General features: G+C 68.1%; 58 protein-coding genes (1 of these 58 cut by a window edge). 33 read left to right on the top strand and 25 right to left on the bottom strand.

The features are described from left to right. Positions 1 to 169: 169 nt before the first annotated feature. The 9 genes from glnK to QTI45_RS05930 all read left to right on the top strand — a co-directional run bounded on the left by glnK (position 170) and on the right by QTI45_RS05930 (position 10267). Entirely contained in the window at positions 170 to 508 is a 339-nt protein-coding gene (glnK, locus tag QTI45_RS05890; protein WP_162565354.1) for a P-II family nitrogen regulator, read from the top strand. A gap of 28 nt (positions 509 to 536) precedes the next feature. Next, positions 537 to 2051: an ammonium transporter gene (locus tag QTI45_RS05895; RefSeq protein WP_286373495.1), complete on the top strand. Its 1515-nt coding sequence runs from the start codon at positions 537 to 539 to the stop codon at positions 2049 to 2051. A gap of 203 nt (positions 2052 to 2254) precedes the next feature. Beyond that, complete coding sequence (locus tag QTI45_RS05900; protein ID WP_286373494.1) at positions 2255 to 3178, top strand: SMP-30/gluconolactonase/LRE family protein; 924 nt, start codon at positions 2255 to 2257, stop codon at positions 3176 to 3178. A 9-nt stretch (positions 3179 to 3187) separates the two neighbouring features. Beyond that, a complete protein-coding gene (locus QTI45_RS05905; protein ID WP_286373493.1) occupies positions 3188 to 4069 on the top strand; it encodes a LysR substrate-binding domain-containing protein in 882 nt (293 codons plus the stop codon). A gap of 104 nt (positions 4070 to 4173) precedes the next feature. Next, positions 4174 to 5835, top strand: coding sequence for an L-lactate permease (locus tag QTI45_RS05910; protein WP_286373492.1), 1662 nt, complete (start codon positions 4174 to 4176; stop codon positions 5833 to 5835). Between the two features lie 10 nt (positions 5836 to 5845). Continuing rightward, a complete protein-coding gene (locus QTI45_RS05915; RefSeq protein WP_286373491.1) occupies positions 5846 to 7351 on the top strand; it encodes an FAD-linked oxidase C-terminal domain-containing protein in 1506 nt (501 codons plus the stop codon). A gap of 70 nt (positions 7352 to 7421) precedes the next feature. Further along, entirely contained in the window at positions 7422 to 8528 is a 1107-nt protein-coding gene (gene glcE / locus QTI45_RS05920; RefSeq protein ID WP_286373490.1) for a glycolate oxidase subunit GlcE, read from the top strand. Positions 8529 to 8538: 10 nt separating this feature from the next. Further along, positions 8539 to 9765 (top strand): glycolate oxidase subunit GlcF, encoded by a 1227-nt coding sequence (gene glcF, locus QTI45_RS05925; RefSeq protein ID WP_286373489.1) that lies wholly within the window; start codon positions 8539 to 8541, stop codon positions 9763 to 9765. A gap of 85 nt (positions 9766 to 9850) precedes the next feature. Beyond that, positions 9851 to 10267: a carboxypeptidase-like regulatory domain-containing protein gene (locus tag QTI45_RS05930; protein WP_286373488.1), complete on the top strand. Its 417-nt coding sequence runs from the start codon at positions 9851 to 9853 to the stop codon at positions 10265 to 10267. Here the strand turns inward: QTI45_RS05930 and QTI45_RS05935 are convergent, their stop codons facing one another. The 3 genes from QTI45_RS05935 to lplT are packed head-to-tail and all read right to left on the bottom strand — an operon-like array spanning position 10268 to position 12963. Next, entirely contained in the window at positions 10268 to 10753 is a 486-nt protein-coding gene (locus QTI45_RS05935; RefSeq protein ID WP_286373487.1) for a glutathione peroxidase, read from the bottom strand. After that, positions 10750 to 11655, bottom strand: coding sequence for a DMT family transporter (locus QTI45_RS05940; RefSeq protein ID WP_286373486.1), 906 nt, complete (start codon positions 11653 to 11655; stop codon positions 10750 to 10752). The genes QTI45_RS05935 and QTI45_RS05940 overlap by 4 nt, the downstream gene beginning before the upstream one ends. Before the next feature lie 3 nt (positions 11656 to 11658). Beyond that, a complete protein-coding gene (lplT, locus tag QTI45_RS05945) occupies positions 11659 to 12963 on the bottom strand; it encodes a lysophospholipid transporter LplT (RefSeq protein ID WP_286373485.1) in 1305 nt (434 codons plus the stop codon). A gap of 171 nt (positions 12964 to 13134) precedes the next feature. Between lplT and alr the strand changes: the two genes are divergently transcribed. Together alr and QTI45_RS05955 are read left to right on the top strand one after the other, a co-directional pair. Further along, the gene (gene alr / locus QTI45_RS05950; protein WP_286373484.1) at positions 13135 to 14223 is read left to right on the top strand and encodes an alanine racemase; all 1089 of its coding nucleotides are present in this window, start codon (positions 13135 to 13137) and stop codon (positions 14221 to 14223) included. 14 nt (positions 14224 to 14237) lie between these two features. Beyond that, positions 14238 to 14957 (top strand): hypothetical protein, encoded by a 720-nt coding sequence (locus QTI45_RS05955; RefSeq protein WP_286373483.1) that lies wholly within the window; start codon positions 14238 to 14240, stop codon positions 14955 to 14957. Positions 14958 to 14990: 33 nt separating this feature from the next. On the opposite strand, the gene QTI45_RS05960 is transcribed toward QTI45_RS05955, so the two are convergent. The 12 genes from QTI45_RS05960 to hpaR all read right to left on the bottom strand — a co-directional run bounded on the left by QTI45_RS05960 (position 14991) and on the right by hpaR (position 25227). After that, positions 14991 to 15968, bottom strand: coding sequence for a 2-dehydropantoate 2-reductase (locus QTI45_RS05960; RefSeq protein WP_286373482.1), 978 nt, complete (start codon positions 15966 to 15968; stop codon positions 14991 to 14993). A 4-nt stretch (positions 15969 to 15972) separates the two neighbouring features. Continuing rightward, on the bottom strand, positions 15973 to 16764 hold the full coding sequence (locus QTI45_RS05965) for a class II aldolase/adducin family protein (protein ID WP_286373481.1): 792 nt from the start codon (positions 16762 to 16764) through the stop codon (positions 15973 to 15975). 19 nt (positions 16765 to 16783) lie between these two features. Beyond that, positions 16784 to 17782: a Bug family tripartite tricarboxylate transporter substrate binding protein gene (locus tag QTI45_RS05970; RefSeq protein WP_286373480.1), complete on the bottom strand. Its 999-nt coding sequence runs from the start codon at positions 17780 to 17782 to the stop codon at positions 16784 to 16786. Between the two features lie 195 nt (positions 17783 to 17977). Then, positions 17978 to 18787, bottom strand: a complete 810-nt coding sequence (locus QTI45_RS05975) for an aldolase/citrate lyase family protein (RefSeq protein WP_286373479.1) — start codon at positions 18785 to 18787, stop codon at positions 17978 to 17980. Positions 18788 to 18799: 12 nt separating this feature from the next. Next, positions 18800 to 19603 carry a 2-oxo-hept-4-ene-1,7-dioate hydratase gene (gene hpaH / locus QTI45_RS05980; protein WP_286373478.1) on the bottom strand — a complete coding sequence of 268 codons (804 nt, stop codon included), beginning with the start codon at positions 19601 to 19603 and terminating at the stop codon, positions 18800 to 18802. A 3-nt stretch (positions 19604 to 19606) separates the two neighbouring features. Then, positions 19607 to 20014, bottom strand: coding sequence for a 5-carboxymethyl-2-hydroxymuconate Delta-isomerase (locus QTI45_RS05985; protein ID WP_286373477.1), 408 nt, complete (start codon positions 20012 to 20014; stop codon positions 19607 to 19609). 7 nt (positions 20015 to 20021) lie between these two features. Further along, the gene (hpaD, locus tag QTI45_RS05990; protein WP_286373476.1) at positions 20022 to 20945 is read right to left on the bottom strand and encodes a 3,4-dihydroxyphenylacetate 2,3-dioxygenase; all 924 of its coding nucleotides are present in this window, start codon (positions 20943 to 20945) and stop codon (positions 20022 to 20024) included. Positions 20946 to 20947: 2 nt separating this feature from the next. Continuing rightward, positions 20948 to 22405 (bottom strand): 5-carboxymethyl-2-hydroxymuconate semialdehyde dehydrogenase, encoded by a 1458-nt coding sequence (hpaE, locus tag QTI45_RS05995; protein ID WP_286373475.1) that lies wholly within the window; start codon positions 22403 to 22405, stop codon positions 20948 to 20950. 17 nt (positions 22406 to 22422) lie between these two features. Further along, positions 22423 to 23400 (bottom strand): Bug family tripartite tricarboxylate transporter substrate binding protein, encoded by a 978-nt coding sequence (locus QTI45_RS06000; RefSeq protein WP_286373474.1) that lies wholly within the window; start codon positions 23398 to 23400, stop codon positions 22423 to 22425. A gap of 23 nt (positions 23401 to 23423) precedes the next feature. Next, positions 23424 to 24176: a fumarylacetoacetate hydrolase family protein gene (locus QTI45_RS06005; RefSeq protein WP_286373473.1), complete on the bottom strand. Its 753-nt coding sequence runs from the start codon at positions 24174 to 24176 to the stop codon at positions 23424 to 23426. Next, on the bottom strand, positions 24173 to 24796 hold the full coding sequence (locus tag QTI45_RS06010; protein ID WP_286373472.1) for a fumarylacetoacetate hydrolase family protein: 624 nt from the start codon (positions 24794 to 24796) through the stop codon (positions 24173 to 24175). The genes QTI45_RS06005 and QTI45_RS06010 overlap by 4 nt, the downstream gene beginning before the upstream one ends. Further along, a complete protein-coding gene (gene hpaR, locus QTI45_RS06015) occupies positions 24793 to 25227 on the bottom strand; it encodes a homoprotocatechuate degradation operon regulator HpaR (protein WP_286373471.1) in 435 nt (144 codons plus the stop codon). Before hpaR ends, QTI45_RS06010 begins: the two co-directional genes overlap by 4 nt. 216 nt (positions 25228 to 25443) lie before the next feature. Here hpaR and QTI45_RS06020 point away from each other — a divergent pair, with 216 nt between their 5' ends. Then, positions 25444 to 25692 (top strand): hypothetical protein, encoded by a 249-nt coding sequence (locus QTI45_RS06020; RefSeq protein ID WP_286373470.1) that lies wholly within the window; start codon positions 25444 to 25446, stop codon positions 25690 to 25692. 18 nt (positions 25693 to 25710) lie between these two features. Here QTI45_RS06020 and QTI45_RS06025 read toward each other — a convergent pair whose 3' ends face one another. Then, positions 25711 to 26523 (bottom strand): class I SAM-dependent methyltransferase, encoded by an 813-nt coding sequence (locus QTI45_RS06025; protein WP_286373469.1) that lies wholly within the window; start codon positions 26521 to 26523, stop codon positions 25711 to 25713. A gap of 188 nt (positions 26524 to 26711) precedes the next feature. Here QTI45_RS06025 and QTI45_RS06030 point away from each other — a divergent pair, with 188 nt between their 5' ends. Next, positions 26712 to 27953 (top strand): MFS transporter, encoded by a 1242-nt coding sequence (locus QTI45_RS06030; protein ID WP_286373468.1) that lies wholly within the window; start codon positions 26712 to 26714, stop codon positions 27951 to 27953. Here QTI45_RS06030 and QTI45_RS06035 read toward each other — a convergent pair. Next, complete coding sequence (locus QTI45_RS06035; protein ID WP_286373467.1) at positions 27950 to 28348, bottom strand: MAPEG family protein; 399 nt, start codon at positions 28346 to 28348, stop codon at positions 27950 to 27952. The genes QTI45_RS06030 and QTI45_RS06035 overlap by 4 nt on opposite strands. Positions 28349 to 28437: 89 nt before the next feature. On the opposite strand from QTI45_RS06035, the gene radA reads away from it, so the two are divergent. Further along, a complete protein-coding gene (gene radA, locus QTI45_RS06040; protein ID WP_286373466.1) occupies positions 28438 to 29829 on the top strand; it encodes a DNA repair protein RadA in 1392 nt (463 codons plus the stop codon). Positions 29830 to 29865: 36 nt separating this feature from the next. On the opposite strand, the gene QTI45_RS06045 is transcribed toward radA, so the two are convergent. The 3 genes from QTI45_RS06045 to QTI45_RS06055 all read right to left on the bottom strand — a co-directional run bounded on the left by QTI45_RS06045 (position 29866) and on the right by QTI45_RS06055 (position 32557). After that, complete coding sequence (locus QTI45_RS06045) at positions 29866 to 30771, bottom strand: LysR family transcriptional regulator (RefSeq protein WP_286373465.1); 906 nt, start codon at positions 30769 to 30771, stop codon at positions 29866 to 29868. A 78-nt stretch (positions 30772 to 30849) separates the two neighbouring features. Continuing rightward, entirely contained in the window at positions 30850 to 31767 is a 918-nt protein-coding gene (locus QTI45_RS06050; protein ID WP_444813210.1) for an alpha/beta fold hydrolase, read from the bottom strand. Positions 31768 to 31792: 25 nt separating this feature from the next. After that, positions 31793 to 32557: an SDR family oxidoreductase gene (locus QTI45_RS06055; protein ID WP_286373463.1), complete on the bottom strand. Its 765-nt coding sequence runs from the start codon at positions 32555 to 32557 to the stop codon at positions 31793 to 31795. Positions 32558 to 32824: 267 nt separating this feature from the next. Here QTI45_RS06055 and QTI45_RS06060 point away from each other — a divergent pair, with 267 nt between their 5' ends. The 4 genes from QTI45_RS06060 to QTI45_RS06075 all read left to right on the top strand — a co-directional run bounded on the left by QTI45_RS06060 (position 32825) and on the right by QTI45_RS06075 (position 37540). Beyond that, on the top strand, positions 32825 to 34957 hold the full coding sequence (locus QTI45_RS06060; protein WP_286373462.1) for a hypothetical protein: 2133 nt from the start codon (positions 32825 to 32827) through the stop codon (positions 34955 to 34957). Further along, positions 34954 to 35862 carry a hypothetical protein gene (locus QTI45_RS06065; RefSeq protein ID WP_286653809.1) on the top strand — a complete coding sequence of 303 codons (909 nt, stop codon included), beginning with the start codon at positions 34954 to 34956 and terminating at the stop codon, positions 35860 to 35862. The genes QTI45_RS06060 and QTI45_RS06065 overlap by 4 nt, the downstream gene beginning before the upstream one ends. A gap of 14 nt (positions 35863 to 35876) precedes the next feature. Further along, positions 35877 to 36524 (top strand): hypothetical protein, encoded by a 648-nt coding sequence (locus QTI45_RS06070; RefSeq protein ID WP_286373460.1) that lies wholly within the window; start codon positions 35877 to 35879, stop codon positions 36522 to 36524. A gap of 116 nt (positions 36525 to 36640) precedes the next feature. Then, on the top strand, positions 36641 to 37540 hold the full coding sequence (locus tag QTI45_RS06075) for a dienelactone hydrolase family protein (protein ID WP_286653810.1): 900 nt from the start codon (positions 36641 to 36643) through the stop codon (positions 37538 to 37540). Here QTI45_RS06075 and QTI45_RS06080 read toward each other — a convergent pair whose 3' ends face one another. From QTI45_RS06080 to QTI45_RS06090, 3 genes are read right to left on the bottom strand one after another with little or no spacing between them, the layout of a single operon-like run. Beyond that, positions 37541 to 38104, bottom strand: a complete 564-nt coding sequence (locus QTI45_RS06080; RefSeq protein WP_286373458.1) for a GNAT family N-acetyltransferase — start codon at positions 38102 to 38104, stop codon at positions 37541 to 37543. A gap of 12 nt (positions 38105 to 38116) precedes the next feature. After that, on the bottom strand, positions 38117 to 38536 hold the full coding sequence (locus QTI45_RS06085; protein WP_286373457.1) for an SRPBCC family protein: 420 nt from the start codon (positions 38534 to 38536) through the stop codon (positions 38117 to 38119). Then, the gene (locus QTI45_RS06090; RefSeq protein ID WP_286373456.1) at positions 38533 to 38736 is read right to left on the bottom strand and encodes a hypothetical protein; all 204 of its coding nucleotides are present in this window, start codon (positions 38734 to 38736) and stop codon (positions 38533 to 38535) included. The genes QTI45_RS06085 and QTI45_RS06090 overlap by 4 nt, the downstream gene beginning before the upstream one ends. Before the next feature lie 229 nt (positions 38737 to 38965). On the opposite strand from QTI45_RS06090, the gene QTI45_RS06095 reads away from it, so the two are divergent. From QTI45_RS06095 to QTI45_RS06145, 11 genes are all read left to right on the top strand, one after another. Further along, positions 38966 to 39538 carry a TetR/AcrR family transcriptional regulator gene (locus QTI45_RS06095; RefSeq protein WP_286373455.1) on the top strand — a complete coding sequence of 191 codons (573 nt, stop codon included), beginning with the start codon at positions 38966 to 38968 and terminating at the stop codon, positions 39536 to 39538. A 76-nt stretch (positions 39539 to 39614) separates the two neighbouring features. Further along, entirely contained in the window at positions 39615 to 40088 is a 474-nt protein-coding gene (locus tag QTI45_RS06100) for a (2Fe-2S)-binding protein (RefSeq protein ID WP_286373454.1), read from the top strand. Between the two features lie 20 nt (positions 40089 to 40108). Continuing rightward, on the top strand, positions 40109 to 42379 hold the full coding sequence (locus QTI45_RS06105; protein WP_286653811.1) for a xanthine dehydrogenase family protein molybdopterin-binding subunit: 2271 nt from the start codon (positions 40109 to 40111) through the stop codon (positions 42377 to 42379). Positions 42380 to 42499: 120 nt separating this feature from the next. Beyond that, complete coding sequence (locus tag QTI45_RS06110) at positions 42500 to 42790, top strand: type II toxin-antitoxin system TacA family antitoxin (RefSeq protein WP_286373452.1); 291 nt, start codon at positions 42500 to 42502, stop codon at positions 42788 to 42790. After that, positions 42787 to 43278 carry a GNAT family N-acetyltransferase gene (locus QTI45_RS06115; protein ID WP_286373451.1) on the top strand — a complete coding sequence of 164 codons (492 nt, stop codon included), beginning with the start codon at positions 42787 to 42789 and terminating at the stop codon, positions 43276 to 43278. Before QTI45_RS06110 ends, QTI45_RS06115 begins: the two co-directional genes overlap by 4 nt. Positions 43279 to 43299: 21 nt before the next feature. After that, a complete protein-coding gene (locus tag QTI45_RS06120) occupies positions 43300 to 44373 on the top strand; it encodes a serine hydrolase domain-containing protein (RefSeq protein ID WP_286373450.1) in 1074 nt (357 codons plus the stop codon). Between the two features lie 339 nt (positions 44374 to 44712). Next, positions 44713 to 45069: a hypothetical protein gene (locus tag QTI45_RS06125; RefSeq protein WP_286373449.1), complete on the top strand. Its 357-nt coding sequence runs from the start codon at positions 44713 to 44715 to the stop codon at positions 45067 to 45069. A 220-nt stretch (positions 45070 to 45289) separates the two neighbouring features. Beyond that, positions 45290 to 45610 (top strand): hypothetical protein, encoded by a 321-nt coding sequence (locus tag QTI45_RS06130; protein ID WP_286373448.1) that lies wholly within the window; start codon positions 45290 to 45292, stop codon positions 45608 to 45610. Positions 45611 to 46044: 434 nt separating this feature from the next. After that, positions 46045 to 46314, top strand: coding sequence for a hypothetical protein (locus tag QTI45_RS06135; protein ID WP_286653812.1), 270 nt, complete (start codon positions 46045 to 46047; stop codon positions 46312 to 46314). Positions 46315 to 46501: 187 nt separating this feature from the next. After that, positions 46502 to 47938 carry a DUF1254 domain-containing protein gene (locus QTI45_RS06140; protein WP_286373496.1) on the top strand — a complete coding sequence of 479 codons (1437 nt, stop codon included), beginning with the start codon at positions 46502 to 46504 and terminating at the stop codon, positions 47936 to 47938. A 103-nt stretch (positions 47939 to 48041) separates the two neighbouring features. After that, positions 48042 to 48611, top strand: a complete 570-nt coding sequence (locus QTI45_RS06145; RefSeq protein ID WP_286373430.1) for a cold shock domain-containing protein — start codon at positions 48042 to 48044, stop codon at positions 48609 to 48611. Between the two features lie 9 nt (positions 48612 to 48620). Here QTI45_RS06145 and QTI45_RS06150 read toward each other — a convergent pair whose 3' ends face one another. Then, positions 48621 to 49175 (bottom strand): hypothetical protein, encoded by a 555-nt coding sequence (locus QTI45_RS06150; RefSeq protein ID WP_286373429.1) that lies wholly within the window; start codon positions 49173 to 49175, stop codon positions 48621 to 48623. 298 nt (positions 49176 to 49473) lie between these two features. Here QTI45_RS06150 and QTI45_RS06155 point away from each other — a divergent pair, with 298 nt between their 5' ends. Continuing rightward, positions 49474 to 49779, top strand: coding sequence for a FitA-like ribbon-helix-helix domain-containing protein (locus QTI45_RS06155; protein WP_286373428.1), 306 nt, complete (start codon positions 49474 to 49476; stop codon positions 49777 to 49779). Further along, positions 49776 to 50210, top strand: a complete 435-nt coding sequence (locus tag QTI45_RS06160; RefSeq protein WP_286373427.1) for a type II toxin-antitoxin system VapC family toxin — start codon at positions 49776 to 49778, stop codon at positions 50208 to 50210. Before QTI45_RS06155 ends, QTI45_RS06160 begins: the two co-directional genes overlap by 4 nt. A gap of 51 nt (positions 50211 to 50261) precedes the next feature. Here the strand turns inward: QTI45_RS06160 and QTI45_RS06165 are convergent, their stop codons facing one another. Further along, positions 50262 to 52664 carry an arylsulfatase gene (locus tag QTI45_RS06165; RefSeq protein WP_286373426.1) on the bottom strand — a complete coding sequence of 801 codons (2403 nt, stop codon included), beginning with the start codon at positions 52662 to 52664 and terminating at the stop codon, positions 50262 to 50264. Between the two features lie 293 nt (positions 52665 to 52957). On the opposite strand from QTI45_RS06165, the gene QTI45_RS06170 reads away from it, so the two are divergent. After that, positions 52958 to 53164 carry a hypothetical protein gene (locus tag QTI45_RS06170; RefSeq protein ID WP_286373425.1) on the top strand — a complete coding sequence of 69 codons (207 nt, stop codon included), beginning with the start codon at positions 52958 to 52960 and terminating at the stop codon, positions 53162 to 53164. Then, positions 53164 to 54004, top strand: the 5' portion of a protein-coding gene (locus tag QTI45_RS06175; protein ID WP_286373424.1) for an extracellular catalytic domain type 1 short-chain-length polyhydroxyalkanoate depolymerase. It continues 194 nt past the right edge of the window; 841 of the gene's 1035 nt are visible here — the first part of the coding sequence; its start codon is at positions 53164 to 53166; its stop codon lies off the right edge, out of view. The genes QTI45_RS06170 and QTI45_RS06175 overlap by 1 nt, the downstream gene beginning before the upstream one ends.

Here is a 54004-nt window from a genome sequence, read left to right on the forward strand (position 1 = left end):
CTTCAACCTGGTCGCCAGCCCCGGCGTGGACATCAACGGCGTCACCTTCGGCCAGACCACCTTCTCGCCCAACAAGACCCGCTTCATCCTGATGCTGACCAAGACGCTGTAAACGCTCGCGGCGCGGTTCGCCGCCGCGCCGTCCTCTTTCATTCGTAGGAGAAACATCATGAAGCTGGTCACAGCCATCATCAAACCATTCAAGCTCGACGAGGTGCGCGAGGCACTGTCGGCCATCGGCGTGCAGGGCATCACGGTCACCGAGGTCAAGGGCTTCGGACGCCAGAAGGGCCACACCGAGCTGTACCGCGGCGCCGAGTACGTCGTCGACTTCCTGCCGAAGGTCAAGATCGAAGCCGCTGTGGCCGACGAACTGGTGGAGCGCGTGATCGAGGCGGTCGAGAGCGCGGCGCGCACCGGCAAGATCGGCGACGGCAAGGTCTTCGTCTACGACCTGGAGCAGGTCGTGCGCATCCGCACCGGTGAAACGGGCCGCGAAGCCCTTTGACACGCAAGGCACGAAAGTAAAAACCGAAATGAAAAAATTCCTTGTCTCACTCGCGCTGGGCCTGAGCCTGCTCGGCGCCGGTACCTCCGGCTTCGCGCAGGCGCCCGCCGCACCCGCGGCTGAAGCCTCGGCGCCCGCCGCCGCACCGGCCGCGCCCGCCGCGGCCGCACCTGCGGCCGCCGCGCCCGCCGATGCGGCCGCTGCCGCCCCGGCACCCTCGTTCAACAAGGGCGACACCGCCTGGATGATGGTCTCGACGCTTCTCGTGATCATGATGACCATTCCCGGCCTGGCGCTGTTCTACGGCGGCCTGGTGCGCAGCAAGAACATGCTGTCGGTGCTGATGCAGGTGATGGTCACGTTCTCGATGATCGTCGTGCTGTGGCTGATCTACGGCTACAGCCTGGCCTTCACCGAGGGGAACGCCTTCATAGGCGGCTTCGACCGGCTCTTCATGAAGGGGATCTTCGATCCGGCCACCGGCGTGTTCGCACCCGGCGCGACCTTCAGCAAGGGCGTCTACATCCCCGAACTGCTGTTCGCCGCCTTCCAGGCCACCTTCGCCGGCATCACCTGCTGCCTGATCGTCGGCGCCTTCGCCGAGCGCATCAAGTTCTCGGCCGTGCTGCTGTTCATGGTGATCTGGTTCACCTTCAGCTATGCGCCGATCGCGCACATGGTCTGGTTCTGGATGGGCCCGGACGCCTACACCACCAAGGAAGTGGTCGACGGCCTGAACGACAAGGCCGGCCTGATCTGGCAATGGGGCGCGCTCGACTTCGCGGGCGGCACCGTGGTGCACATCAACGCGGCCGTCGCCGGTCTCGTGGGTGCCTACCTGGTCGGCAAGCGCATCGGCTACGGCAAGGAGTCGTTCACGCCGCACTCGCTGACGCTCACCATGGTCGGCGCCTCGCTGCTGTGGGTCGGCTGGTTCGGCTTCAACGCCGGCTCCGCCCTCGAAGCCGGCACCAGCGCCGTGCTGGCCTTCATGAACACCTTCTCGGCCACCGCCGCCGCCGTGCTCGCATGGTCCATCGGTGAAGCGCTGATGCGCGGCAAGGCCTCGATGCTGGGTGCCGCTTCCGGCGCCGTCGCCGGCCTGGTGGCGATCACCCCGGCCGCCGGCAACGTCGGCCTGATGGGCGCGATCATCATCGGCTTCGTCGCCGGCTTCGCCTGCCTCTGGGGCGTCAACGGCCTCAAGCGCATGCTCGGTGCGGACGACTCGCTGGACGTCTTCGGCGTCCACGGCGTCGGCGGCATCGTCGGCGCGCTGCTGACCGGCGTGTTCAACACCCAGGCGCTGGGCGGCCCCGGCCTGGTGGGCGACTGGGTCACGGCGGGCATCGTCTCCAACGGCATCGGCGCCCAGGTCTGGATCCAGCTCAAGGCCGTCGTGCTGACGGTCGTCTGGTCCGCCGTGGTGGCGTTCATCGCCTTCAAGATCGCCGACCTGACCATCGGTCTGCGGGTGTCGGAAGAAGAAGAGCGCGAAGGCCTCGACATCTCTTCCCACGGCGAAACCGCCTACAACCGCTAGAGGCTGTTGCTCGCCCCCAGGTTGCCCGGCACTTCGTGTCCGGGCGCCCACCCCCTACCGGGGGCAACACCAGCGGACCGGCAAAGCCGGATCCGCGGTGTTTCACCGACGGGCCTGGCTGCGCCGGCCTCGCTTCACCCGACCAGGAGCCCCGCTTGCGGGGCTCTTGGTTTTGGGGCGTCGGGGGCGCGCATAATTTTCTGATGTGGACCACTCTCGATGACAGCCTCTGCCAGCTCGGCGAGTCGCCGTTCTGGCATCCGGGCGAACGCTCGCTCTACTGGCTCGACATCCCCGGCCGCGCGGTGCTGCGCACGCGCGGCGAGATCGACCACCAGCCCACGGTCGAGCGCTGGAACCTGCCGACCGAACCCGGCTGCATGGCGCCGGCGCGGCGCGGCGGGCTGGTGATCGCGCTGCGCGACGGCGTCTACCGCGCCGCCGGCTGGGGCGCGGCACTGAAGCCGCTGGCGACCGTCGACCACGACATCCGCACCATGCGCTTCAACGACGGCAAGTGCGACGCGATGGGCCGCTTCTGGGCCGGCACCATCAACGAGGCCAAGGACCGGGCCAACGCAGCGCTCTATTGCCTCGATGCCCGCGGCGGCCGGGCACCGACGCTGGTGCAGAAGGCGAACCAGGCCACCACCGCCAACGGACTGGCCTTCGCGCCCGACGACGCCACCGTCTACTGGGCCGATACCGCTGCCCACAAGGTGCGTGCCTGGGCCTGGGCCGCGGGCGTCAACACCCTGTCGCGCGAGCGCGTCTTCCAGCAGTTCGGGGACAAGCCCGCGGGCTGGACGCCGGCTTCGCCGCAGCGCTACGAAGGCCGGCCCGACGGCGCCACGATCGATGCCGACGGCCACTACTGGGTGTCGATGTTCGAGGGCGGCCAGCTGCTGCGCTTCGCCCCTTCGGGGGAGCGGGTGGCGACACTGCCGACGCCGGTCCAGTGCCCGACCATGCCCTGCTTCGGCGGCGACGACCTCAGGACGCTGTTCGTCACCAGCGCCCGCCGCGGCCGGCCCGAGGCCGAACTCGAGGAGCGGCCGGCGTCGGGCTCGGTGATCCGGATCCGCGTCGACACCCCCGGCCTGCCGGTGGCCTTCTTCGAGGACTGAGCGCCGCGCATGGCCCTCCAGCACATTCCGCCGATCCAGTGCCTGCTGACCTTCGAGGCGGTGGCCCGGCTGCGCCATGCGGGCCGGGCGGCGGACGAGCTCTGCGTCACGCCCAGCGCGGTGAGCCATCGCATCCGGCAGCTCGAGTCGCACGTGGGCCTCAAGCTCTTCGGCCGCGGCGACTTCAGCCTGACCGCCGACGGCGCGGCCTACCTCGTCAACGTGCGCGCCGGGCTGGCCGCGCTGCAGGCGGTGCCGAACGGCGACGCCTCGCCGCGCGCGACGCGGCTGCGGCTGGCGGTCACGCCGACCTTCAGCCGCCAGTTCCTGATGCCGCGGCTCGAGCTGTTCCGCAACATCTACCCGGACGTCGACCTGGTGCTGCAGGTGTCGATCCCGCTGCTCGACGTCACGGCCGAGCAGGCCGACCTCGAGGTGCGCTACGGCCCCGGCGCCTATGCCGACTGCGAGAGCCGGCTGCTGCTCGAGGAGACGGTGGTGCCGGCCTGCAGCCCGAGCTACCTGAACGAGTTCGGTCCCTTCAACGGTTTCCGCACCGATGCCGAGATCGCCAATGCGCGGCTGATCCGCAGCCCGCTGGAGCCCTGGAGCACCTGGTTCGCCAGCTGCGGGCTGGACCATCCCGAGCCTCAGCTCGGCTCGCAGTTCAACGACCTCGGGCTGGTCTACGATGCCGCGGCCAGCGGCTTCGGCGTCGCCCTGGTGCGGCAGAAGCTGGGCGCGCAGTGGCTCGAGTCCGGCCGGCTGGTGCCGCTGTCTGACCGTCCCGTGCCATCGCCGCACCGCCACTACGTCTGCTGGCAGCCCGGCACGCTCGATCGCTGGGAGTGCGAGGCCTTTGCCGAGTGGTTGGTGGAAACCCTGAGCTAGTTCGAGCAAATTTCAAGGCGGCCGCGAAAAACCTTCAACTCGGCAAGGCCTTGGGTCCTTAAAGTTCGGTCCAGAAACGAGACACAACTTCTGGGAGAACCGCCATGAGCTGGCAGCAAATCTACGATCCCTTCGGCAACATGATCATCTCCACCGCGCTGGCCGCGATACCGGTGGTGGTGATGCTGGCGGCCCTGGGCTTCTTTCACATCAAGGCCCACATCGCCGCCGGCATGGGCCTGCTGGCGGCGATCGCCGTCGCGGTGTTCGCCTACGGCATGCCGGCCGACATGGCCGGCCGCGCGGCGTTGTTCGGCGGCTTCACCGGCCTGCTGCCGATCGGCTGGATCGTGCTCAACATCATCTTCCTGCAGCAGCTCGCCGAGCAGAACGGCAGCTTCAAGGTGCTTCAGGATTCGCTCTCGGGCATCACCGAAGACCGCCGCATCCAGCTGCTGCTGATCGCCTTCTGCTTCGGCGCCTTCTTCGAAGGCGCCGCCGGCTTCGGCACGCCGGTCGCGGTCACGGCCGGCATCCTGATCGGCCTGGGCTTCTCGCCGCTGGCCGCCTCGGGCCTGAGCCTGATCGCCAACACCGCGCCGGTGGCCTTCGGCGCGCTCGGCACGCCGGTCATCACGCTGGCCAAGGTGCACGGCTACGACCTGATGGAGGTCACGGCGATGATCGGCCGCCAGCTGCCCTTCTTCTCGCTGCTGGTGCCGTTCTGGCTGATCTGGGCCTTTGCCGGGCGCAAGGCGATGATGGAGATCTGGCCGGCCATCCTCGTGACCGGCGTGTCCTTCGCGGTGCCCCAGTACCTGGTGTCGAACTTCATCGGCCCCGAGCTGGTCGACATCATCGCGGCGATCGTCTCGATGGTCAGCCTGGTGCTGTTCCTGCGCGTCTGGCAGCCGCGCAAGATCTGGCATTCGCCGTCGCTCAAGGGCCACGACGTCAGCGCCCACGAGGCCAAGCCGCCGCAGCCGCTGGTGACCCACAGCCGGGCCGCGCTGGTGCGGGCCTGGATGCCCTGGCTGATCCTGTCGGTGTTCGTCTTCATCTGGGGCCTGCCGGCGGTCAAGAACGCGCTCAACGGCATCTTCGCGCCGTCGTTCCCGATGCCCGGCCTGCACAACCTGATCGAGAAGGTGCCGCCCGTGGTGCCCGTGCCGCACAAGGAAGCGGCGGTCTACGTGCTCAACCTGCTGTCGGCCACCGGCACCGGCATCCTGCTGGCGGCGATCGTCAGCGCGCTGTTCATGCGCTACAGCCCGGTCGAGATCGTGCGCACCTTCTTCCGCACGCTGTGGCTGGTGCGCTATTCGCTGCTCACCATCGTGCTGATGCTGGCGCTCGGCACGCTCACGCGCTTCTCGGGCACCGACACCACGCTGGGTCTGGCCTTCGCCAACACCGGCGCCTTCTATCCCTTCTTCGGCACCTTGATGGGCTGGATCGGCGTTGCCATGACCGGCTCCGACACCGCATCGAACGTGCTGTTCGGCGGCATGCAGAAGGTCGCGGCCGAGCAGCTCGGCCTGTCGCCCAACCTGATGGGCGCGGCCAACAGCTCGGGCGGCGTGATGGGCAAGATGATCGATGCGCAGTCGATCGTGGTGGCCTCCACCGCCACCCGCTGGTTCAACCACGAAGGCGACATCCTGCGCTTCGTGTTCTTCCACTCGATCGCGCTGGCTTGCCTGGTCGGCCTGTACGTGACACTCCAGGCCTACGTCTGGCCATTCACACTGATGGTCGTCCGCTGAAGGAGTCCACATGAACGCGCCGCTCGCCTCCGCCGAACAGGCTTCGCTGTCGGCATCGACCCGCCAGGCCCAGGTGGTGCAGGCGCTGCAGCCGCACCTGCCGGCCCATGCGCTGATCTGGCATGCCGAAGACACCGTGCCCTACGAATGCGACGGCCTCACGGCCTACCGCCAGCGCCCGCTGGTGGTGGCGCTGCCCGAGACCGAGGCGCAGGTGTCGGCGGTGCTCAAGGCCTGCCACGGCCTCGGCGTGCCGGTGGTGGCGCGCGGCGCGGGCACCGGGCTTTCGGGGGGCGCGATGCCGCACGCGATGGGTGTCACGATGTCGCTCGCCAAGTTCAACCGGATCCTGAAGATCGACCCGGTGAGCCGCACCGCGGTCGTGCAGTGCGGCGTGCGCAACCTCGCGATCAGCGAGGCGGCGGCGCCCTTCAACCTCTACTACGCGCCGGACCCGTCGAGCCAGATCGCCTGCACCATCGGCGGCAACGTGGCCGAGAACTCGGGCGGCGTGCACTGCCTCAAGTACGGGCTCACCCTGCACAACGTGCTTCGGGTGCGCGGCTTCACGGCCGAGGGCGAGCCGATCGAATTCGGCGGCGAGGCGCTCGACTGCGCCGGCCTCGACCTGCTGGCGCTGGTGATCGGCAGCGAGGGCATGCTGGCCGTGACCACCGAGGTCACGGTCAAGCTGGTGCCCAAGCCGCAGCTGGCACGCTGCATCATGGCCAGCTTCGACGATGTCCGGAAAGCCGGCGACGCGGTCGCCGCGGTGATCGCCGCCGGCATCATCCCGGCCGGCCTCGAGATGATGGACAAGCCCATGACCGCCGCGGTCGAGGACTTCGTGCGCGCCGGCTACGACCTCGAGGCCGCGGCGATCCTGCTGTGCGAATCCGACGGCACCTCCGAGGAGGTCGAGGAAGAGATCGGCCGCATGACCGAGGTGCTGCGCGGCTGCGGCGCCACCGCGATCGCGGTGAGCCAGAACGAGGACGAGCGGCTCAAGTTCTGGAGCGGCCGCAAGAACGCCTTCCCGGCCTCCGGGCGCATCAGCCCCGACTACATGTGCCTCGATTCGACCATCCCGCGCAAGCGGCTGGCCGACATCCTGCTGGCGATCCAGGAGATGGAGAAGAAGTACCGGCTGCGCTGCTGCAACGTGTTCCACGCCGGCGATGGCAACCTGCATCCGCTGGTGCTGTTCGACGCCAACGATCCCGACGAGCTGCACCGCTGCGAACTCTTCGGCGCCGACATCCTCGAGACCAGCGTCGCGATGGGCGGCACCGTGTCGGGCGAGCACGGCGTCGGCGTCGAGAAGCTCAACAGCATGTGCGTGCAGTTCACCGCGGCCGAGAACGAGCAGATGTTCGGCGTCAAGCGGGCCTTCGATCCGGCCGGCGGGCTGAACCCCGGCAAGGTGATCCCGACGCTCTCGCGCTGCGCCGAGTACGGCAAGCAGGTGTTCCGGGCCGGGCAGGCGATGCCTTTTGCGGAACTGCCGAGATTCTGAATACCTCGCGGGACAGATCAAGAAACTGCGCAGCAGTTTTTGCTCTGTCCCCAACCGACTAGAAGAAACGATGGAACCCACGGCCCTCACCGACATCGCCGACCGCATCCGTGCCGCCGCCGCCGACCGCGCGACGCTCAGCATCCGCGGCGGCAACACCAAGGCCTTCTACGGCGAGCCGGCGCGCGGCGAGCTGCTCGATACCCGTGCGCTGTCCGGCGTCACCAGCTACGAGCCCAGCGAACTGGTCGTCACGGTGCGCGCCGGCACGCCGCTGGCCGAACTCGAGGCGCTGCTGGCCGGGAAGGGCCAGTGCCTGCCTTTCGAGCCGCCGCGCTTCGCACCCGGCGCAACGGTCGGCGGCATGATCGCCGCCGGTCTCAGCGGGCCGGCCCGCGCCAGCGTCGGCTCGGTGCGCGACTACCTGCTCGGCATCACGCTGGTCAACGGCCGAGGCGAAGTGCTCACTTTCGGCGGCCAGGTGATGAAGAACGTCGCCGGCTACGACGTCTCGCGCGTGCTGGCCGGATCGATGGGCGCTCTCGGGCTGATTGCCGAGGCCAGCCTCAAGGTGCTGCCGCTGGCGCCGGCCGAGGCCACGCTGGACTTCGCCTGCAGCCAAGCCGATGCGCTGCGCCTGCTCAACGAATGGGGCGGCCGGCCGTTGCCGCTCAACGCCAGCGCCTGGCACGAACGCGAAGGCCGGGGCGTGCTGTCGCTGCGCCTGCGCGGCGCGGTGGCGGCGGTCGAGGCCGCGTGCGCGCAGCTGGGCGGCGAGCGGCAGGACGCGCAGCAGGCCGCCGCCGGCTGGCAGTCGCTGCGCGACCAGCAGCATCCGTGGTTCGGCGCCCGAGAGGGCGCGCGCGCACTGTGGCGGCTCTCGGTGCCGCAGACCGCGCCGGTGCTCGAGCTCGACGGCGCGCCGCTGGTCGAGTGGCATGGCGGCCAGCGCTGGGTCCTGGCCGGGCCCGGCGACTCGCAGCGCGTGCGGGCCGCGGCCCGCGCCGCCGGCGGCCACGCCACGCTCTGGCGGCCCGCGGCCGGAGCCCGCCACGAAGCCCGCTTCGACACCCTGAGCGCGCCGGTCGCGCGCATCCACCGTGCGCTCATGAACGAGTTCGACCCCCACGCCGTCTTCGATCGAGAACGGCTCCTTCCCGCCCAACCCGCGCACTGAGTAGCACCGCATGCAAACCGAACTCGCTCCCGAATTCCAGGGCACCACCGATGGCCGCGAGGCCGAGGCGATCCTGCGCAAGTGCGTGCACTGCGGCTTCTGCACCGCCACCTGCCCGACCTACCAGCTGCTCGGCGACGAGCTCGACGGCCCGCGCGGGCGCATCTACCTGATCAAGCAGGTGCTCGAAGGCAAGACGCCGACGCGCAGCACGCAGCTGCACCTCGACCGCTGCCTGACCTGCCGCAACTGCGAGAGCACCTGCCCGAGCGGCGTGCAGTACGGCAATCTGGTCGACATCGGCCGCAAGATCGTCGACCAGAAGGTGCCGCGGCCGGCGATGGAGAACGCGCTGCGCTGGACCCTCAAGGAGGGGCTGCCTTCGCCGCTGTTCGCGCCCGCGATGAAGCTGGGCCAGTCGGTGCGCGGTCTGCTGCCGGCCAAGCTCAGGGCCAAGGTGCCGGCGCCGCAGCCGGCGGGCGCCTGGCCCCGGCGCGCGCACGTGCGCAAGATGCTGATGCTGGCCGGCTGCGTGCAGCCGTCGATGGCGCCCAACATCAACAGCGCGACCGCCCGCGTGCTCGACGCCGCCGGAATCCAGCCTGTGATCGCGAAGAACGCCGGCTGCTGCGGCGCCGTGAAGTTCCACCTCAACGACCAGGACGGCGGCCGCGCGCAGATGCGCGCCAACATCGATGCCTGGTGGCCGCAGGTCGAGGCCGGCGCGGTGGAGGCGATCGTCATGAACGCTTCGGGCTGCGGCGTGACGGTGCGCGAGTACGGCCACATCCTCAAGGACGATCCGGCCTATGCCGCCAAGGCCGAACGCATCAGCGCGCTGACCCGCGACCTGAGCGAGCTGCTGCCCGAACTGGTGCCGTTGCTGAAGGGGCGCGTGAAGGCGCCCGCCGGCCTGGTCGCCTACCACCCGCCGTGCACGCTGCAGCACGGCCAGAAGCTGCGCGGCGGGGTCGAGGTCAACCTGCGCGCGCTCGGCTTCGACATCCGGGTGGCGGGCAGCGAGTCGCACCTGTGCTGCGGCTCGGCCGGCACCTATTCGGTGCTGCAGCCCGAGCTGGCCTATCCGCTGCGCGATCGCAAGCTGGGCCACCTGAACCAGCTGCAGCCGAGCGCCATCGTGTCGGCCAACATCGGCTGCATCACCCACCTGCAGAGCGGCACGCAGACGCCCGTGCGGCACTGGGTCGAGCTGCTCGACGCCGCACTGGCGGACTGATCGGACAGCGTCCGGGGTTCTGGTCCGACGCCCGGCGCGACGGCGCCGCGCCAGCATGCAGGCGTGTTCCTACCGGGAGACTCTCATGCATGCCTCTTTGCGAAACCTGCTGCGCGGCGCCGTGCTGTGCACTTGCGCCGCCGCTCCCTGGCTCGCCCAGGCCCAGACCGACGGGATGCCGGCCATGAAGGTCCAGGATGCCGGCCGCTACGTCTGCGGCGGTGTCGGCTCGGACGAATCGCTCGCCATGCGCGCAGCCATGAAGGAGCATCCGCTGGCGCTGCTGTTCGCCCGTGCCAGCGGCGCCTACCTGGCCGATGTGGACGTGATGGTGAGGGATTCGAAGGGCGGCACCGCGCTCTCGATGCGCGCCAGCGGCCCGATCTGCCTGGTCGACCTGCCGGCCGGCCGCTACACGGTGGAGGCGGCCAGCGAAGGCGTCACCAAGAGCCAGGTCGTGGTGCTCGAAGGCGCCACCAAGACCGCGGACTTCAGGTTCTGATCAGGCGGCGAGCGCGCGCTCGATGTCGCCGGCGATGTCCTGGGGCTTGTCGACCGGCGCGTAGCGCTTGAGCACGCGTCCGTCCTTGCCGACCAGGAACTTGGTGAAGTTCCACTTGATGGCCGTGCTGCCGAGTAGCCCCGGCGCCTCCTTGACCAGCCACTTGTAGAGCGGCGCCGCGTCGGCGCCGTTGACGTCGATCTTCTCCATCATGGGAAAGCTCACGCCGTAGTTGCGGGTGCAGAAGGCTCCGATCTCCTCGTTGCTGCCGGGGTCCTGGCTCATGAACTGGTTCGAAGGAAAGCCGAGCACGGCCAGGCCTTGCCCGGCGTATTTCCTGTACAGCGCCTCCAGCCCCTCGAACTGCGGCGTGAAGCCGCACTTGCTGGCCGTGTTGACGATCAGCAGCACCTTGCCGCGGAATTCGGAAAGCGGGGCGGGCTGGCCGTCGATGCGGCGGGCCTCGAAATCGTAGATGCTGGTCATGGGATGCTGTCCTTGGCGGAAACCGATCGCCGATCATCACCGGCCGCGGGCGCGCGTGCAAACGACGACCACACCGCCGCCGCCACGATCAGCGCGCCGCCGATCCAGATCCGGGCCTCCATCGACGAGGCGCCGAGCGTCACCGACGAGACGCTCGCGAACAGCACCTCCGACAGCATGATCACCGCGGTCGCACTGGCCGCCAGCCGCGCCGCGCCGTACTGCAGGCAGATGTTGGCGAAGACGAAGCCGGTGCCCAGCAGCAGCGCCCAGCCCCACCAGCCGGTGTCGGCCAGCGGCGGCGGCGGCATCGCGCCGAGCGCAGTGCCGACCAGCGCGGTGGCGCCCGCCATCGCCGCGCAGCCGCCGAACATCGCCAGCGCGCGCGACTCGCCGGGCGCGCTGCGCAGCCGGCGCAGGAGGATGTTGGTCACCGCGAAGCCGAAGCCCGCCGCCACGCCGAGCCAGTCCGCCAGGCTGGCCGGCACCGGCCAGTCGGCTTCGGGCGACTTCAGCACCACCGCCACGCCGCCCAGCGCCAGCGCCACCCGGGCCAGCGCGCCGAGGCTGGGGCGCTCGCCCAGGAAGGCCCAGGCCAGCAGCACGCTCCACAGCGGCATCAGATAGAACAGCAGCACCACGCGCACCACGTCGCCCTGGGTCACGGCCCAGTTGAAACCGACGTTGGTGAAGCCGGCCGCCAGCCCCAGCAGCACCAGGCCCGGCTGCCGGGCGAAGGGCGCCCAGGCATGCCGCCGCAGCAGCGCCATCGCGAGCGTGATGGCCGCATAGATCAGGCAGGTCGCCCACACCGGATGCAGGCCGTGGCCTTCGATCTGACGGAAGGGAAACCAGGAGACGCCCCAGACGAAGGCGTTGAAGATCAGCGCGAGAGCAGGCAAGGGTCAGTGGTGCTTGTCGCTGCGCGCGATCGCGAGCAGGTGCTCGACTTCTTCCGGGTAGCGCTTGAGGTTGTGCTGGTGCCAGAGCTTGATGAGGTACATGAAGCCGGCCACCACGATGCCGAAGGCGGTGATCGCCGCGTAGGCCGACAGGCCCAGGCCGGTGCAGGCGCTGTAGAACGCGCCGAGGATCAGGATGCACGACTGCTCGTTGAAGTTCTGCACCGCGATCGAACGGCCGGCGCCCATCAGGTTGTGGCCGCGATGCTGCAGCAGCGCGTTCATCGGCACCACCAGGAAGCCGCCGAGGCCGCCGAGCAGGATCAGGAAGGGCACGGCGAGCCAGATGTTGCCGATGAAGTTCATGCCGATCACCAGCACGCCCATGCCGATCCCGAGCGGGATCACGCGGGTCGCCATGTCCAGCCGCATCTTCACCGAGGCCACGATGGCGCCGACCGCGGTGCCGATCGCCACCACGCCGGTCAGCGAGGAGGCCTGCGCCGTGTTGTAGCCCAGTGCCAGCGAGGCCCAGGCCAGCACGATGTACTTGAGATTGCCGCCGGCGCCCCAGAACAGGGTGGTGGTGGCGAGCGAGATCTGGCCCAGCTTGTCGCGCCACAGGCGCGAGTTGCACTGCCAGAAATCAGGCAGCAGCGCGGCGATGTTGCGCACCATGCCGTGCTGCGGGTTCGAGCGCAGCGGCCGCATCTCGACGCCGGTCAGCGGGATGCGGGTGTTGAACCAGGCCGCCACGATGTAGACCAGGATCAGCGCCGAGATCGCGGCCTCGGGCGCGGTGTCGATGCCGGTGTCGATGATCGGGAAGTCGAAGGTCAGCAGCTGGCTCGACAGCGCATGGCCCACCAGCTGGCCGCCGAGCACGATGCCCAGGATGATCGAGGCGATGGTCAGGCCCTCGATCCAGCCGTTGGCCTTGACCAGCTGGGAGGCCGGCAGCAGCTCGGTGAGGATGCCGTACTTGGCCGGCGAATAGGCCGCGGCGCCCAGCCCGACGATCGCGTAGGCCAGCAGCGGATGCGAGCCGAACAGCATCATCACGCAGCCGACCACCTTGATCGCGTTGCTGATGAACATCACCTGGCCTTTGGGCAAGGCGTCGGCGAAGGCGCCCACCAGCGGCGCCAGCGCCACATAGAAGACGGTGAAGATCGGCACCAGCGCGGCGCGCTGCCACTCCGGCGCGCCACTGGTTCTCATCAGCTCCACCGCAGCAACGAAAAGCGCGTTGTCGGCCAGTGACGAAAAGAACTGGGCCGACATGATGGTGTAGAAACCGCGCTTCATCGATGAGCTGGCTGGCCAGGGTGGGAGAGCTGGCGATAGTGGAAAAGAGTTCCGCATCAGAGGCGGGTGCGCGGTTATAGCATGGGGTGCGCGATGTCAGAATGGCGCTTTCCGGCCCCATCGCCGGGCTTTTTTGTGTGAGTGATTTCAGCTTTTCGCCGGGATTTTCAAGTGCCGCGTCCGATCCTTGCCACTGTCCACAGCGCCGCCCTGCGCCACAACCTCGACCGCGCGCGCCGCGCGGCGCTCGATTCCCGCGTCTGGGCGGTGGTCAAGGCCAATGCCTACGGGCACGGCATCGAGCGGGTTTTCGAGGCTTTTCGCGCCGCCGACGGCTTCGCGCTGCTCGACCTGGCCGAGGCCGAACGGGTGCGCGCGCTGGGCTGGCGCGGCCCGGTGCTGCTGCTCGAAGGCGTGTTCGATCCGCGTGACCTCGAACTCTGCTCCCGCCTCGACCTCTGGCACACCGTGCACTGCGACGCCCAGATCGACATGCTCGCGGCCCACAAGACCCAGGCGCCGCAGCGGGTCTTCCTCAAGATGAACTCCGGCATGAACCGCCTGGGCTTCGCGCCCGAGCGCTTCCGCTCGGCCTGGACGCGGCTGAACGCGCTGCCGCAGGTCGACGAGATTTCGCTCATGACGCACTTCAGCGACGCCGACGGCGAGCGCGGCATCGCCCACCAGGTCGAGGTCTTCGAGCGCGCCACCCAGGACCTGCCGGGCGAGCGCTCGATCGCCAACAGCGCAGCCACCCTGCGCCACGCGGCCCGGACCCGCAACGACTGGGTGCGCCCCGGCATCCTGCTCTACGGCGGCGTCCCCGATTTTCCCGAACACGACGCCGAGCACTGGCAGCTGCAGCCGGCCATGACGCTCGCCACCCGGCTGATCGGCGTCCAGACGCTGAAGGCTGACGACACCATCGGCTACGGCTCCAGCTTCCGTGCCGAAGGGCCGCTGCGCATCGGCGTCGCCGCGGTCGGCTACGCCGACGGCTATCCGCGCCACTGCAGCACCGGCACGCCGGTGCTTGTGAACGGCGTGCGCACGCGGATGGTCGGCCGCGTCAGCATGGACATGATCACGGTCGACCTGACGCCGGTGCCCGATGCCGGCATCGGCGCCGAGGTCACGCTGTGGGGCCGGTCGTCGAAGGGCGCCCTGCTGCCGATCGACGAGGTCGCGCAGGCCGGTGGCACCGTCGGCTACGAGCTGATGTGCGCGGTGGCGCCGCGCGTGCCGATCGCGGCGGACTGAAGGCCGCTGCCCGCTTGAAAATCCTCTCCGACTGGCGCTCGGTCCGGCTCTGGGAGTCGCGCGTCGAGCAGGAGCTGCATCGCAGCCACGACCTGCGACTGCACGGCTTCGCGATCGGCAGCGCGATCCTGCTGCTGATGTGGCTGGTGTCGCACCTGCAGATGCGGCTGGGCGTCGACTCGCTGGCGCTGCGCTATGCGGTGACCCTGGGCGCCGGCTACGCCGCCTACCTGCTGCTGCTGCGCTGGTGGGCCGGAAGATTGGTGCAGCGCAACACGAACTTCGATCCCGACGTGCCGGACCCCGGCACCTTCGAGCTTTCGCCGGCGCGGGGCTCGGGCGGCCAGTTCGAGGCCGGGGATCTGCCCGACGCCGGCGGGGGCGCGCTCGACATCGCGGGCGGCCTCGACGAGGGCGCGGTGTTCGTGGTCCCGGTCGTGGCCATCTTCCTGATCGGCGTCGCCATCGTGTGCGGCGCCGGCGCGCTGGTGCTGCTCTATTTCGGCTGGGACGCGCTGCTCGCGGTGGCGATCGAGATCGCCTTCTCGTATGTCTCGGCGCGCGCCGCGGTGCGCATCGCGCGCGAGGGCTGGTTCGCCGTGGCGGTGCGGCTCAGCTGGAAGCCGCTGCTGGGCGCGCTGCTGAGCGCGGTGCTGCTCGGCGCCGCCATCGACCGCTTCATGCCGCAGGTGAATTCGCTGCCGGCGGCGGTGCGGGTGCTGATGGGGCGCTGAGGCGCCGACGCCGACGCCGACGCCGACGCCGGCTCAGTAGAGCCCGAGCTGGCGCGCGCGCAACCGAGCCAGCCCCAGCAGCGCATCGGTGAACGGCGTCGCGACGCCGGCGCGCTGGCCCAGCTCGCGCACCGCGGTCACCAGCGCGTCGAGTTCCACGGCGCGGCCGGCTTCCACGTCCTGCAGCATCGAGGTCTTGAAGGCGCCCAGCTTGCGCGTGACCGCGTGGCGGTCCTCGGGGCTGTCGGCGATCGGCACGCCGATGCGCTCGCCGATGGCCTTGGCCTCCAGCATGATCGTCGAGATGAAGCCGCGCACCAGGTCGTCGTTGAGGATCAGGTCGGTGGTGGCACCGGTCAGCGCGCTGATCGGGTTGACCGTCATGTTGCCCCAGAGCTTGTACCAGACGTCCTTCTGGATCTGCGGCGACAGCTTGGTGTCGATGCCGGCGCCGCCCAGCAGGTCGAGCAAGGCCTTGGCGCGCGGCGTCGCCTCGCCCGAAGGCTCGCCGATGATCAGGCCGTTGCCGAAGTGATGCCGCACCACGCCCGGCCCGTCGAGCGCGCAACTGGCGTGCACCACGCAGCCGATCACGTGCCGGGCGGGAATCGCGGCGTCGATGCGGCCGCCCGGGTCGACCGCCTCCAGCTGCGCACCGGCCAGGGGGCCGCCGAAGCCGCCCTGCAGGAACCACCAGGGCACGCCGTTCATGGCCGTCAGCACGATGGTGTCGGGGCCGAGCAGCGGAGCGATCTGCTCGGCCACGGCGGGCAGCGAGGGCGCCTTCACGGCCACGATCACCAGATCCTGCAGGCCGAGCGTGCGCGGATCTTCGCTGGCGTTGACCGGCACCGTCACGCGCGAATCGCCGCTCGCCAGCGTGAGCCCGTTGCGCCGCAGCGCCTCGAGCGTGGCGCCGCGCGCCACCACGTTGATCGTCGATCCCGCCCGCGCGAGCTTCGCGCCGATCCAGCCGCCGATCGCGCCGGCGCCGTAGATGCAGACTTTCATGGCCTCAGTTCTTGTAGCTGTCGTCGATGCGGTCGACCTGGCGCACCAGGGCATCGAACACATCCTGGCCGGCGCCGTGCGCCGGATTGAATTGCAGAGCATCGCGCGTGCAGCGCTGGGCGATCTCCTCGCCGACCGGAATCGCCGGCCCCATCGAGAAGGTCGCCATCTGGATCTCGCAGGCGCGCTGCAGGGTCCAGAGGATGGCGAAGGTCTGCGGCAGCGTCTGGCCCCAGGCCAGCAGGCCGTGGTTGCGCAGGATCACCGCGTTCCGGTCGCCGATGCTCCGGAGCAGGCGCGGGCCTTCGTCGGCATGGATCGTGATGCCCTCGAAGTCGTGGTACGCGACCATGCCGTGCAGCTGCGCGGTATAGAAATTGGTCTGCTGCAGGCCGCCCTGCAGGCAGGCCACCGCCACGCCGGCGGTGGTGTGGGTGTGCATCACGCAGTGCGCGCCCGGCAAGCCGTCGTGAATCGCGGCGTGCACCGTGAAGCCGGCCGGATTCACCGGGTACGACGAGCCGTCGAGCACCCGGCCCTGCAGGTCGATCTTGACCAGGTTGCCGGCCGTGACCTCGCTGTAGTGCAGGCCGAAGGGATTGATCAGGAACTGCTTCTCGCCACCGGTCACGCTGTCGGGCAGCCGCACCGTGATGTGGTTGTAGATCATCTCGGTCCAGCCCAGCATCGCGAACACGCGGTAGCAGGCGGCGAGCTGCAGCCGGGCGGCGCGCTCGTCGGGGTGGATCGCGGGATGCACCAGCGCCGAAGGCGACGGGGTGGCGAGTGTGTTCATCTGCAGTTCCCTTTCATGGTCAGTTCTCCGCGGTGAAGCCGACCTGTTTCACGATCGGCGCCCACTTGGCGGTGTCTTTCTTGATCAGTTCCGTGAGCTCGGCGGGCGTGGAGGACATCGCCTCCAGGCCGAAGTTCGCCAGGCCGTCGATCACGTCCTTCTGTGCCAGCGCGGTCCTGAAGGCGGCGTTGGCGCGGTTCACCACTTCGGGCGAGGCCTTGGCCGGCAGCAGGAAGGCGAACCACTCGCTGTGCGTCATGTCCTTGATGCCCTGTTCCTCGAAGGTGGGCACGTCGGGCGCGAAGCGGCTGCGCTTGGCGCCCGAGACGCCGAGGATGCGCACCTTGCCCGTGGGCAGATGCTGCGTGATGTCGCCAATTGGGCCCGACACCGCGGCGACATTGCCGCCCAGCAGGTCGAGCATGGCCGGCTGCGTGCCGCGGTAGGCTGCGTGCTTGAGCTCCACGCCCGCGCTCTTGCCCAGCAGCGCGCCGATGAAGTGCGGCGTCGAGCCGGCGGCCGGCGAGCCGAAGTTGGCGCCCTCGGGATGGGTCTTGGCCCAGGCCAGGAACTCGGGCACGGTCTTGACCGACAGCGGCACCGCCGGCCCGACCGCGAAGCCGAAGTCGAACACGCAGGCGATGGTCACCGGCGTCAGGTCGACCAGCGGGTCGTAGGGCAGCTTCTTGTAGATGTGCGGATAGATCGTGAGGATCGAGGTCGGCGTCTGCAGGATCGTGGCGCCGTCGGCCGGCTGGCTCTTGACGTAGGTGACCGCGATCTGGCCGCCTGCGCCGGTGCGGTTCTCCACCACGACGGCGCGGCCGTAGTCGGGCTGCAGGCGGGTGGCGACACGGCGGCAGGTGGTGTCGGAGGTGCCGCCGGCCGCGAAGCCGGTGATCAGGCGCGCAGTCTCGAACGGAAAGGCTTGCGACTGGGCGAACACTTGCTGGCCCAGGCTGGCCAGCAGCGCGGAGGCGCTGGTGGTCTGCAGCAGATGGCGGCGGGTGATGGTCATTCGATGTCTCCTCGGATTGGATGGATGCGGGTTGGAACTCGTCGCGCCTCCGGAATGGGGGCGCCGCAGAGGGTCGCGGCGCCCTGGTGGCCAGGCCGCGCGCTGAGGGCATATTCTTCCCGCAACCCGCGCCGCCCGACACCCGCGTTTACCTCACGTTTGCATCCAAAAGTCCTCGCATCGATCGTCCGTCGTTCAGTAGGTGCCGCCGGCCGCCGCGGGCTTGGCGGCGCCCTTGAAGCTCGCCGCCAGGGCGCTGGTGCTGCGCACCAGCAGGTTGGTGTCGAGGCCGACGGCGACGAAGCCCGCGCCCAGCGCCAGGTACTTGCGCGCCAGCGCCTCGTTGGGCGTCAGGATGCCGGCCGACTTGCCGGCGCGCTGGATGCGCGCGATCGCGTCCTCGATCGCCGCCTGCACCTCGGGGTGGTCGGAGTTGCCGACATGGCCCATCGAGGCCGACAGGTCGGCCGGGCCGATGAAGATGCCGTCGACGCCGTCGACCGCCGCGATCGCCTCGAGGTTGGCCAGCGCCTCGCGCGACTCGGCCTGCACCAGCAGGCAGACGCGCTCGTTGGCGTCCTTGGCGTAGCTGGGGTAGCGGCCCCAGCGCGAGGCGCGCGCCCCGCCCATGCCGCGGATGCCCTCGGGCGGATAGCGCATCGCGCGCACGATCGAGCGCGCCTGCTCCGCGGTGTCGACCATCGGCACCAGCAGCGTCTGGACGCCGAGGTCGAGGTACTGCTTGATCAGTGCCGTGCCGGCATCGCCATGGCCCAGCGGCACGCGCGCGATCGCGTTGACGCCCGGGTAGGCGGCGATCGCCTGCGCCTGCTGGAGGATGCTGGCCAGCCCGTTGGGCGAATGCTCGCCGTCGATCAGCAGCCAGTCGAAGCCGGCGCCGGCGCAGATCTCGGCGCTGTAGGCGTCGGCCAGGCCGAGCCAGAGGCCGATCTGGGCGCGCTTGTCGATCAGGGCCTGCTTGAAGGGGTTTGCGGGAGTGGTCATGGTTTTTTTCTTTCAGACGAAGCGGAACGAGATGGCGCCGAGCGGGCCGTAGTCGGCGTGGAAGGTATCGCCCGGCAGCGCCGCGGTCGGCCGCGTGAACGAGCCGCCGAGCACCACCTCGCCGGCCTCCAGGCATTCGTCCCAGGGCGCCAGCTTGTTGGCGAGCCAGGCGACCCCGGCGGCCGGATGATTGAGCACCGCGGCCGCGACCCCGGACTCCTCGATGACCCCGTTCTTGTACAGCAGCGCGCTGACCCAGCGCAGGTCGACCGCGTCGGGCTTCACGGGCCGGCCGCCGGTCACGATGCCGGCATTGGCCGCGTTGTCGGAGATGGTGTCGAAGACCTTGCGCATCTGCTTGGTGTGGCGGTCGAACTGCTCGATGCGCGAATCGATGATCTCGATCGCCGGCACCACGTAGTCGGTGGCTGCGAGCACGTCGAAGATGGTCACCTTCGGACCCTGCAGTCGCTTGCCGAGCACGAAGGCCAGCTCGACCTCGACCCGCGGCGCGATGAAGCGCGAAAAGGGGATGTCGCCGCCCTGCTCGAAGAACATGTCGTCCAGCAGCGTGCCGTAGTCGGGCTCGTCGATCTGGCTGGCCTGCTGCATCGCGCGCGAGGTCAGGCCGATCTTGTGGCCCTTGACGATGCGGCCCTCGGCGATCTTGGTCCTGACCCATTCGCGCGAGATCGCATAGCCGTCCTCGATCGTCATCTCGGGGTAGCGCTTGGAGAAGTGCTCGACCTGCACGCGCGACTTCTCGCTCTCGTGGAGTTCGGCCGCCAGTTGCCGGATGAGCTTGGAGTCGAGCATGGTTCAGGCCTTGTTGAACAGGGGGTGGAGGTTGCTGTGCTTGCCGTCGTAGACCTGGCCGGGGCTTTCGTCCACGTTCAGCGTGATGCCGATGAGGCGCTGGGCGAAGACCGGCTCGAAATGCCGCTTCGCGCTCGCGATGAGGGCGTCGCCGGCGCGCTTCTTCACCGCTTCGCTGCGTCCCGCCCCCATGCGCAGGTTGAGATAGACGAAGGCGTAGTCGCCCTTGCCGTCGGCCACCGCGTAGTGCGCGGCCGGGTAGGCCAGCACGCGCGTGCCGCCGGTCGGGAAGACCTGAGCGCCCGCTTCGTCGCGCTGTTCGAGCATGGTGTCGGCCAGCGTGCGGCAGAGCGCGCCCATGTCGGTCTCCGGCTCGATGTTCGGCGTGTAGAGGATGACCAGATGCGGCATGGCGGCCTCAAAGACGTGAAACGGACTGGAAGCCTTCGGCGCTCGATGCCTGCGCCTTCGGGATCGCGTGGCCGTCCTGCGGCGTGACCGGGAAGACGGCGTTGATCTGCCCGGTGGCGGACGAGCCGAAGTAGGGCGTGACCACCTCGGCGTGGCCGTCGTAGGCCGACCAGCCCAGCGCGCCGAGCAGCATGGCCGTGTCGTGCATGAAGCCCTCGCCATGCCCCTTGGCCGCATATTCCGGCAGCATCGCGCAGAAGTCGGACCATTCGCCGCCTTCCCACATCTTCACGACGTCGTGGTCCATGCGCTCCAGCAGCGGGCTCCACACGCGGTCGGCGAACTGCGGCGCCAGTCCGTTCTGCGCGAAGCGGTGCGACAGAGAGCCGCTCGCGAAGAAGGCCACGGTGCCGTCGTAGTGGTCCTCGACCGCGCGGCGCATGGCCCAGCCCAGGCGCGCGCTGTCGTTCAGATAGTGGCTGGTGCACAGGGCCGAGACGCAGATCGCCTTGAAGTGCAGGTCCTCGTTCATGTAGCGCATCGGCACCAGCGTGCCGTATTCGGGCCCGAGCGTGGTGGCGTCGTGCGCCAGCGTCTCGACGCCCCATTCGTTGCACGTCCTTGCCAGCAGCTTGCCGAGTTCCGGGTTGCCCGGCACCTCGAAGGGCATGTTGCTGATGAAGTGCGGCAGCTCGTTGCTGGTGTAGACGCCCTTGAAATGCGGCGCGCAATTCAGGTGGTAGCTCGCGTTCACCAGCCAGTGGGTGTCGAAGACCACGATGGTGTCCACGCCCAGTTCGCGGCAGCGGCGGCCGATCTCCTTGAGCCCGTCGATGGCCGCCTGCCGGCTGCCCTTGCGCGGACCGTCCAGCTCGCTCAGGTAGAGCGAGGGCACGTGCGTGATCTTGGCGGCGAGTGCGAGCTTGCCCATGGTCAGACTCCCCAATGCGGAATGTGGTGGCTGCCCAGGCTCACCGCCACGTTCTTCGGTTCGCAGAACACCTCGTAGCTCCAGGTGCCGCCTTCGCGCCCGGTGCCCGAGGCCTTGGTGCCGCCGAAGGGCTGGCGCAGGTCGCGCACGTTCTGGCTGTTGACGAAGCACATGCCGGCCTCGACCGCGGCGGCGACGCGGTGCGCGCGGCCGATGTTCTCGGTCCACACATAGCTCGACAGGCCGTAGGCGATGTCGTTGGCCAGGCGGATCGCATCGGCCTCGTCCTTGAACGGGATCAGGCAGGCGACCGGGCCGAAGATCTCGTCCTGCGCGATCTTCATGCGGTTGTCGACATCGGCGAAGACGGTCGGCAGCACGTAGTTGCCCTTCTTCACGCGGTCGGGAAGCTCCGGCGCGCCGAGTCCGCCGCACAGCAGCGTGGCGCCTTCCTTCGGACCCAGCTCGATGTAGCTGCGCACCTTGGCCAGATGCGCCTGCGAGATCATCGGCCCGACGATGGTTTTCTCGTCCAGCGGGTCGCCGACCGTGATGCGCTTCGCCCGCTCGGCGAACTTCGCCGCGAAGTCGGCATAGATCGACTGCTGCACCAGGATGCGCGAACCGGCCGTGCAGCGCTCGCCGTTGTTGCTGAAGATCATGAAGATGGCGGCATCGAGCGCGCGGTCGAGGTCGGCGTCGTCGAAGATCACGAACGGGCTCTTGCCGCCCAGCTCCATGCTGAACTTCTTCAGGCCGGCACTCTTCACGATGCGGTTGCCGGTTGCGGTCGATCCGGTGAACGAGATCGCGCGCACGTCGGGGTGCGCCACCAGCGGCTCGCCGGCTTCCTTGCCGTAGCCGTGCACCAGGTTCAGCACGCCGGCCGGGATGCCGGCCTCGAGCGCCAGCTCGCCCAGGCGCGCGGCCGTCAGCGGCGACAGCTCGCTCATCTTCAGCACCGCGGTGTTGCCGAAGGCCAGGCAGGGCGCGACCTTCCAGGTGGCGGTCATGAAGGGCACGTTCCAGGGCGAGATCAGCGCGCACACGCCCACCGGATGGAACAGCGTGTAGTTCAAGTGCGTGGGCGTCGGGTAGGTGTGGCCGTCGACCCGCGTGCACATCTCGGCGAAGTAATAGAAGTTGTCGGCCGCGCGCGGCACCAGCTGCTTGCCGGTCTGGGCGATGACCTGGCCGCAGTCGTTGGTCTCGGTCTCGGCGATCTCGGGCACGTTCTTGGCGATCAGGTCGCCGAGCTTGCGGATCAGCTTGGCGCGCTCGGGCGCGGGCAGGCCGGCCCACTTCGGGAAGGCTTCCTTGGCGGCGGCCACGGCCGCGTTCACTTCGGCCTCGCCGCCCGAGGCGACCTCGGCCAGCACTTCTTGCGTAGCCGGGTTGACGGTCTGGAAATAGTCGCGGCCGGCGACCGGTTTGCCGTTGATGAGGTGGTCGATCTGCATGGGAATGTCTTTCAGGGTCAGTCGATTCGGATCTCGCGCGAAGCGATCAGCGCCTGCCACTTCTTGCGCTCCGATTGCACGTAGCGGTTCATGTCGGCGGCGTCGGTGGGGCGGGCTTCCCAGCCGGCGTCGAACAGCTTCTGGCGCACGGCGGGATCGTTCATGGCCTTCAGCAGGTCGGTGCCGAGCTTCAGCTGGATGTCCTTCGGTGTCGCGGCCGGTGCCACCAGGCCTTGCCAGGTGTAGGCCTCGACCTCGGCGAAGCCGAGTTCCTTCGCGGTCGGCACCTGCGGCAGCTGCGGCACCCGCTCGCCCGACATCGCGAGCAGCGGCACCACCTTGCCGGCCTTGACGGCGCTGATGCCGCTCGGCAGGTCGAGCATCATCAACGGCACCTGGCCGCCCATCAGATCTTGCAGCGCCGGGGCGCCGCCCTTGTAGGGCACGTGCAGCAACGAGACGCCCGCCTCGCGCTGGAACAGTTCGAGCGCGAGATGGTGCGGGCTGCCGGCGCCGGGCGTCGCGATGCTGTACTTGCCCGGCTCTTTCTTGAGCGCGGCGATCAGCGCCTTGGCGTCGGCGAAGCCCGCGCCCGGCGCGGCCGTGATGATGAGCGGCGAGCGCCCCATCATGCCGAGCGCGACGAAGTCCTTCTCGCTGTCGTAGGGCAGCTTCTTGTAGAGGACCGGGTTGTAGACCAGCACGCCGTTGTCGGCCGAGAACACGGTGTAGCCATCGCCGGGCGAGCGCGCCACGTTCTCGGAGGCGATGATGGCGGCGGCGCCGGGGCGGTTGTCGACCAGCACCGGCTGGCCGATCTGTTGCGACAGCTGGGCGCCGGCGGTGCGCGCCAGGAAGTCGGTGCCGCCGCCGGCCGGATAGCCGACCACCCAGCGCACCGGCTTGGCCGGATAGCCTTGCGCCGGCGCGTCGAGCGCCACCACCGATGCGGCCAGCGCGACCATCGCGGTCGCGAGCTTGATCATCTTCTTCATCTTGTCTCCGTTTGCTGTGCCGCTCAGGCCGCGGCGATGGTGTTGACCAGCGCGCCGATCTGCGCGATCTCGGTCACGATGACGTCGCCCGGTCGGCAGTCGACCACGCCGTCGGGCGTGCCGGTCAGGATCAGGTCGCCGGGCTGCAGGGTCATGAAGCTGCTGAAGTACTCGATCAGGAAGGGCGCGTCGAAGATCATGTCCTTCGTGTTGCCCGACTGCGTGAGCTTGCCGTTGACCGTGGTGCTGAGCGCCAGCGCCATCGGGTCGGCGACGTCCTTGGCGTCGACCAGCCAGGGGCCGATCGGCGTGCAGGTGTCGCGGTTCTTGACGCGCAGGTTGGGGCGGTACCAGTTCTCGAGGTAGTCGCGGATCGCGTAGTCGTTGGCCACCGTGTAGCCGCCGATGAAGTCGTAGGCGTCGTCGCGCTTCACCTTCTTCGCGGTCTTGCCGACCACGATCACCAGCTCGCATTCGTAGTGCATGAACTGCACCTCCGACGGCCGGTAGGTGAGCTGGCGGTGGCCGGTGAGCGTGCTCTCGCCCTTGACGAAGACCAGCGGCTCCTCGGGCGCCTTGAACTCCAGCTCCTTGGCGTGGTCGGCGTAGTTGAGGCCCAGCGCGAGGATGGTGCGCGGGCGCGGCACGGGCTTGAGCGGCGGCAGCCACGAGACCGCATCGGCCTCGACCTGGCGGCCGTCGGCGAGGCGCAGCCGGCCGCCGTCTTCCACGGCGTCGTGCACCGCGTTTTCGAACAGGATGCGCGCGTGCTTCATGCCTGCTCCTTCACGAGGGTGTTGACCAGGGTCTCGAAACCCGGCGCCGCGATCTCGATGCGGTCGCCGGGGCGTGCCAGCGGGCGGCCGGCGTCGCAGCCGAGCATCAGCACGTCGCCGTGGGCGAGCGTCATGAACTCGCCGACATGGGCCAGCAGCTGTGCCGCGCTGCGCACGGTCTGCGAGAAATCGGTCGACTGCTTCAGCTCGCCGTTGATGCGGACCTCGAGCCTGAACTGTGCCGGGTCGGCCACCTCCTGCGCATCGCGCATCGCCGCGCCGATGCCCAGGAAGCCGTCGACGCACTTGAACTTGACCGGCGGGCGGAAGAAGCTCGCATGCGGGATCGACAGGTCGTTCATCAGCACAAAGCCTTCGACGTCGTTGTCGACGCCGATCACCATCGCGACCGTGGCACCGACCTCGACCGCATCGACCTGCGCCGGCACGCCGATCGCGCTGCCGTGCGGGCTCCAGGTGTTGGCGGTCTTGACGTAGAGGACAGGGGCCTTCGGCGGCGCCTTGTAGGGCGGCTGGTTCATCTGCGGCGCGAGTGCGTCGAACTCCGCGCGGAAGTTCAGCAGCACGCCGTAGACGGTGCCGGTTGGTAGGTAACTCATGGTTGTTCCAATGCGATCAATTCGTCGAGGAGCTCGTACAGCTGGGCCAGCTTGTCCTTGCCCATGGCCTCTTCCATCCACGCGTAGTGCGCCTCGATGCTGGTCGAGAGTTGCGTCACCAGCTGGTGACCGCGGGCCGTGGCCTCGACCACGGTGCGGCGCTGGTCTTCCGGGTCGCGGCTGCGCGCGATGAGGCCGTCGCGCTCCATGCGCGCCAGCACGCCGGTCAGGCTCGGCCCGAGGATGAAGGCCTCGCGCGCCACGCGGCCGGTCTCGACCGCGCCGTGCTCGCCGAGCACCCGCAGCACGCGCCACTGCTGGTCGGACAGCGCATGCTCGCGCAGGCTCGGCCGCGTGTGGCCCATCACGGCCTCGCGCGCCTGCAGCAGCAGGCGCGGCAGGTTGCGGTGGGAGAAGGCGGTGCTGCGCATGTCCATGTCGGAGGGGATTATTTAATATATTAAATAGTTGGGTCAAGCGGACGAAACTAGGGGTAAACCCTCCGGATACTGGCTTGAACCGCACACGCGCCAAAACCTGACACGCGCTGTCGATTCGCTGCCAGGGCCGGGCGCGGCAAGCGCTGACGCGCCCCTGCCCGGCCGCACGAAACCATCGGGCTTCACCCCTCAACCCTGAAAGATCCGATGAAGAAGATGCTGTTCGCACTCGCCGCCTCCCTCACCGTCCTGAGCGCGGGCGCCCAGATCGGAAAGGCCGCCTCGGAGGCCACCGACGCAGCCAAGCACAAGATCGACGAAAAGCGCGCGGACAGCGAGGCCCAGAAGAGCGGCCCGGTCGGCAAGGCGGTCAACAACGTCAAGTCGGGCTATCACAAGAACCGCTCGAAGTCCTCGGCCGACAAGGCCAAGCAATCCTTGAAGAACGCAGGCTGACCCGGCCTGCGACGCGGCTCAGGCCGGCGCCTTGCCCTTGACCGCCCAGGCGAGCGCCGCGTAGGAGCGCTCGCCGTCGGCCTCGCCGTCGAGGTAGGCCGACTCCACCGCTTCACGCAGCCGGGCGTGCTGGTCAGGCGCCAGCGTGGCGAGGTACTCCGCGGCAGGGCCCTCCTTGCCTTCGAAGGGCGCCCAGTAGTCGGCGAAGTTGGCGAACTCCATGCGGATGGCGAGCGAGGTCTCTTCCACGGCCTTGAAGCCGGCGTCGCGCCAGGCCTTGGCCAGTTCGCCGGGTCGGGTCATCGGCCGCGTGTAGTTGCGGGCGCGCCGCTCCCGCGCGGCAGGGTCGAGTGCGGCGGCGGTGTCGAAGAACAGGCGGTTGGAGACGAAGCCGCCGCGCGCATCCCAGACCGCCGCGCCCACCACGCTTCCGGGCTTCGCGACCCGGCGCATCTCGGCGATCGCCTTGCCCGCATCGGGCACGAAGTGCAGCAGCAGCAGCGAGAGCACGCGGTCGAAGCTGCGGTCCGCGAAGGGCAGTGCGCAGGCGTCGGCGACGTCGAAGACGATGCGCGGATCCTGGTTGTGGCGCCTGGCGTGTGCGATGTAGGGCTCGGCGAGATCCACCCCGCGCACCTCGCCGGCGCCGGTGCGGCGCGTCACCGCGAAGGCCAGATGGCCCGTGCCGCAGCCGACATCGAGCACGCGCTCGCCGTCCGCGGTGCCGGCGAAGTCCAGGAAGGGCAGCGCGAGCAGGCGGCTCCAGCGGCCCATCACCCGTTCGTAGCCGTCGCCGTCGGAGGCGACGAAGGTCGAGCTTGCGGTGGTCATCGGCAGTCCCCTTTCGCACGGGTGCGCGCATCGAAGGTCGGTGCGTGCCGCATGCTAGGGCGCGGCGGATGGCGCCGTCAACGTGCGTGTTCCCGCGCGCCGCCGTGCAGACTTCCGGCATCGGCGAGACAATGGCCGCGCCTTTGTCCGCCGGGCGGCCCGGGGCAACGAACCCGAAGCTCCTGCGCATGCCATCCCCGCCCGACGCCACGACCCCGTCCTCCTCGCCTTCCTTCACCCTGCGGCGCATCGCCGTGCCGGCCTTCGGACCCTCGCTGCTGTTCGGAATCGGCGAAGGCGCCATCCTGCCCATCGTGCCGCTCACGGCGCGCGACCTCGGCGCCTCCGTGCCGATCGCCGCGCTCATGGTGGCGCTGATCGGCATCGGCTCGCTGCTCAACAACATCCCGGCGTCCTTCATCACGATGCGCTGGGGCGAGCGCTGGGCGATGGTCGCGGCCGGCCTGTGGAGCGCGCTGGGCATGGGGCTTTGCGTGGGCACCTCGCACCTCGGCCTGTTCGCCGCCGGCTGCTTCATGGTGGGCATGTCGCAGGCGGTCTACAACCTGGCGCGCCAGAGCTACATGACCGAGGCGGTGCCGATCGAATACCGTGCACGGGCGCTGTCGACGCTCGGCGGCGTGATGCGCATCGGCATGTTCCTCGGGCCTTTTCTGGCGGCCGGCGCGGTGCATGCGTTCGGCCTGTCGGCGGCCTATGCGCTCGGAATCGTCGCGGTGGTGGGGGCGGCGGCGGTGGGTGCGCGCATCCCCGACCTGGAGGCGCCGCCGCTGCCGCCGGGGCAGGGCGCGCCGGCGCCGGCGACCATCCTCTCGACGCTGCGCGATCACCGCCATGTGTTCCTGACGCTGGGCGTCGGCGTGGTGCTGGTCAGCGCGGTGCGGGCGTCGCGCCAGGCCGTGATCCCGCTGTGGGCCGACCACCTCGCGCTGGCGCCTTCGGTGGCTTCCCTGATCTACGGGCTGGCCGGCGCGGTCGACATGCTGGTGTTCTATCCGGCCGGCAAGGTGATGGACCTGAAGGGCAGGGGCTGGGTCGCGGTGCCGTCGATGCTGATCATGGGGCTGGCGATGCTGCTGATGCCGCTGACCACCGGCACCGTCACGCTGCTGCTCGCGGCACTGGCCATCGGCTTCGGCAACGGCATCGGCTCGGGAATGATCATGACCATCGGCGCCGATCACGCACCGCGCCACGGCCGCGCGCACTTCCTCGGCGTGTGGCGGCTGATGTCCGACATCGGATCTTCCTGCGGCCCGGCGCTGCTGTCCTTCCTGGCGGCCAGCCTGACACTGGCCTGGGGCATCGCCGCGACCGGGCTGATCGCCTTCGCGGCGGCGGGCACGCTGGCGCACTGGATTCCGCGCCACGGCGATCGCGGCGGGCGACGCCGCGAGCCCGAGGGCTAGCGCAGGATGCCCGAGACCATCATCCCCAGCCCCACGATGCTGACCACCCAGATCGCCGTGCGCAGGTAGGCGATGCCGGCGACGTACACCGGGATGTAGATCACCCGCGCCCAGAAGAAGATCAGCGCGCCGGTGGCGATCCCCGGGCTGGTGGCGCCTGCGGCATGCGCCACCAGCGCGATCGCGGCGAACAGCACGAAGTTCTCGAGCGTGTTGCGGGCGGTGCGCTCGGCGCGTCCCGCGAGCGGCGAGGCCTCGGGCAGGTTGTCGCGGTTGCCAAGCGCGATCAGGGTGCCCGACGGCGTCCATCCCTTGACCCGGATGAGGCTTGCGAGGAGCAGGGTGAGCCAGGTCAGGATGGCCATGTAGATCACGAGCGTCTGGGTGCTGGTCATGGGGGGCTCCTGTTGAGTCCAGAGACTTTGCGCCGCGATCGGATGCGTCTCGCCGGGGTTTGTACCTACCGCCTCCTACACTCGACGCCATGGCCAAGGAAAAAACACTTTTCGTCTGCAGCGAATGCGGCGGCACCAGCCCCAAGTGGCTCGGCAAATGCCCGAGCTGCGGCGCCTGGAACACATTGATCGAACAGGTCGGCCCGGCCCCGGGCGCGCCGGCCAACAACCGCTTCGGCACCCAGTTCAGCTCGCTGGCCGGCTCGGCCGAACTCGCGACCCTGTCCGAGATCGAAGCCACCGACATCGCCCGCACGCCCACCGGCATCGATGAACTCGACCGCGTGCTGGGCGGCGGCATCGTCGATGGCGGCGTGACCCTGATCGGCGGCGACCCGGGCATCGGCAAGTCGACCCTGCTGCTGCAGGCGGTCGACGCGCTGCAGCACGCCGGGCGCAATGCGCTCTACGTCACGGGCGAGGAGAGCGGCGCGCAGGTGGCGCTGCGCTCGCGCCGGCTCGGCCTCGACCATTCGCAGGTGCAGGTGCTGGCCGAGATCCAGCTGGAGAAGATCATCGCCACGCTGGACGCGCACCGCCCGGCGATCGCGGTGATCGACTCGATCCAGACCGTCTACTCCGACCAGCTGACTTCGGCCCCGGGTTCGGTGGCGCAGGTGCGCGAGTGCGCCGCGCACCTCACGCGCTTCGCCAAGGCCAGCGGCACCGCCATCGTGCTGGTCGGCCACGTCACCAAGGAGGGCGCGCTGGCCGGCCCGCGCGTGCTGGAGCACATGGTCGACACCGTGCTGTACTTCGAGGGCGACACGCATTCGAGCTTCCGCCTGGTGCGCGCCATCAAGAACCGCTTCGGCGCGGTCAACGAGATCGGCGTCTTCGCGATGACCGAGCGCGGCCTGAAGGGCGTGGCCAACCCGAGCGCGATCTTCCTGAGCCAGCACGCCGAGCCGGTGCCCGGCAGCGTGGTGCTGGTCACGCTCGAAGGCACGCGGCCGATGCTGGTCGAGATCCAGGCGCTGGTCGACGACGGCGGGCCCAGCCCGCGGCGCCTGTCGGTGGGCCTGGACCGCGACCGGCTGGCGATGCTGCTGGCGGTGCTGCACCGGCATGCGGGCGTGGCCTGCATGGACCAGGACGTGTTCGTCAACGCGGTGGGCGGGGTGCGCATCAGCGAGCCGGCGGCCGACCTGGCCGTGATGCTCGCGATCACCTCCAGCCTGCGCGGCAAGCCGCTGCCCAAGGGCTTCATCGCCTTCGGCGAAGTGGGCCTCGCGGGCGAGGTGCGGCCGGCGCCGCGCGGCCAGGAGCGGCTGCGCGAGGCGGCCAAGCTGGGCTTCAGCGTGGCCGTGGTGCCCAAGGCCAACGCGCCGCGCAAGGGCACGAAGGAGATCGAGGGCCTGACGATCCACGCGGTGGAGCGGATCGAGGAGGCGCTGGATATCGTGCGGCAGATGCAGTAGGCGGCACACGAGGCAGGCGCCCCATGCCGCGCCTCGTCAGCCCGGCGAATCCCAGTACGGCGGGTCGCCGAACGCGGCCTTGAGCGCATCGGCCATCGCCCGCAGCTTGGCCGAAGGCGAGCGGCCTTCGGGATGCGCCACATACAAAAACTCTTCTTCCGAAGGCAGGCCGATGTCGATGGCCGTGAGCCTGCCGGCCCGCAGTGACTCCCCGACGATGAAGGTGGGCAGCAGCGCGATGCCCAGGCCCGCCTCGCAGGCGTCGCGCATCATGTCGCCGTTGTTCACGCGCAGGGCGCGCGTGGCGCGCACGGACAGCAGTTCGCCGTCGCGCCGGAACTGCCAGTCGGCCACGCCGCGGTTCGTGTAGTAGATGCCTCGGTGGCGCTGCAGGTCCTCGGGGCTCGTGGGCCGGCCAAGCCGCTCCAGGTAGTCCGGCGAAGCGACCAGCGCGCGGCGGCTGCGGGCCAGGGTCCAGGCCACCAGGCGCGAATCGACCAGCGGCCCGTGGCGGACCACGCCGTCGTAGCCGTCCGATGCGGCGTCGACGCGCCGGTCGTCGAGTTCGAGCGTCAGCTCGATGCCCGGATGGGCGGCGATGAAGGGGTACAGCGCCGGCCCCATGTGCATGCGGCCGAAGGTGACGGGCGCGGAGATCCGCAGCGGCCCGACCAGCGTGCCGCGCCGCTGCGCGAGCTCGGCGGCGGCCTCCTCGATGTCCCGCATGATGGCCGAGGCCCGCGCCAGGAAGGTGGCGCCGTCCTCGGTGAGAGTGAGCTTGCGCGTCGAGCGGTGCAGCAGCCGGACGCCGAGTTCCTTCTCAAGGTCGGCGAGGCGCTCGCTCACGACCGACTTGGAGAAGTTCAGTCGCCGCGATGCTTCGCTGATGGAGCCCGACTCCGCCACCGCCACGAAAGTGGCCATGCCATCCAGCTTCACCATGCCCAGGGTCCTTGTTGTCACGCACGGCAAGCACTTTAGTCTTTCCTGCCTGCGGGGCGCCAAGGAGCGCATGGGAAATCAGTGGGCCAGGAAGGCCTGCACCGCGCTGACGGTCTTGTCGGGCGCTTCTTCCATCAGCCAGTGGCCCGAGCCGGGCACGACCAGCTCGGTCACGTTGGTGGCGGCGTTGCGCATCACCACCGCCTCCATGGCGCCGAACGATTTCTCGCCGCCGATGGCGAGCACCGGCATGGTGAGCTTGGTCTTTCCGGACTCGGCGTTGTCCTTGGCGTCCTGGCGGATCGCGAGGAACTGCGCAAAGGCGGACTGCATCGCGCCGGGCCGCGCATAGAGCTTGGCGTAGTGCGCGCGCGTGCCTTCGTCGATCTTGCGCGGGTCGGCCGCGAAGTCGTTCCAGAAGCGGTCGAGGTAGATGCGCTCGCGCCCCTTCACCAGTCGCAGCATGTCGGCGCCGCCCAGGTCGAAGTGCCACAGCGCCGGCCAGCGCACGACCTCGTCCCACGGCGCGATGCCGGGCACGGGCGCATCCATCACGATCAGGCGCGTGGTCTTGTCCGGGTAGCGCGCGGCGTAGGCGTAGGCCACCATCGTGCCGATGTCGTGGCCCACCACGTCCGCCTTGTCGATGCCCAGCTTGTCGAGCACCGCCCGCATGTCGGCCGCCTGCGTGCGCTTGTCGTAGCCGCCCGCCGGCTTCGACGACAGGCCCATGCCGCGCAGGTCGGGCACCACCACCGTGCGGTCGCGCGCCAGGGCCGCGGCCAGCGGCGACCACATGTCGCCGGTGTCGCCGAAGCCGTGCAGCAGCAGCACGGCAGGCCCGGTGCCGCCCACGCGCACGTGCAGCCGGGCGCCTTCGGCGGCGTCGATGGTCTGGGTGCGGAAGCCGGCCGGATAGGGCTTGACCTGCGCGTGCGCCGGCGCCAGCAGGACGGCGGACAGGGTGAGCGCGAGAGCGCCCAGGAGCTTGGACAGTTTCATGAGCGGCTTTCTTTCTGGATCAGGTGCGGGTGATGGAGACGCCGCCATCGACCAGCGATGCGGTGCCGGTGACGAAGGACGAATCGTCCGAGGCAAGGTAGAGCACGGAGCGGGCCAGCTCCTCCGGCCGTCCGACGCGCTTGAGCGCATGCAGGTTGGTGATGAAGGTCTGCGACTCCTTGGTGTCGTTCTTGGTGCGGTACATGTCGGTGTCGACCGCGCCCGGCAGGATCGCATTGACACGCACGCCCTGCGGACCGTACTCGGCGGCCAGCGCCTGGGTCAGCCCGATCAGGCCCGACTTGCTGGCCGCATAGGCGGCCACGCCCGGAAAGGCGAAGGTGTGGCCGACGAAGGTCGAGGTGAAGATGACCGAGCCGCCGCCGTTCTCGAGCATCTGCGCGACCTGGTGCTTGGCGCCCAGGAAGGCGCCGGTCAGGTTGATCGCCAGGGTGTCGGTCCAGCCGGCTTCGCTGACGCCCGTGCTGGGGCCGCCTTCGCCCAGGGTGCCGGCGTTGTTGAAGGCGACGTCGAGGCGCCCGTAGGTCGAGACGGCCAGCGCGACGAGGGCCCGCGCATAGTCTTCCGAGCGCACGTCGCCGGCCAGCGCGACCGCCTCGCCGCCCGCGGCGCGGATATCAGCGACCAGCGCGTCGAGCTCGGCCGCCCGGCGCGCACCGACCACCAGCCGGGCGCCTTCCGCCGCGAAGAGCTTGGCCGTCGCATGGCCGATGCCGGCGCTGGCGCCGGTGATGAGGGCGACTTTTCCTTCGAGACGGTTCATGGTGGATCCTTTGATTGCGGGTTGGACGTTCTGAAGCAGGAAGTGTGGAGCTGGCGGATCGTTTGCGGTAGCCGTCGGATCGCGATGCTGGCTTTCGGGAAAGCCGAACGATAAAACAAAAATACGTCATCGTTGACATATTGTTACAGGCGCTCTAGAGTCGCCCGGCCGTATCCATTTGTATTCATTTGGGGGCATCCATGGCCCTCGGCTCCCTCAAGGAAGAGCCCGGCCACTGGCAACAACAATGACAAGTACCGAGGGCCGATGAATACTCGTTTCGCAAGAAGAGCTGGTGTTTCCCTGTTTTGTTCGGGCGTGCTGATCCTGGCCTCATGTGGCGGCGGCGGAGGAGGCAGCGGAGGCGGTGGCGTTGGATTGCCGATCGCCGCCTCGCCCCCGGTCTCGGCGGCCCCGGTCTCGGCCCCCGCATCCGGCGCCGCCACGCCCACGACGGATGTGAAAGTCGTGGACGGCGCGATCCGCAACGCGCTGGTCTTCCTCGACAAGAACAACAACGGCCGTCACGACGAGGGCGAGCCGAGCGCGCGAAGCGATGCTTCCGGCCAGGCGAAGCTCGACATCCCGCCCGAAGGCGCCGGCAAGGCGCCGATCGTCGCGCTGGTGGGAACCGATTCGATCGATGCGGACACCGGCCCGGTGCCGGTGGCCTTCAGTCTCAGCGCGCCTGCCGATCGCAGCGGTGTCGTGAGCCCGCTCACCACGCTCGTGCACCGCATCGTGCTCGACAGCGGCGTGTCCGCCGACAACGCCGAGGCGGGTGCGCGCAGCCAGATCGGGCTGGGCAGTTCGCTGTTCGGCGATTTCACCGTGGACAGCAGCAGCGCCGGGCGCGCGGCGGCCGTGACGGCGCGCTTGCTGGTGCTGGTCATGCAGCAGCAGGCGGGGCAGTTGGCTGCCCTCCAGGGCCGCGCGGATCTGAGCGGCGCGACGATCACTGCTGGCGACATCACGACGGCCATTCATCGCAGCTTGCTGGACGCGATGGCTTCCGTCGGCGCCGCCGCACGGAGCACCGCGGTTCAATCGGCCTGTGCTGGCGGGCCGGGCACGCCCGACTGCGAAGCCGCGCTGCGGGCGCAGAGTTCGCAGATCGTCGCAGCCAGCGGCCTGACGGCCGAATCGGCGCCGACGCTGATCGGGGCCGGGCGCACGCCCGATGCGGCAGCACAGGCTCCTGCGCCGTCCGCGTCGCTGTCATTCATGGGGTTCGGGTATGAGGGACTCTGGTATTACGGCGGTTTCATCGCGACCGCCCAGGAAAACACGCCCGACGCTGCAGGCCTGATTCGCTACCGAGGTTTGCAGCGCAGCAAAGTGGTGGACACCCTTTTCGAAATGGGGCCCTACGGCGACACGCACTCCATCGCCACCGCGCCACAACTTCTGCACTGGAACGGTAGTGCATGGGTGCAGTGCACGGCTTCGACCCAGAGCGTGGAGTCCCAACGGGACGCCAATGGACGAGCGGCCTACAGCAACTACTGCGATGGTTTGATGTCGGGCAGCTCGCAGCGCTCGGTGCTGGACGTCAGCGGCAGGAAGATGTCCGAAGTCGTCGCATCGATCTCCACGCGAATGCCAAGCTCTCCGATGTGGGGTGGCAACCAGTTTGGCATTTTCGCCGGCATGGCCGGGCCCAACTACGGCACCGCCGTGATGCCGGCGGGCTCCAAGCTCCAAGTGCAGACCAACGTGATGAGCGCCACGGCACCGGCGGTCTACAGCACCATCGGGATGGTCGGCCGCTACTCGGCGGCGATTGCGGCCGGCGGCGATACGCGCGACGGCAGCTCCCCGGCGTGTGCAAGCGATGAAGCGAAATCCACTCCAACGATCGTCGTCTCGACGCTGGAAGAGTTGCTCACCTATTTCCGCGGAACGCCGTGCATCTACAGCCAGGACTCGGTCGTCTCCCCCGGCGGCGTCACCTTGTACGGCCCGAGCGTTGAAGAGCGCTGGTTGAACAGCACCTGGATCATCGCCATTGAGGGCAACGAAGGAACTGCGTCGGGCAATGAAACCAGCTACTACAACAACAATATCCTGTTCACGGCGAGCTTCCCGGCCGGAGGAGGAAATGCCGTCACCTACTACCGTTGCCGGCAGCGCCAGGGGGCCTTCTCGATCAACAACTGCACGCCCATCGGCAGCGGCACCTATGTGATCGAGACGCTGGGCGACGCCCGCCTGTTGCGACTGAAGAACCTCCCGCCGCAGACTGCCGGGTTCAATTCGGAACGCGTCTATGTGGAGCGCGGCGGCGTGGTGCACTCCGGCTTCAAGTACAAGCCTTTCGTCTCGCGCGAGACCCAGTTGAACCTGACTGCAGCCAATGCGGTGTTCAGCCAGATCGGCATCCCGGCCATCGTCCCATGAACATCAGCAAAACAGGAAGAAAGATGTCGCTCTTGCGAAGTACCGTGCTCGTGTTGCTCACCCTGGTCATTGGCGGGTGCGCCATGCCGATGCGAGTCAGCCTGACCCCCGAGCAGCGCGCAAAGATCACGGAGCTCAAGGCCCGCGTCGTCGTCGTCCAGGACGAGGTCATCGTCGCGGTGCAGCCTTCCAATGTCGGCGCGGCAACCGGTGGCGGACTGATCGGCGCCATGATCGACAGCTCCATCACCAACTCGCGCGTGAAGGCGTCCCAGGAAGTCATGGGGCCGTTCTACGCCCGGATCGAGGACGTCGACTACCGCAAGGAATTCAACGAAGCGATCCGTCGGGAACTCGCCAACTACCCCATCAAGGTCGCGCAGTTCACCACCACGCCCCGTGCGCTGAGCCAGGACTCGCTGGCCCAGCTGCGCGGCGAACTCCTGCCGGGCCAGGCGCTGCTGGTGATCTATCCGCGCTACTACCTGACGATGGACTTCCGCAATCTGGATGTCGAGGCGACCGTGAGCATGTGGACCAAGGACGGTCCGGCCAACGTGCCGGTCCAGCGGGGCATCCTGTACTACCAGTCGCAACCGGTCGGAGCGGGCGGCAAGGAATCGATCGCGCTCTGGGGTGACCAGGGGGCAGCCGCGTTCCGTGGCGCGATCAAGGACTCCATCGTCGAGACGATCAATCTCGTCTTGATGGACATGGACCTCAAGGCACCGGGCGACAACGCGGCGCCGTCGCAGTCCTACGCGTTCAACGCCGGGGCGCAGCAAGCACAGATCAAGGGCCGGCTCGTCAAGGAGACCGCCACCCGGAAGACGGTGCTGGGAGACGACAAGAAGCTCTACTCCCTGCCTGTGATCGCCGGGACCGTTGCAAGCGCCGGGCAATGAAGGGGATGCACACCATGATGAATCTCAGTGCCTTGCCGTCGCTGCTTGCCGGCGCCCTGATCGCGACCTGTTCGGTGCAGGCCTTCGCCGCGCCCGATGCCGGTTCGACCCCGCCGCTGGAGCTCGCCTATGAGCGAAATTCGCGCGAGACGCCGGCCGTGGAGCTTCGCGGCACCTGCCCGGTTCATGTCGCCTTGCCAGTGGACGAGCGCCAGAACAAGGAAACGATCGGCGCCGGCTTCCGCGGAGCGCTGCTCACGGGAGAGGCTGGGCGCTGGGTGTCGGACGGTCTGCTCCAATTGAAGGACTTCGGCTTCGCCGTCGACCAGGTCAATGAGGGCGCTGCGCCCCAGGATGGGTTGACGGTCAAGACGTCGCTGACGCGCGCCTACACCTGGCCGATCGGGATCAAGCTGTTCAGCATGGTTGCCCTGAAGGCTCAGTTCGTCGACAAGAGCGGGGTTGTGGTCCAAGAGAAGTACTACCGCGCCCATGGCGACAAGACCAACATGTGGGGCGCCGACTCGGAGTTCGTCACCACCCTGAACTACGGGCTCAACAATCTGTTGCCGGTCATGGCACAGGATCTCGTGTCCCTGTGCAAGGGAGCGAAGGTGGAGCCTTACTCCTATGCAGGCCCATCGTCGGTGGCGAGCAAGTAAAGGCAATCGGGGCCGTCCTGCGCGGCCCGCAATCCCGCAGCCCCGGGGCCTGTCATTGCTCCCCGCGTGCTACGGCGGCTATGCTGCAGCACTTCATTTCATGGAAGGTCCCATTCATGCCGCCTCGCCTCACCGCCCAGGATTTCGACCAGGAGCTGCTCATCCTCTTCGACGCCTATGTCCATGGCGATCTCGATCGGCGCGCCTTCCTGAGCCAGGCCCAGAAGTTCGCCAAGGCCGGCGTCGCGGCGACCGGCTTGCTGGCGGCGCTGAGCCCCAACTTCGCGGCCGGGCAGCAAGTGACTCCCAGCGATCCGCGGCTCAAGGTCGAGCGGGTGAGCTACCCATCGCCTTCCGGCAGCGGCACGGTCAACGGCTACCTGGCGCGACCGGCGGATGCCGGTGCCAGGCGCCTGCCCGCGGTGCTCGTCATCCATGAGAACCGGGGCCTCAATCCGCACATCGAGGACATCGCGCGACGGCTGGCGCTCGACGGCTTCATGGCCTTCGCGCCGGACGCGTTGACGCCCCTGGGCGGCTACCCCGGCGACGAGGACAAGGCTCGCGCAGCCTTCGCCAAGCTCGACCAGGCGCATGCGCTCAATGACTTCATCGCCGCCGCGACCTGGCTCCGGGCGCGGCCCGATTCCAACGGCAAGCTCGGCGCCGTCGGCTTCTGCTACGGCGGCGGCATCGTCCACCAGCTCGCGATCAGGCTGCCCGACCTGAATGCCGGCGTGCCCTTCTACGGCAACACGCCCGCGCCCTCGGAAGCGGCCAAGGTCAAGGCGCCGCTGCTCGTCCAGCGCGCCGAGGTCGACGAGCGGATCAATGCGGCATGGCCCGCCTACGAAACCGCCCTGCGCGAGGCCGGCGTGAAGTTCACCGCCTACCAGTACGCCGGCACGCAGCACGGCTTCAACAACGACACCACGCCGCGCTACGACGCGGCCGCCGCCCAGCTCGCCTGGTCGCGCACGGTGGCCTTCCTGAAGACGCAACTGGCCGGCGACTAGCTAGTAGCCCAGCCAGCGTTCGCGGCTGAGCCGGTACAGGCACATCCGCTTCAGCTCGCTGCCGTCCGGCAAGGCCGGATTGGGGTGATCGAAATCTTCATTGGCGTTGACCATGCCGACGCGTTCCATCACCGCGCGCGAAGGCAGGTTGACGAGCGGCGTGAACGACACGATCTCTTCGAGGCCCACGTGCTCGAAGCCCACGCGCAGCGCCGCCCTGGCTCCCTCGGTGGCGTAGCCCTTGCCCCAATGCGCCCGGGCCAGGCGATAGCCGAGTTCGACGCAGGGCGTGAACGGAAGGACCCGGCGCGGGATCGACAGGCCGACGTAGCCGATGAAGCTTGCGGTCTCGCGCGTCTCGACGACCCAGTTGCCCCATCCCCGGGCGTCGAAGCCGGACTGCCACCCGTCCAGCTCGCGATCGCTGGCCTCGCGCGTCATGAGGCCGGCGAAGAAGCGCATGACCATCGGGTCGGCGTTCATGTCGGCGTACGGCTCGCGATCGGATTCCCACCATTCACGAAGCTGCAGCCGCTGGGTGGTGATCCGGATCGGCGTGATCATGGTCGCGGGCGCTCACGCGCGTGGGTGGTGCTGCCGCTCGACCAACTGCTTCAACGCCGCCAGGTCCCGGCGCACATGGGCGACGTCCGCCTCGAAGCTCTGCGCGCTGGCGTCCGGCGGCCGGAGCACCACGAAGCTCAGCAGGCTGCCTTTGCCGCAGGGCGTGACCCGGAACGCGTTGTGAACGCTGACGCCGTTCGGCAGCGTGACGTCGTGGTCGAGCACGCCGAAGGCGTTGACGGGCGCCATCGTCACCTTGACCTCGCCCATCGGCGAGTCGGCAAACCATTCGCCGCCGCGCTGCGTGATGCCCTTGGCCAGGCCGGACGCCCAGAGCGGCAGCTTGTCCATCTGGCGGGCGAAGGCGTAGACGATGTCGGCCGGCGCATTGACGGCCTGGCTGACGACCACCGCTTCCTGCACGGTCGTCATGCCTCTTCAGGCTTGGTCGGCGCTTGCTTCGATGCGGCGCGCCGCCGCGCCAGGCCGATGCCCACGGCGACCAGCAGGCCGGCAGCGGCTACCGCGGACCCGAGCGGGTGCTCCCTGGCGAAGCCGTATCCCCACCAGAGCGGAATCGCCACGAGCAAGAGCAGCAAGGGCAGCATGAACAGCCAGTCGAGGATCTCCATGAGCCCTGCCGCCAGGGCCCGAGCCTCTTGCCGAAATTGCGACTTTCCGGTTGTCATGCATGACCCTCCGGCGGTCCGATGGCCGCCGCCACGCGAAGCATCATGCCCGATAGGGGCGGGGGCGCCAATGCCGGGGGAGCGACCGGACAGCCGGGGCGCGCCGTCGGTTCGCGGCGGTATTGAGCGAATAATTGTTCACCAAACCCCCATAAAGCACTAAGATCGCGCCGTGAAACCCAAGGACGAAGAAAAGCTCCGCGCCATCGCCGAGGCCACCTTCACGCTGGTCGAGCAGACCGGCCTGAGCGGCCTCACCATGGCGGCCATCGCGCGCGAGGCGGGTCTGGCCACGGGCACGCTCTACGTCTACTTCAAGTCGAAGGAAGAGCTGATGGTCGCGCTCTACGAGCAGGCCAAGACCTCGACCACCGCCAGTCTCATGCACGGCGACGACCCCAGGGCGCCGTTCCGCAGCCGCTTCCAGCACATGTGGATGAACTGGCTCGAGCACCGCCTCACGCACTATGCGCAGGTCGTGTTCCTCGAGCAGTACTACAACTCGCCCTGGTTCAGCGAAGAGAGCCGCAACCTCTCGGCCCGGCTGATCAAGGGCTGGATCGACCTGATCGAGAGCGCCAAGGCGCAGCAGATACTGAAAGACGTGCCCACCGTGCTGCTCATCAACAGCTTCGGCGGCTCGGTGCGCGAGACCGCCAACGCGCTGCGCTCCGGTGCGCTCGAGCGCACCGACGCCAACCTGGCGATGGCCTTCGGCCTCTGCTGGGACGGCATCAAAGCCTGAAACCCCTTGACCTCCCCAAGCCACAGGCCTATTGTTTAGCCGAATTTTTGTTCACCCAAAAGAAGGGAACCCCACCATGACCACGCTCCACATCAACGGCAAGGACCGCCAGGTCGACGCCGACCCTTCCACCCCCATCCTCTGGGCCCTGCGCGACACGCTGGGCATGACCGGCACCAAGTTCGGCTGCGGCGCGGCGCTGTGCGGCGCCTGCACGGTGCATCTCAACGGCCAGCCGATCCGCTCGTGCGTGACGCCGATCTCGGCCGCGGCGGGCCAGAAGATCACGACCATCGAAGCCGTCACCGACGGCGGCGACAAGGTCGGCAAGGCGGTGCACGCGGCCTGGGTCAAGCATGACGTGGCGCAGTGCGGCTACTGCCAGAGCGGCCAGATCATGTCGGCCACCGCCTTCCTGAAGTCGATGCCGGCCGGCAAGCTGCCCAGCGAGGCCGACATCGATTCGGCGATGGCCGGCAACATCTGCCGCTGCGGCACCTACGCGCGCATCCGTGCCGCGGTCGCCGACGCCGCCAAGACGCTGGCTTGAAGAACAAGGGGATCACCACCATGAACTTCGACCAAGCTACCTTCGAACTGCCCGCCAACCTTCGCGCGCTGCTGACCACGCGCGATGACGACAACGCCGAACCCCAGGGCCTTCCGCGCCGCAGCTTCCTCAAGCTCACGGCGGCGGGCGGCTTCGCGCTCGGCGTCTTCCCGGCGGCCGTGCTGGCGCAGGACAACAGCAAGAACGCCGCCGCAGCCGCATCGGCCAAGCCCGCAGGCCTGAAGCCGCTGCAGCAGCCGGCCGCCTTCGTGCGCATCGACCGCGACGGCACCACCACCATCACCATCAACCGGCTCGACTTCGGGCAGGGCGTGCAGACCGGCCTGCCGATGATCCTGGCCGAAGAACTCGACGCCGACTGGGCCAAGGTCAAGAGCGTGCACGGCAGCAACGACCCGGCCTACGTCGACCCCGCCTTCGGCATGCACATCACGGGCGGCTCGGGCTCGATCAAGAACTCGTACACGCAGTACCGCGAACTCGGCGCCCGCACCCGCGCCATGCTGGTCGGCGCGGCGGCGGCCCAATGGAAGGTCGATGCCGCGACCCTGCAGACGCGCGACGGCTTCGTCATCGGCCCCGGCGGCAAGAAGCTGGGCTACGGCGAACTGGCCGCAGCGGCGATGAAGCTGCCCGTGCCCGAGACGGTCAAGCTCAAGGACCCGAAGGACTTCCGTCTCATCGGCAAGCCCACCGGCCAGCTCGATGCAGAGGCCAAGTCCAGCGGCCAGCAGAGCTACGGCATCGACATGAAGCTGCCCGGCATGCTGACCGCCGTGGTGGCGCATCCGCCGGTGTTCGGCGCCAAGGTCAAGTCGGTCGACGACAAGGCCGCGAAGGCGATCAAGGGCGTCAAGGCCGTGCTGCGCGTGCCGCTCGACCGCGGCGCCGAAGGCGTGGCCGTGATCGCCACCGGCTACTGGCCCGCCAAGCAGGCCCGCGATGCGCTCAAGATCGAATGGGACGCGAGCGCCGTCGAGAAGGTCGACAGCGACAAGCAGCTGGTGCAGTTCCGCGAGCTCGCCACCAAGCCCGGCGCGCGCAAGTACGACGCCGACGTCTCGAAGATCGCCAGCGCGCCGCACAAGATCAACGCCGAATTCGTCTTCCCCTACCTCGCGCATGCGCCGATGGAGCCGCTCAACTGCACCGTGAGCCTGTCGGGCGGCAAGGCCGAGGTGTGGACCGGCACGCAGATGCCGGGCATCGACGGCATGGCGGCCGCCAAGGTGCTGGGCGTGCCGCCCGAGAACGTCAAGGTCAACGTGCAGATGGCGGGCGGCGGCTTCGGCCGTCGCGGCTTGCTGACCAGCGACTTCGTGGTCGAGGCCTGCGGTGTGGTCAAGGCCGCGCAGGCGGCGGGCATCAAGGCGCCGATCCGCACCTTGTGGAGCCGCGAGGACGACATCAAGGGCGGCTACTACCGCCCGATGCACCTGCACACCGCCAAGATCGGCTTCGACGCCCAGGGCAATGTCACGGGCTGGGACCACGTCATCGTCGGCCAGTCGCTGCTGATGGGCAGCATGTTCGAGCCGATGATGGTCAAGGACGGCATCGACGCCACCGCGGTCGAAGGCATGAAGGAGCCGTACGCGCTGCCGATGCGGCTCACGGTGCACCACCCCAAGCTCAACGTGCCGGTGCTGTGGTGGCGCAGCGTGGGCTCGACCCACACGGCCTTCGTCATGGAGACGCTGCTCGACGAGATCGCGCGCACCACCAGGCAGGACCCGGTCGCGTACCGCATGAAGCTCATCGGCGACAAGCACCCGCGCCACAAGGCGGCGCTGCAGCTGGCGGTCGACAAGTCCGGCTACGGAAAGAAGAAGCTCGAAGCCGGCCGGGCCTGGGGCGTGGCGGTGCACGAGTCTTTCGACTCGGTGGTGGCCTATGTGGTCGAAGCCTCGGTGAAGGACGGCACGCCCACATTGCACCAAGTGACGGCGGGCGTGCACTGCAACCTGGTGGTCAACCCGAAGAGCGTCGAGGCGCAGGTGCAGGGCGGCGCGGTGATGGCGCTGTCGATGTGCCTGCCGGGCGCGGCGATCACCTTGAAGGACGGCGTGGTGCAGCAGAGCAACTTCGGCGACTTCGTGGTGCCGCGGATGACGGACATGCCGCAGATTGCGGTGTTCACTGTGCCGAGTGCGGATGCGCCTACGGGGATGGGCGAGCCGGGCTTGCCGCCGCTGGCGCCGGCGTTTGCGAATGCGGTGGCGGCGATCACGGGCAAGCCGGTGCGGGAGCTGCCTTTCAAGCTGGCTTGAGGGGGCAGACAGGTGAGCCTTGCGCTGTCGGGAGCGCAAGGCTTGCGTGGCGATGAACCAATGTAATGACGTTGACATTACATTTTTGGTATCCTGCCTGGAACTGCAGGAAGCAAGCTCATGCCTACATCGTCCACTGCGCCCACCAAGCGAGAAACACTCAACGTCCGCATCAAGCCCGAGGAGCGTGACCTGATCGACCGGGCGGCCAGGGCACGGGGCAAGAACCGCACCGACTTCATGCTGGACGCCGCCCGTGCTGCTGCGGAGGAAACCTTGCTCGACCAGGTTCTCGTCGCAGCCAGTCCGCAAGCCTACGCCGCGTTCCTGGCGCGGTTGGACATGCCGCCCCAGTCGAATGAGCGACTGCGCAAGACGATGCGAACGAAGGCCCCCTGGGACCCGGCATGACGGTTGGCGCACCCGAGCGATTGGATGCCAGCCACGACACTGATTCGTTCGCCTCGGGGGTCGAGGGTCTGGATCATTGGCTGAAGCGCCGCGCCTTGAAGAATCAGGCAACCGGCGCGTCCCGCACATTTGTTGCCTGCGAAGATCGCCGAGTGCTGGCGTACTACGCCCTGGCGTCGAGCGCGGTCGCCGTCGTGTCGGCGCCAGGCCGATTTCGTCGAAACATGCCGGACCCGATCCCCGTCGTCGTGCTCGCGCGGCTTGCCGTGGACCAGTCCCGGCAAGGCGATGGATGGGGCCGGGCGCTCGTGCGTGACGCAGGCCTGCGCGTGATCCAGGCAGCAGATGCCATCGGCATCCGGGGCATGATCGTCCATGCGCTCACGTCGGAGGCAAAGGCCTTCTACGAGCGGATCGGCTTCGAGCCGTCGCCGATCGATCCGATGCTGCTCATGGTCACTTTGACCGACCTCGAAGCCAGCCTTTAGGGAGCAGCAGTGATCGGGCCTGTGCGCAGATCCCTGGCAACTTTCTGCGCGGTGGCGCTGGCCACGCTGTGCGCCATCGCGATGCCGGCCGGCGCGCCACTTGCCGAGCCGGTTCGCATCGACCCGGTGGCCGCGGGCTGGAACGCTGCGGCGCTAGACGCGCTGATCGACTATGTCGCCCGCCAGAAATCGACCGGCCTGGTCATCATTCAGGACGACAAACTCATCGCCGAGAAACTCTGGCCGCCGGCCGCGGATGCCAGGGGATTCCGCGCCGCCTTCGTGCACGGCACAGCGGCGGACGGCGCAACGCTGGAGGACGTCGCCTCGCAGCAGAAGAGCTTCGTCGCGATCCTCGCCGGGATCGCGGTCGACAAGGGGTTGCTGGATGTGTCGCGGCCGGTGACGTCGTACATCGGCGCTGGCTGGTCGAAGGCCACGCCGCAGCAGGAGGCCGCGATTGCCGTGCGCAACCTGATGGAGATGAATTCGGGGTTGAAGGAAGACCTGAGCTTCGACGCGGCGCCGGACACCAAGTTCTTCTACAACACGCCGGCCTATGCGGTGATGAAGGCGGTGCTGGAAGCGGCGGCCAATCTGCCGCTGGCCGAGATCACGCAAGCATGGCTCGCGCGCCCAGCCGGAATGAATGACACGGCCTGGCGCAAGCGGCCAGCGCTGATGGCGGATGTCGGCAACCCGACTGGCCTGGTCACGACGCCGGGGGACATCGCCCGCATGGGGCAGGTCGTGTTGAATGGGGGAGTGACCGATGTGGGCGTGCGCGTGATCTCCAAGGCGCAGCTCGATGCGCTCTTCGTGCGGACAAAGACGAATCCGTCCTATGGGCGGCTGTGGTGGCTCAACGGTGGCGCTGAGACCGTGGGTGCGGGCGCCAATGCGCGGCGCCGGCCCGGTCCGTTGGTCGCGGCCGCGCCGGCTGACATGGTGGCCGCGATGGGGGCGCTGGACCGCAGGCTGTTCGTCGTGCCGAGCCGCAAGCTTGTTGTCGTGCGCACGGGGCAGGCGGCGGTGGATCGGGACTTCGATGAGCAGCTTTGGCGGCTGCTGGTTCGGGCGATGCCTGGGAGTTAATGAGGGAAGGTGGGCGCGGAAGATTCGGGCGAAAGTTCGGATCTAGTCGATGCTTGAATGCGTGCATCTGCGGCAAGAGCGTCGGCATACTGCGCGAGTCGCGTCGGCAACGGCGTGATCGGGTTTGGAAGCCCGAAGTTTTCACTACGGCTGAAGCCGCAGTTGTCTTTTAGGCCTGCGGCTTCTTCGCTCGCGCTGCTTTTTTGGCGGCTCGGGCGGGAGGGCGCAAGCCCTGCCGGTTTATCGCCGTAGTGAAAGCCCGGTCTTCCAACCCGCTCGAGCCGCCGCCTCCTCCTTCGAGCGGGCGCGGTTGCATAACCGCAAGTAGGGAGACAAGAAATGGCTAAGACCGTTCGCACGGCGGAGACGACATCCGCCAAATCAAAAACCACCAAGCGCAAGGTCGCAGGTGACGACCCGGCAACAAGCGCCGAAACCAAGAAGCAAGCAAGGAACAAGGCAATCAGCTCGGCGGCGCTGCTCGTCGAGGACGAGTTCAACAACTTGCGCTGGGCGCAAGGCGCCTACGGCTGCGTACATACCTTCCTAAAGCCACTCGACATGATGAACGTCGAGGAGTATCTCGGCGAGCCCCGGGAGCTGACGGCCTTGATGGAGTTGATCAATGCCGAGATGGGCCGGCGCATCCGCACGTTGGAAAAGGCGATTCACGCGGCGCGGAAGTTGATTCACTGACATGTGGTGAGGCTTGAGCGCTTCATGCGACCACCTCGGCCGCATGAAGCCTTCGAACCCGTTCGAGCCGCCGTGTCCGTCTGATCGCGGATCGGCGGGTGAGGCAAGTTGCATTCACTGGGAGGCCGAAAAAATGGCTAAGTCTGCTCGCGCAATTGCGCAATCCACAAAAGTCTCGAAGTCCGTCAAGCCCGCAACGGTCGCTGCGAAGCGGCCTCGTGTGCCAGTCGCCAAGAAGGCAGCGCCAACGGCGCCACCGCCTTCAGACCCGAACGAGTCGGCACTCGCGCATTTCTCGGACGTCGAGGACGCGTTCTACAACCTCGTCGAATCACACCGGGCGTACGAATGCCTGGAGAGCTTTCTGTCGCCTCGCTTCCCTCCGTTGGAAGGCGTGGAGGAGTTTCACATCGAGCCGGATGAACTGCGGGGGCTGGTGACTGTGCTCAATGCGGATATGACGCGGCAGATCCAGGCGGTGAGGGGGACGCTCAGAGGGGTGAGGGAGAGGATGAAGGTGGGGACATCGGTCGCAATGTGAGGTGGGCGGGGCTGCGGCGGGCTGCGATGTCTGCTGCAGACTGATCTCGGACGTTCAAGGTCGCGCTGCCGAACGTCTGTTTCACAAGCAAATGCAGACTCTAGGAATTCCAGGTCACTTCGCCTTTGCCATCCATCAACGCCGACGCGCGATTGAGAACCCGTCAATTAACAGTTCGTTGGGGAATACGGCGTGGAGCCACTCTTTGCGAACGTAGCCTGAAGGTGTCGGTCCATCTCCGGCATCCGTCAGGCTTTCCTCTGACTCTCGCCCAAGTACCAACGCGTACCTCTCCCGTGATCCTCCATTTCTATCAATGCGATAACAGCAGATTGCGTCGAGGAACGAGGCGGTCGCTATGCGGCTGGAGACGAGTATTGCCTCTGCACGCTCGAGAATTGGGCTGTCATCCCCAGTGCTCGATCGAGCGCCGTGTGTCTCCGCAGGCGGTCTACAACCGCTCCTACCAGCACAACGTGAATCTGTTCCAGAAGGCGCTGGCGAGTGCGGTCGACTGGCCAGCGGGGCTGGACGACGCGCGGCTGGCCTTCAACGCCTACACCATCGTGGATTCGCTCGTGAAGCAGACGCTGCTGGTGAATTCCGCCTTGCCCAGCGCGAACACCGTGGTCGACGACATCCTGCTGGCGCTCGATGGCTATCTGCTCGGCGCGCTCGGGCGGGGCAGCGTGCAGCAAAGCTGAACATGCGCCCCGGATCCGGTGGCTCCGGGGCCCTGCGCCCTGTGGAGCGGCGGCTGCCTCGGATGTGAACACTGCAGTCACCGGATCTCTCCACAATGCCCGCTGTTCATTTGCAAAGGCATTGATGGCTACGTTCGCTTCACCCCGCCCCGTTCGAGGATTTCGAGGATTGTTTTTCGGCTTGACAGTGGCTGCGCTGGCTGCGGGCTGCGCGGTCAAGACCGAACCCGCCGCCCCGGCCGCCCGGCCGGACAGCGCCCAGGGGATCGGCGCTCCGGGGATTGAGGAGACACGCAAGATCGCCCAGGAGGCGTATGTGTATGCCTTCCCGATGATCGCCGGCTACAAGGCGATGTACCAGTACAACATCGACAAGAGCTCTTCCCAGTACAAGGCGCCCTTCAACACGATCAACAACGAGGCGAGTGTCTTCACCTACAAGGACACGGCCATCGTCACGCCCAACAGCGACACGCCGTACTCGATGGTCATGCTCGACCTGCGCGCCGAGCCGATGGTGCTGTGCGTGCCCGCGGTCGACAAGAAGCGCTACTACTCTGTGCAGCTCGCCGACATGTACACGCACAACGTCGGCTTCATCGGCAGCCGCGCGACCGGCAGCGCAGCGGGCTGCTTCATGGTGACGGGCCCGTCGTGGAAGGGCGCGACGCCGGCCGGCATCCGGAAGGTGTTTGCGTCCGAGACGCAGTTCATGCTCGCGCTCTACCGCACCCAGCTGTTCGATCCGAAGGACATGCCCAACGTCAGGAAGGTGCAGGCGGGCTACAAGGTCCAGGCCTTGTCGGCCTTCCTCAAGCAGACCCCGCCACCGGCGGCCCCGGACATCCGGTTCCCGGCCTGGCGCAACGATGCGCTCACGACCGGCTTCGCGAGCTATCTCGACTTCCTGATGCAGTTCACGCCCGAGGTGCCGGTGGAAAAGGAGCTGCGCGCGCGCTTCGCGAGCATCGGCATCGGCCCGGGCAAGAACTTCGACTTCAGCCAGCTCGACGAAGAACACAAGGCAGCGGTCGGCCAGGGCATCAAGGACGGCTTCGCGCAGATCGACAAGATGTCCAACGGCGTCGGCCACAACGTCAACGGCTGGATGGTCGGCTCGGCCCAGGGCAATCGCGCCTTCTACAACGGCAACTACGTGCTGCGCGCCGCGGCTGCCAAGATCGGCATCTATGGCAACGATGCGGTCGAGGCGACCTATCCGGTGGCCCTGACCGACGACCGCGGCCAGCCGCTGGACGGCAGCAAGGCCAACTACACGATCACCTTCGCCGCCGACCGGATGCCGCCCGTCAACTCGTTCTGGTCCGTCACGATGTACGACGGCAAGACCCAGTTGCTGATCGAGAACCCGATCAACCGCTATCTGATCAATTCGCCGATGCTGCGGAACATGAAGAAGAACGCGGACGGTTCGGTCACGCTGTACCTGCAGCACGATTCGCCCGGCAAGGTCAGGGAAGCGAACTGGCTGCCGGCGCCTGATGGTCCCATCTACGCCGTCATGCGGCTCTACTGGCCGAAGGAGACGCCGCCCTCGATCCTGCCGGCAGGGAGCGGGACCTGGAAGCCGCCCGCGATCGTGTCGGCGGCAAGGGCGGGGTGAGTTCCTGGGCTGAGATGGAGGGGCCGGCGATCGACTGGCCGGAAACTGTCGCTATAGTTTCGCGGCGCTGGCACCTCCAACAATCAAAGCCTCGTCGAACCACATGGCACTCACCGGAAAACTCAGAAGCTGGAACGACGAGCGGGGCTACGGCTTCATCGCACCGCGAGACGGCGGCCGCGAACTGTTCGTCCACATCAGCGCGCTCCCAAGGGACGGGTCCCGTCCCACGGTGGGTGAGACGGTTACCTACGAACTGGGTCGCGGCAAAGACGGAAAGCCGCAAGCGGTGAACGTGTATCGGCAAGCACTAGGCAAGCCTTCCTCGTATCCGCGTTCGCCATCGCGGCCCACCAGGGACGGAAGACGCTCACCGATCAGCACCCTCGTCGGCTTCGTGATCGTCGTTGCCATCGGGGCCTACGGCTATTCGCAATACCAACGTCACACGGCGCGGCTTGCACCGGCTGCCGCGATGGCGTCCCGGGAGGCCGTCGTCGCCGAGCCGGTGCCGATCAGCTACCGGTGCGACGGACGGACCCATTGCTCGCAAATGACATCGTGCAGCGAGGCCAAGTTCTTCCTGAAGAACTGCCCGGGGACTCAAATGGACGGGAACAACGACGGCGTGCCCTGCCAGCAGCAGTGGTGCACCAGCTTCTTGTCCAAGTAGGCTCCCACATTAGCCCCTGGCCACCGGCAACAACACCCGCCGAAGCCGCTCCAGCCACCCCGTCCATCGATCGCCCCTGCCGATGGGCACCGATCGAAAGATGGCGCGCTGCTCTTCCAGCGCCACGTGCAGGTCGCGCAGGTTGCGCTCGTTGTAGGCCCAGGTTCCGGAGACGGTGATCAGCCCCGATTGCACCGGCGTGACCTGGATGTCGGACGCACCGATCCGCTCCAGCGCTGCCACGCGAGCCGCCGCCTGGTGGGCCGGATCGCCGATGCCCGGCATGGGCCGCGAGGACGCGAAGCTGATCAGCAGCACCTGCGGATGGTGGCGGGCGATATGGGCGCAGGCTTCGTAGAACAGCAGGGCGCCGACGTTTCGCGGTTCGTCGTGGGCCACCGAAGTCGGCGTGAAGTTGCCAAGGTGCACCTCGGTGCCGCGCTCGTCGAGGTGCACGGGGTCCACCCGGCCGAGGAACAGGCCACCCGTGAACATCAGCATGGGCTGGCCCAGCTGATAAGGAGCGCCGCCCGGGCCGGCGATTTGAATGACCTGAGAGTCCATGAACGGCGATGGGTGCTTCGTTGCACCGCTGGTCTTGGCTCCCTGGCTCGACTTCGACGCCGTTCGATCGATCCGGTGCCTTCTTGATTATGTTTTGCAGCGCTCGGCGCCCGAGCGGCAATTCCCCCTCGGCTCTGGGTCTATGAGCGCGCATCGGGAGGCGTGAGCCTACCGACCTCGCGCCCGGCAGTCGATCACCGAAAACTGGTAATTCGGTGCGCCTTGCCGCGGCAGATCTGATTGCATTGCTATCATTGACAGCAGAAGCTGCAACGACGTTCCAGGGGACATTCGCCATATGGCCACGCTCACCATCCGCAATCTCGATGACCCGCTCAAGAGTCGGCTGCGGCTGCGCGCGGCCGCACGAAATCGCTCAATGGAGGAGGAGGCGCGCCAGATCCTCAGGGCCGCCCTGCAGGATCCCTCCCCCGCGGTGGATCTCGGTGCCCGCATCCGGGCCCGGTTTGCCGAATTGGGTGACGTTCGATTGCCCATCGAGGCGCGCGAACCGGTACGTTCGCCACCCGTGTCGGGTGACCCGCCGGTTGCCCGAGCGAGCCCCAGGCGCAAGTCCGGCGCGCTCTCCCGGAAGCGCGGATGAGCACGCTGCTCGATACCAACGTGCTGTCTGAACTGCTGCGCACGACGCCGGAGCCGAAGGTCTTGGCATGGTTCTCGATGCAGCCGGCCGACACCCTGTTTGTCAGCGCCGTCACACAAGCCGAGATGATGCTGGGTGCGCGGTTGCTGCCTGCGGGCAGGCGGCGCACGGCGCTGGAAGCCGCCCTGCGCGCGACCTTCGACGAGGACTTCGGCACCCGTATCCTGCCCTTCGACAGCGCGGCGGTATCGACCTATGTCGATATCGTGAGCGTCCGCCGCGCTGCAGGCCGGCCCATCTCGCAGTTCGATGCGCAGATCGCGGCGATCGCAAGACATCACGGTGCTCGGCTTGCGACCCGAAACGTCGGCGACTTCGAGGGCGCCGGGGTCGCGATCGTCAACCCCTGGACCTCGGCCCCGCGCAAGTAGGCGCTGCAAACCCCGGCCCGTCGGCGATGCCGGTGCGCGCGTCCCCTCTGCCTACTGCCGCGCCATCGCGATGCGCAGGGCCTCCTCGGGCGAGACCAGGTGATCCACGCTCTCGGCAGCCTCGGCGATGGCAAGCTGCACACCCTTGACGCGCCCGTTGAAGGCGTTGTCCTTGGGGCCGTAGTCGGGAGACACCGGCGCGCCGCTGTCTTCGCCCACGTCGCAGCCGTCGTCGGCCGAGAACACCATCGCCTGGGTGATCGGGACCGAGCCCTCGCCGGTCTTCTTGCCATCGATGAACAAGCTCACCTGGCCGCCCTTGCCCAGGCCGCCGCCCGCATACGCGAACTCCATGCGCACCTGATGCTCGCCGGCCGGCAGCGGGTCCGCGGATTCGACGAAGTAGTGGTTAACGCCCGCCACGTTGTAGCAGTACTTGAGCTTGCCCTTGTGCGCGTAGAGGCTCCAGCCGCCGATGTTGGCGCCCTGGGCGATGATCACGCCCTGTGCCCCGCTGGCCGCGACCACGATCTCGGCAGTGACGGAGTGGGACTTGTTCTTGAGGTTGAGAACGCAGTTCTCGGACAACCGGCTCATGCCGCCGAACAGCAGCTGCGTGTTGCCCCTGATCAGCACCGGCCGGCCCGCGGTGTCGGGATTCATCTTCTCGACCACCCGATCGTCGATGGGCAGCACCTTGTAGCGCGTGGCCTCGATCAGCCACAGGCGCTGCAGCTCGTGCAGCTTCGCGGGCATCTGCCCGGACAGATCGCGGGCCTGGCTCCAGTCCTTGGTCGTGTCGTAGAGCTCCCAGACATCGTCGTCGAGCGCCACCGTCTTGCGGCCCATCAGAACCCACGGCGTGCCGTGCTTGGTGACCGCGGTCCAGCCCTTGTGATAGATGCCGCGGTTGCCGAACATCTCGAAGTACTGGGTCTCGTGCCGCTCGGCGGCGCCCGCATCGTTGAAGGTGTACAGCATGCTGACGCCCTCCAGCGGCTCCTGGGCCACGCCGTTGACCTCGACCGGCTCCGGCAGGCCCGCCGCCTCGAGAATCGTCGGTGCGATGTCGATCACGTGGTGGAACTGCGAGCGCAGCTCGCCCTTGGCCGCGATCCCCTTCGGCCAGTGGACGATGGTGCCGTTGCGCGTGCCGCCCCAGTGCGAAGCCACCTGCTTGGTCCATTGGTAGGGGGTGTTCATCGCATGTGCCCAGCCCACCGCGTAGTGGTTGTACGACTCGGGGCCGCCGAGCTTGTCGTAGCGCGCCATCAGGAACTCGGGCGTTTCGAGGGCGGCGAGTCCGTTGAAATTGGCCATCTCGTTGTAGGCGCCGTTCAGCGTGCCTTCCGCGGAAGCGCCGTTGTCGCCGACGATGTAGTAGACCAGCGTGTCGTCGAGGATGCCGAGCCGCTCGATGCTGTCGAGCAGGCGGCCCACATGGTGGTCGGTGAACTCCATGAAGCCCGCGTACACCTCCATCTGCCGGCGCAGGATCGGCTTCATCGCGTCGGGCATGTCCTCCCATGCGGGGATTTCCGCGTGCCGCGCGGTGAGCTCGCAGTCGGCCGGGATCACGCCCAGTGCCTTCTGCCGGGCAATGGTTTCCTCGCGCAGCTTGTCCCATCCCTGGTCGAACTTGCCCTTGTACTTGTCGGCCCATTCCTTGGGGACGTGATGGGGCGCGTGCGTGGCGCCGGGCGCGAAGTAGGCGAAGAAGGGTTTGTCGGGTGCCAGCGCCTTCTGCTGCCCGATCCAGGCCATCGCCTTGTCGGTCATGTCCTCCATCAGGTGGTAGCCCTCTTCGGGCGTCTTCTTCGGCTCGACGGGATTGGTGCCTTCGTACAGGCTCGGATACCACTGGTTGGCCTCGCCGCCGACGAAGCCGTAGAAGTACTCGAAGCCGCCGCCGCCGGTGGGCCAGGCGTCGAAGGGGCCGACCGAGCTCGTCTCCCAGACCGGCACTTCGTGGCACTTGCCGAATTGCGCCGTGGAGTAGCCGTTGAGCTTCAGCGTGCGCGCCAGGGGCGACATCGAGTTGGGAAGCACCGAGCTGTAGCCGGGCGCGCCGGTGGCGATCTCGGTGATGCCGCCCATGCCGCAGGAATGGTGGTTGCGGCCGGTCAGCAGGGCCTGTCGCGTCGGCGAGCAAAGCGCGGTGGTATGGAAGCGATTGAACTTCAGGCCGGCCGCGGCCAGCTTCTCGGCGTTCGGGGTCTGGCAGGGGCCGCCGAAGGCACTGGCCGAGCCGAAGCCGGCATCGTCGATCAGGACGATCAACACGTTGGGCGCACCCTTGGGCGGGCGCAACTGGTCGATCGGCGGGAAGTGGGTGTCGGGGTCCTTGGCGTCGTAGGTGATGAGCCCGGGTCTGGCCGTGTTGCGCATCGGCAGATGGGTACGAATCCGCCCATCGCCCGAGCCCGGGTCCTTCGGCTTGGATTGATCGCTCATGAGCTTCACTCCTCGGTCGGTCGGTAGAGCGGATGCACATCACGAACGAGCTCTCCGAGCCATTCCTCTGGGCCGCTCAAGACCGCGGCCTCGAATTTCGAAGGGCGAGCGTACCCGGAAGCGGGCTCGCCTGCCAGTGCCGGATGTGTCGAAGGGTGGCCGGGCGATTCCTTGCACGGGTCTGGGGCGGCGTAGGACATCGGCCACCCTCTTTCGAGCGCAATGCTGCGGTGCCGCATCGCGCGCGCCGCCCAGACTTCCTCAACGGCCCCCGGTCGATGAAAGCAGTGCCAATGAGCAATCCCTGGACGAAGAAGAATCCGCTGATGAGCATGTGGCTCAGCGCAGCCAACAGGACGATGGGTGCGGCCCGCGGCCAGGCCACTGGCGCCGCGAAACGCCAGGCCGGCGCGATGCAGGCCGAAGCCGCCCGGCAGATCGTCGATTTCTGGAGCGGAAAGACGACCCTGTCGGCCTCCAGGCGCAAGACCCGCCGCTGATGGCGCGGCGCAAGAAGGCCGGCCTGTGGACCGGCGTCTTCGCCCGCGGCATGGAAGCGATCACGCGCACCACGCTGCGTGCGAGCCAGAGAGCGGTCGCCGAAGCCGTGAAGCCGGCGATCGAGAAGCGCCGTCCTCCGGCGGGGGCAGGGCAATGGATTTCCGGCGTCGCGATGGGCGCTGCGGGAATGCGCCGTTTCAGGCTTTATCGCCCGCCCGGGATCATGTTCGGCGAACGCCTGCCATTGATGGTGATGCTGCACGGCTGCGGCCAGGACGCGAAGAGCTTCGCGACCAGCACGCGCATGAATCGCGTCGCCGCGCGCGAACGTTTCCTCGTGCTGTATCCGGAGCAGGACCGCGTGTCGAATCCGCAAGGCTGCTGGAACTGGTTCGACACCTCGTCGGGGCGCGCCTACGGCGAGGCCGGGCTCATCATGAAGGCCATCGACCAGGTCTGCCTCATGTACGCTGTGGACAGGGAGCGCATCGCGGTGGCCGGCCTGTCGGCGGGTGCCAGCATGGCGGCCTTGCTGGTCACCAGGCATCCGGAGCGCTTCGCCGCGGTCGTGATGCATTCGGGCATTCCGCCCGGCACCGCGCACTCGACGCTTTCCGCGCTCGGCGCGATGCACGGCCATCGGTCCACGCGGCCGCTGCCTGTCACGCCGGTCGCGATGGCGGCTTCATGGCCTCCGTTGATGGTGATCCATGGCTCTCTCGACAAGGTGGTCGCGGCGTCGAACGGCCTCGCCGCCGCGCAAGCCTGGGCGGTCGCGGCCGGCGCGAACGCAGGCCAGGGTCGCCGCGTGCAGCGCGGCAACCGGTATCCGACGCACG

The organism is Variovorax saccharolyticus, from assembly GCF_030316765.1.
GTDB lineage: Bacteria > Pseudomonadota > Gammaproteobacteria > Burkholderiales > Burkholderiaceae_C > Variovorax > Variovorax saccharolyticus.

Bases quoted from the DNA above. Each gene is read 5' to 3' on its own strand.
- QTI45_RS06145 (WP_286373430.1), top strand. From the start codon at position 48,042: ATGGCACTCACCGGAAAACTCAGAAGCTGGAACGACGAGCGGGGCTAC.
- QTI45_RS06160 (WP_286373427.1), top strand. From the start codon at position 49,776: ATGAGCACGCTGCTCGATACCAACGTGCTGTCTGAACTGCTGCGCACG.
- QTI45_RS06005 (WP_286373473.1), bottom strand. From the start codon at position 24,176: ATGAAGCACGCGCGCATCCTGTTCGAAAACGCGGTGCACGACGCCGTG.
- QTI45_RS06110 (WP_286373452.1), top strand. From the start codon at position 42,500: ATGCCTACATCGTCCACTGCGCCCACCAAGCGAGAAACACTCAACGTC.
- QTI45_RS05975 (WP_286373479.1), bottom strand. From the start codon at position 18,787: ATGACCACTCCCGCAAACCCCTTCAAGCAGGCCCTGATCGACAAGCGC.
- QTI45_RS06090 (WP_286373456.1), bottom strand. From the start codon at position 38,736: ATGGAGATCCTCGACTGGCTGTTCATGCTGCCCTTGCTGCTCTTGCTC.
- QTI45_RS05930 (WP_286373488.1), top strand. From the start codon at position 9,851: ATGCATGCCTCTTTGCGAAACCTGCTGCGCGGCGCCGTGCTGTGCACT.
- QTI45_RS06000 (WP_286373474.1), bottom strand. From the start codon at position 23,400: ATGAAGAAGATGATCAAGCTCGCGACCGCGATGGTCGCGCTGGCCGCA.
- QTI45_RS06065 (WP_286653809.1), top strand. From the start codon at position 34,954: ATGAACATCAGCAAAACAGGAAGAAAGATGTCGCTCTTGCGAAGTACC.
- radA (WP_286373466.1), top strand. From the start codon at position 28,438: ATGGCCAAGGAAAAAACACTTTTCGTCTGCAGCGAATGCGGCGGCACC.
- QTI45_RS06045 (WP_286373465.1), bottom strand. From the start codon at position 30,771: ATGGTGAAGCTGGATGGCATGGCCACTTTCGTGGCGGTGGCGGAGTCG.
- QTI45_RS05895 (WP_286373495.1), top strand. From the start codon at position 537: ATGAAAAAATTCCTTGTCTCACTCGCGCTGGGCCTGAGCCTGCTCGGC.
- QTI45_RS05915 (WP_286373491.1), top strand. From the start codon at position 5,846: ATGAACGCGCCGCTCGCCTCCGCCGAACAGGCTTCGCTGTCGGCATCG.
- QTI45_RS06055 (WP_286373463.1), bottom strand. From the start codon at position 32,557: ATGAACCGTCTCGAAGGAAAAGTCGCCCTCATCACCGGCGCCAGCGCC.
- QTI45_RS05985 (WP_286373477.1), bottom strand. From the start codon at position 20,014: ATGCCGCATCTGGTCATCCTCTACACGCCGAACATCGAGCCGGAGACC.
- lplT (WP_286373485.1), bottom strand. From the start codon at position 12,963: ATGAAGCGCGGTTTCTACACCATCATGTCGGCCCAGTTCTTTTCGTCA.
- QTI45_RS06075 (WP_286653810.1), top strand. From the start codon at position 36,641: ATGCCGCCTCGCCTCACCGCCCAGGATTTCGACCAGGAGCTGCTCATC.
- QTI45_RS05900 (WP_286373494.1), top strand. From the start codon at position 2,255: ATGTGGACCACTCTCGATGACAGCCTCTGCCAGCTCGGCGAGTCGCCG.
- hpaD (WP_286373476.1), bottom strand. From the start codon at position 20,945: ATGGGCAAGCTCGCACTCGCCGCCAAGATCACGCACGTGCCCTCGCTC.
- QTI45_RS06070 (WP_286373460.1), top strand. From the start codon at position 35,877: ATGATGAATCTCAGTGCCTTGCCGTCGCTGCTTGCCGGCGCCCTGATC.
- QTI45_RS05935 (WP_286373487.1), bottom strand. From the start codon at position 10,753: ATGACCAGCATCTACGATTTCGAGGCCCGCCGCATCGACGGCCAGCCC.
- glnK (WP_162565354.1), top strand. From the start codon at position 170: ATGAAGCTGGTCACAGCCATCATCAAACCATTCAAGCTCGACGAGGTG.
- glcE (WP_286373490.1), top strand. From the start codon at position 7,422: ATGGAACCCACGGCCCTCACCGACATCGCCGACCGCATCCGTGCCGCC.
- QTI45_RS06020 (WP_286373470.1), top strand. From the start codon at position 25,444: ATGAAGAAGATGCTGTTCGCACTCGCCGCCTCCCTCACCGTCCTGAGC.
- QTI45_RS05905 (WP_286373493.1), top strand. From the start codon at position 3,188: ATGGCCCTCCAGCACATTCCGCCGATCCAGTGCCTGCTGACCTTCGAG.
- QTI45_RS06080 (WP_286373458.1), bottom strand. From the start codon at position 38,104: ATGATCACGCCGATCCGGATCACCACCCAGCGGCTGCAGCTTCGTGAA.
- QTI45_RS06165 (WP_286373426.1), bottom strand. From the start codon at position 52,664: ATGAGCGATCAATCCAAGCCGAAGGACCCGGGCTCGGGCGATGGGCGG.
- QTI45_RS06155 (WP_286373428.1), top strand. From the start codon at position 49,474: ATGGCCACGCTCACCATCCGCAATCTCGATGACCCGCTCAAGAGTCGG.
- QTI45_RS06115 (WP_286373451.1), top strand. From the start codon at position 42,787: ATGACGGTTGGCGCACCCGAGCGATTGGATGCCAGCCACGACACTGAT.
- QTI45_RS06105 (WP_286653811.1), top strand. From the start codon at position 40,109: ATGAACTTCGACCAAGCTACCTTCGAACTGCCCGCCAACCTTCGCGCG.
- QTI45_RS05960 (WP_286373482.1), bottom strand. From the start codon at position 15,968: ATGAAAGTCTGCATCTACGGCGCCGGCGCGATCGGCGGCTGGATCGGC.
- QTI45_RS06100 (WP_286373454.1), top strand. From the start codon at position 39,615: ATGACCACGCTCCACATCAACGGCAAGGACCGCCAGGTCGACGCCGAC.
- QTI45_RS05965 (WP_286373481.1), bottom strand. From the start codon at position 16,764: ATGAACACACTCGCCACCCCGTCGCCTTCGGCGCTGGTGCATCCCGCG.
- QTI45_RS06170 (WP_286373425.1), top strand. From the start codon at position 52,958: ATGAGCAATCCCTGGACGAAGAAGAATCCGCTGATGAGCATGTGGCTC.
- QTI45_RS06125 (WP_286373449.1), top strand. From the start codon at position 44,713: ATGGCTAAGACCGTTCGCACGGCGGAGACGACATCCGCCAAATCAAAA.
- hpaH (WP_286373478.1), bottom strand. From the start codon at position 19,603: ATGCTCGACTCCAAGCTCATCCGGCAACTGGCGGCCGAACTCCACGAG.
- QTI45_RS05910 (WP_286373492.1), top strand. From the start codon at position 4,174: ATGAGCTGGCAGCAAATCTACGATCCCTTCGGCAACATGATCATCTCC.
- QTI45_RS06010 (WP_286373472.1), bottom strand. From the start codon at position 24,796: ATGAGTTACCTACCAACCGGCACCGTCTACGGCGTGCTGCTGAACTTC.
- QTI45_RS06035 (WP_286373467.1), bottom strand. From the start codon at position 28,348: ATGACCAGCACCCAGACGCTCGTGATCTACATGGCCATCCTGACCTGG.
- QTI45_RS06030 (WP_286373468.1), top strand. From the start codon at position 26,712: ATGCCATCCCCGCCCGACGCCACGACCCCGTCCTCCTCGCCTTCCTTC.
- hpaR (WP_286373471.1), bottom strand. From the start codon at position 25,227: ATGCGCAGCACCGCCTTCTCCCACCGCAACCTGCCGCGCCTGCTGCTG.
- hpaE (WP_286373475.1), bottom strand. From the start codon at position 22,405: ATGCAGATCGACCACCTCATCAACGGCAAACCGGTCGCCGGCCGCGAC.
- QTI45_RS06025 (WP_286373469.1), bottom strand. From the start codon at position 26,523: ATGACCACCGCAAGCTCGACCTTCGTCGCCTCCGACGGCGACGGCTAC.
- QTI45_RS06060 (WP_286373462.1), top strand. From the start codon at position 32,825: ATGAATACTCGTTTCGCAAGAAGAGCTGGTGTTTCCCTGTTTTGTTCG.
- QTI45_RS06150 (WP_286373429.1), bottom strand. From the start codon at position 49,175: ATGGACTCTCAGGTCATTCAAATCGCCGGCCCGGGCGGCGCTCCTTAT.
- glcF (WP_286373489.1), top strand. From the start codon at position 8,539: ATGCAAACCGAACTCGCTCCCGAATTCCAGGGCACCACCGATGGCCGC.
- QTI45_RS05970 (WP_286373480.1), bottom strand. From the start codon at position 17,782: ATGACCATCACCCGCCGCCATCTGCTGCAGACCACCAGCGCCTCCGCG.
- QTI45_RS06085 (WP_286373457.1), bottom strand. From the start codon at position 38,536: ATGACGACCGTGCAGGAAGCGGTGGTCGTCAGCCAGGCCGTCAATGCG.